The 57,671-nt window shown below is 74.2% G+C and carries 48 protein-coding genes and 1 pseudogene (2 of these 49 only partly in view); 32 read left to right on the forward strand and 17 right to left on the reverse strand.

Annotated features, from left to right (window positions below):
• Window positions 1–1,152 carry the 3' portion of an allantoinase AllB gene (gene allB / locus RLT57_RS25565; protein WP_311299604.1) on the forward strand. Its footprint begins 237 nt before the window's first position, so only the last 1,152 of its 1,389 coding nucleotides appear in the window; its start codon lies off the left edge, out of view; the stop codon is at window positions 1,150–1,152.
• A 70-nt stretch (window positions 1,153–1,222) separates the two neighbouring features.
• Here allB and RLT57_RS25570 read toward each other — a convergent pair whose 3' ends face one another.
• From RLT57_RS25570 to RLT57_RS25585, 4 genes are read right to left on the reverse strand one after another with little or no spacing between them, the layout of a single operon-like run.
• Window positions 1,223–2,578 carry a GH1 family beta-glucosidase gene (locus tag RLT57_RS25570; RefSeq protein ID WP_311299605.1) on the reverse strand — a complete coding sequence of 452 codons (1,356 nt, stop codon included), beginning with the start codon at window positions 2,576–2,578 and terminating at the stop codon, window positions 1,223–1,225.
• 19 nt (window positions 2,579–2,597) lie between these two features.
• Complete coding sequence (locus tag RLT57_RS25575) at window positions 2,598–3,437, reverse strand: carbohydrate ABC transporter permease (RefSeq protein WP_311300864.1); 840 nt, start codon at window positions 3,435–3,437, stop codon at window positions 2,598–2,600.
• Window positions 3,438–3,459: 22 nt separating this feature from the next.
• A complete protein-coding gene (locus tag RLT57_RS25580; RefSeq protein ID WP_311299606.1) occupies window positions 3,460–4,464 on the reverse strand; it encodes a carbohydrate ABC transporter permease in 1,005 nt (334 codons plus the stop codon).
• Window positions 4,465–4,477: 13 nt separating this feature from the next.
• A complete protein-coding gene (locus RLT57_RS25585; RefSeq protein ID WP_311299607.1) occupies window positions 4,478–5,833 on the reverse strand; it encodes an ABC transporter substrate-binding protein in 1,356 nt (451 codons plus the stop codon).
• A 148-nt stretch (window positions 5,834–5,981) separates the two neighbouring features.
• Between RLT57_RS25585 and RLT57_RS25590 the strand changes: the two genes are divergently transcribed.
• The 4 genes from RLT57_RS25590 to aroA all read left to right on the forward strand — a co-directional run bounded on the left by RLT57_RS25590 (window position 5,982) and on the right by aroA (window position 10,436).
• A complete protein-coding gene (locus tag RLT57_RS25590; RefSeq protein ID WP_311299608.1) occupies window positions 5,982–7,310 on the forward strand; it encodes an ROK family transcriptional regulator in 1,329 nt (442 codons plus the stop codon).
• A gap of 71 nt (window positions 7,311–7,381) precedes the next feature.
• Window positions 7,382–8,203, forward strand: coding sequence for an AIM24 family protein (locus RLT57_RS25595; protein ID WP_311299609.1), 822 nt, complete (start codon window positions 7,382–7,384; stop codon window positions 8,201–8,203).
• Between the two features lie 297 nt (window positions 8,204–8,500).
• On the forward strand, window positions 8,501–9,124 hold the full coding sequence (locus RLT57_RS25600) for a bifunctional 4-hydroxy-2-oxoglutarate aldolase/2-dehydro-3-deoxy-phosphogluconate aldolase (protein ID WP_311299610.1): 624 nt from the start codon (window positions 8,501–8,503) through the stop codon (window positions 9,122–9,124).
• Window positions 9,125–9,200: 76 nt separating this feature from the next.
• A complete protein-coding gene (aroA, locus tag RLT57_RS25605) occupies window positions 9,201–10,436 on the forward strand; it encodes a 3-phosphoshikimate 1-carboxyvinyltransferase (protein ID WP_311299611.1) in 1,236 nt (411 codons plus the stop codon).
• A 664-nt stretch (window positions 10,437–11,100) separates the two neighbouring features.
• Here aroA and iolD read toward each other — a convergent pair.
• From iolD to RLT57_RS25630, 5 genes are read right to left on the reverse strand one after another with little or no spacing between them, the layout of a single operon-like run.
• The gene (gene iolD, locus RLT57_RS25610; protein WP_311299612.1) at window positions 11,101–12,942 is read right to left on the reverse strand and encodes a 3D-(3,5/4)-trihydroxycyclohexane-1,2-dione acylhydrolase (decyclizing); all 1,842 of its coding nucleotides are present in this window, start codon (window positions 12,940–12,942) and stop codon (window positions 11,101–11,103) included.
• Entirely contained in the window at window positions 12,939–13,817 is an 879-nt protein-coding gene (iolB, locus tag RLT57_RS25615; RefSeq protein WP_311299613.1) for a 5-deoxy-glucuronate isomerase, read from the reverse strand. The genes iolD and iolB overlap by 4 nt, the downstream gene beginning before the upstream one ends.
• Window positions 13,814–14,773, reverse strand: a complete 960-nt coding sequence (gene iolC / locus RLT57_RS25620) for a 5-dehydro-2-deoxygluconokinase (RefSeq protein ID WP_311299614.1) — start codon at window positions 14,771–14,773, stop codon at window positions 13,814–13,816. The genes iolB and iolC overlap by 4 nt, the downstream gene beginning before the upstream one ends.
• Window positions 14,770–15,618, reverse strand: coding sequence for a TIM barrel protein (locus RLT57_RS25625; RefSeq protein ID WP_311299615.1), 849 nt, complete (start codon window positions 15,616–15,618; stop codon window positions 14,770–14,772). Before RLT57_RS25625 ends, iolC begins: the two co-directional genes overlap by 4 nt.
• Entirely contained in the window at window positions 15,615–16,649 is a 1,035-nt protein-coding gene (locus tag RLT57_RS25630; protein WP_311300865.1) for a Gfo/Idh/MocA family protein, read from the reverse strand. The genes RLT57_RS25625 and RLT57_RS25630 overlap by 4 nt, the downstream gene beginning before the upstream one ends.
• Before the next feature lie 194 nt (window positions 16,650–16,843).
• Here RLT57_RS25630 and RLT57_RS25635 point away from each other — a divergent pair, with 194 nt between their 5' ends.
• The 11 genes and pseudogenes from RLT57_RS25635 to RLT57_RS33485 all read left to right on the forward strand — a co-directional run.
• Window positions 16,844–17,611: a GntR family transcriptional regulator gene (locus RLT57_RS25635; RefSeq protein ID WP_311299616.1), complete on the forward strand. Its 768-nt coding sequence runs from the start codon at window positions 16,844–16,846 to the stop codon at window positions 17,609–17,611.
• Between the two features lie 407 nt (window positions 17,612–18,018).
• The gene (locus tag RLT57_RS25640) at window positions 18,019–19,167 is read left to right on the forward strand and encodes an ROK family glucokinase (protein WP_311299617.1); all 1,149 of its coding nucleotides are present in this window, start codon (window positions 18,019–18,021) and stop codon (window positions 19,165–19,167) included.
• Window positions 19,164–20,153 (forward strand): hypothetical protein, encoded by a 990-nt coding sequence (locus RLT57_RS25645; RefSeq protein ID WP_311299618.1) that lies wholly within the window; start codon window positions 19,164–19,166, stop codon window positions 20,151–20,153. Before RLT57_RS25640 ends, RLT57_RS25645 begins: the two co-directional genes overlap by 4 nt.
• Window positions 20,154–20,187: 34 nt before the next feature.
• On the forward strand, window positions 20,188–21,501 hold the full coding sequence (locus RLT57_RS25650; RefSeq protein ID WP_311299619.1) for an alpha/beta fold hydrolase: 1,314 nt from the start codon (window positions 20,188–20,190) through the stop codon (window positions 21,499–21,501).
• Window positions 21,502–21,630: 129 nt separating this feature from the next.
• Window positions 21,631–22,263: an MBL fold metallo-hydrolase gene (locus tag RLT57_RS25655; protein WP_311299620.1), complete on the forward strand. Its 633-nt coding sequence runs from the start codon at window positions 21,631–21,633 to the stop codon at window positions 22,261–22,263.
• Between the two features lie 50 nt (window positions 22,264–22,313).
• Window positions 22,314–23,093: an exodeoxyribonuclease III gene (locus RLT57_RS25660; RefSeq protein WP_311299621.1), complete on the forward strand. Its 780-nt coding sequence runs from the start codon at window positions 22,314–22,316 to the stop codon at window positions 23,091–23,093.
• Between the two features lie 98 nt (window positions 23,094–23,191).
• On the forward strand, window positions 23,192–23,566 hold the full coding sequence (locus RLT57_RS25665; RefSeq protein WP_311299622.1) for a DUF6278 family protein: 375 nt from the start codon (window positions 23,192–23,194) through the stop codon (window positions 23,564–23,566).
• Between the two features lie 330 nt (window positions 23,567–23,896).
• Complete coding sequence (locus RLT57_RS25670) at window positions 23,897–24,148, forward strand: TfoX/Sxy family DNA transformation protein (RefSeq protein ID WP_093738535.1); 252 nt, start codon at window positions 23,897–23,899, stop codon at window positions 24,146–24,148.
• A 112-nt stretch (window positions 24,149–24,260) separates the two neighbouring features.
• Entirely contained in the window at window positions 24,261–25,643 is a 1,383-nt protein-coding gene (locus tag RLT57_RS25675) for an NAD(P)/FAD-dependent oxidoreductase (protein ID WP_311299623.1), read from the forward strand.
• A complete protein-coding gene (locus tag RLT57_RS25680; protein ID WP_311299624.1) occupies window positions 25,640–27,502 on the forward strand; it encodes a transketolase in 1,863 nt (620 codons plus the stop codon). The genes RLT57_RS25675 and RLT57_RS25680 overlap by 4 nt, the downstream gene beginning before the upstream one ends.
• A 39-nt stretch (window positions 27,503–27,541) precedes the next feature.
• Window positions 27,542–28,024: pseudogene (locus RLT57_RS33485) on the forward strand (non-homologous end-joining DNA ligase); the annotation flags it as partial.
• A 215-nt stretch (window positions 28,025–28,239) separates the two neighbouring features.
• Here the strand turns inward: RLT57_RS33485 and RLT57_RS33490 are convergent.
• Window positions 28,240–28,638, reverse strand: coding sequence for a DUF6479 family protein (locus RLT57_RS33490; RefSeq protein ID WP_399129940.1), 399 nt, complete (start codon window positions 28,636–28,638; stop codon window positions 28,240–28,242).
• 159 nt (window positions 28,639–28,797) lie between these two features.
• Between RLT57_RS33490 and RLT57_RS25690 the strand changes: the two genes are divergently transcribed.
• The 10 genes from RLT57_RS25690 (at window position 28,798) to RLT57_RS25740 (ending at window position 42,878) form a co-directional block, all read left to right on the forward strand.
• Entirely contained in the window at window positions 28,798–29,739 is a 942-nt protein-coding gene (locus tag RLT57_RS25690) for a cation diffusion facilitator family transporter (RefSeq protein ID WP_311299626.1), read from the forward strand.
• 155 nt (window positions 29,740–29,894) lie between these two features.
• Window positions 29,895–30,647: a ZIP family metal transporter gene (locus tag RLT57_RS25695; RefSeq protein WP_311299627.1), complete on the forward strand. Its 753-nt coding sequence runs from the start codon at window positions 29,895–29,897 to the stop codon at window positions 30,645–30,647.
• Between the two features lie 478 nt (window positions 30,648–31,125).
• Window positions 31,126–33,000, forward strand: a complete 1,875-nt coding sequence (ggt, locus tag RLT57_RS25705; RefSeq protein WP_311299628.1) for a gamma-glutamyltransferase — start codon at window positions 31,126–31,128, stop codon at window positions 32,998–33,000.
• A 729-nt stretch (window positions 33,001–33,729) separates the two neighbouring features.
• Window positions 33,730–35,472: a hypothetical protein gene (locus RLT57_RS25710; RefSeq protein WP_311299629.1), complete on the forward strand. Its 1,743-nt coding sequence runs from the start codon at window positions 33,730–33,732 to the stop codon at window positions 35,470–35,472.
• Window positions 35,473–35,739: 267 nt separating this feature from the next.
• Window positions 35,740–36,582, forward strand: coding sequence for a nitrilase-related carbon-nitrogen hydrolase (locus tag RLT57_RS25715; protein ID WP_311299630.1), 843 nt, complete (start codon window positions 35,740–35,742; stop codon window positions 36,580–36,582).
• Between the two features lie 5 nt (window positions 36,583–36,587).
• Window positions 36,588–37,946 (forward strand): aspartate aminotransferase family protein, encoded by a 1,359-nt coding sequence (locus RLT57_RS25720; protein ID WP_311299631.1) that lies wholly within the window; start codon window positions 36,588–36,590, stop codon window positions 37,944–37,946.
• A complete protein-coding gene (hydA, locus tag RLT57_RS25725; protein WP_311299632.1) occupies window positions 37,943–39,346 on the forward strand; it encodes a dihydropyrimidinase in 1,404 nt (467 codons plus the stop codon). The genes RLT57_RS25720 and hydA overlap by 4 nt, the downstream gene beginning before the upstream one ends.
• 61 nt (window positions 39,347–39,407) lie before the next feature.
• Window positions 39,408–40,421, forward strand: a complete 1,014-nt coding sequence (locus RLT57_RS25730; protein ID WP_311299633.1) for a TIGR03842 family LLM class F420-dependent oxidoreductase — start codon at window positions 39,408–39,410, stop codon at window positions 40,419–40,421.
• Between the two features lie 139 nt (window positions 40,422–40,560).
• Entirely contained in the window at window positions 40,561–41,439 is an 879-nt protein-coding gene (locus tag RLT57_RS25735; protein WP_311299634.1) for an inositol monophosphatase family protein, read from the forward strand.
• Between the two features lie 11 nt (window positions 41,440–41,450).
• On the forward strand, window positions 41,451–42,878 hold the full coding sequence (locus RLT57_RS25740; RefSeq protein ID WP_311300866.1) for a phytoene desaturase family protein: 1,428 nt from the start codon (window positions 41,451–41,453) through the stop codon (window positions 42,876–42,878).
• Window positions 42,879–43,084: 206 nt separating this feature from the next.
• On the opposite strand, the gene RLT57_RS25745 is transcribed toward RLT57_RS25740, so the two are convergent.
• Both RLT57_RS25745 and RLT57_RS25750 read right to left on the reverse strand, forming a co-directional pair.
• Window positions 43,085–43,819, reverse strand: a complete 735-nt coding sequence (locus tag RLT57_RS25745) for an SIR2 family NAD-dependent protein deacylase (protein ID WP_311299635.1) — start codon at window positions 43,817–43,819, stop codon at window positions 43,085–43,087.
• A gap of 121 nt (window positions 43,820–43,940) precedes the next feature.
• The gene (locus RLT57_RS25750) at window positions 43,941–44,441 is read right to left on the reverse strand and encodes an NUDIX hydrolase (protein WP_311299636.1); all 501 of its coding nucleotides are present in this window, start codon (window positions 44,439–44,441) and stop codon (window positions 43,941–43,943) included.
• 144 nt (window positions 44,442–44,585) lie between these two features.
• On the opposite strand from RLT57_RS25750, the gene RLT57_RS25755 reads away from it, so the two are divergent.
• Complete coding sequence (locus RLT57_RS25755) at window positions 44,586–45,731, forward strand: glycerate kinase (protein WP_311299637.1); 1,146 nt, start codon at window positions 44,586–44,588, stop codon at window positions 45,729–45,731.
• Window positions 45,732–45,873: 142 nt separating this feature from the next.
• Here the strand turns inward: RLT57_RS25755 and pssA are convergent, their stop codons facing one another.
• The 3 genes from pssA to RLT57_RS25770 all read right to left on the reverse strand — a co-directional run bounded on the left by pssA (window position 45,874) and on the right by RLT57_RS25770 (window position 48,768).
• Entirely contained in the window at window positions 45,874–46,776 is a 903-nt protein-coding gene (gene pssA, locus RLT57_RS25760; RefSeq protein ID WP_399129397.1) for a CDP-diacylglycerol--serine O-phosphatidyltransferase, read from the reverse strand.
• Window positions 46,763–47,410 carry a phosphatidylserine decarboxylase gene (locus RLT57_RS25765; RefSeq protein WP_311299638.1) on the reverse strand — a complete coding sequence of 216 codons (648 nt, stop codon included), beginning with the start codon at window positions 47,408–47,410 and terminating at the stop codon, window positions 46,763–46,765. The genes pssA and RLT57_RS25765 overlap by 14 nt, the downstream gene beginning before the upstream one ends.
• A gap of 566 nt (window positions 47,411–47,976) precedes the next feature.
• The gene (locus RLT57_RS25770) at window positions 47,977–48,768 is read right to left on the reverse strand and encodes a TetR family transcriptional regulator (RefSeq protein WP_311299639.1); all 792 of its coding nucleotides are present in this window, start codon (window positions 48,766–48,768) and stop codon (window positions 47,977–47,979) included.
• 245 nt (window positions 48,769–49,013) lie between these two features.
• Here RLT57_RS25770 and RLT57_RS25775 point away from each other — a divergent pair, with 245 nt between their 5' ends.
• Window positions 49,014–49,505, forward strand: coding sequence for an adenylosuccinate lyase (locus RLT57_RS25775; protein WP_311299640.1), 492 nt, complete (start codon window positions 49,014–49,016; stop codon window positions 49,503–49,505).
• Here RLT57_RS25775 and RLT57_RS25780 read toward each other — a convergent pair.
• Window positions 49,492–50,571 (reverse strand): Rv2578c family radical SAM protein, encoded by a 1,080-nt coding sequence (locus RLT57_RS25780; protein WP_311299641.1) that lies wholly within the window; start codon window positions 50,569–50,571, stop codon window positions 49,492–49,494. The genes RLT57_RS25775 and RLT57_RS25780 overlap by 14 nt on opposite strands.
• Before the next feature lie 135 nt (window positions 50,572–50,706).
• Between RLT57_RS25780 and RLT57_RS25785 the strand changes: the two genes are divergently transcribed.
• On the forward strand, window positions 50,707–51,162 hold the full coding sequence (locus RLT57_RS25785) for an SRPBCC family protein (protein WP_311299642.1): 456 nt from the start codon (window positions 50,707–50,709) through the stop codon (window positions 51,160–51,162).
• A 156-nt stretch (window positions 51,163–51,318) separates the two neighbouring features.
• Window positions 51,319–53,943, forward strand: a complete 2,625-nt coding sequence (locus RLT57_RS25790) for an MFS transporter (protein WP_399129400.1) — start codon at window positions 51,319–51,321, stop codon at window positions 53,941–53,943.
• Between the two features lie 162 nt (window positions 53,944–54,105).
• Here RLT57_RS25790 and RLT57_RS25795 read toward each other — a convergent pair whose 3' ends face one another.
• Window positions 54,106–55,740: an MFS transporter gene (locus RLT57_RS25795; protein WP_311299643.1), complete on the reverse strand. Its 1,635-nt coding sequence runs from the start codon at window positions 55,738–55,740 to the stop codon at window positions 54,106–54,108.
• A gap of 363 nt (window positions 55,741–56,103) precedes the next feature.
• Between RLT57_RS25795 and RLT57_RS25800 the strand changes: the two genes are divergently transcribed.
• A complete protein-coding gene (locus RLT57_RS25800) occupies window positions 56,104–56,937 on the forward strand; it encodes a M55 family metallopeptidase (protein ID WP_311299644.1) in 834 nt (277 codons plus the stop codon).
• Window positions 56,930–57,671 carry the 5' portion of a M20/M25/M40 family metallo-hydrolase gene (locus tag RLT57_RS25805; protein WP_399129402.1) on the forward strand. Its footprint extends 674 nt past the window's final position, so the window shows 742 of its 1,416 coding nt (coding positions 1–742); it begins with the start codon at window positions 56,930–56,932; its stop codon lies beyond the right edge, outside the window. Before RLT57_RS25800 ends, RLT57_RS25805 begins: the two co-directional genes overlap by 8 nt.

Genomic DNA, 57,671 nt, shown 5'->3' on the forward strand with positions numbered 1-57,671 from the left:
CGCAGCGAATGGGAGGGCTTCGCGACCGCCACCGCCGCCGCCGCGGCCGGCGGTGTCACCACCGTCGTCGACATGCCGCTGAACAGTATCCCGCCCACCACCGGCACCGCCCACCTCGACGTCAAGCGGGAGACCGCCCGCGGCCGGGTGTACACCGACACCGGCTTCTGGGGCGGCGCCGTCCCCGGCAACGTCGAGGACCTGCGCCCGCTGCACGACGCGGGCGTCTTCGGCTTCAAGTGCTTCCTGCTGCACTCCGGGGTGGACGAGTTCCCGCCGCTGGACCCGGCCGGACTGGAGGCCGCGCTGGCCGAACTGACCCGCTTCGACGGGCTGCTGATCGTTCACGCGGAGGACCCCGGGATCATCGACGGCGCCCCGCAGCGGCCCGGTCCCAAGTACGCCGACTTCCTCGCCTCGCGCCCCCGGGCCGCCGAGGACCGGGCCGTCGAGGGGCTGGTCGCGCTCGCCGGCCGGCTCGGCGGCCGGGTGCACGTCCTGCACCTGTCCTCCGCGGGCGCGCTGCCGCTGCTGGCGGCAGCGCGCCGCGAAGGGGTCCGGATCACCGTGGAGACCTGCCCGCACTTCCTCACCCTGACCGCTGAGGAAGTGCCCGACGGCGCCACCGAGTTCAAGTGCTGCCCGCCGATCCGGGAGGCCGCCAACCAGGACGCGCTCTGGCAGGCGCTGGCCGACGGACTGATCGACTGCGTGGTCTCGGACCATTCGCCCTCGACCGTCGACCTCAAGCACAAGGACTCCGGTGACTTCGCCGCCGCGTGGGGCGGTATCTCCTCGCTCCAGCTGGGTCTGCCCGCGGTGTGGACCGAGGCCCGCCGCCGTGGCCACACCCTTGCCGACGTCGCCCGCTGGATGTCCGCCGGACCGGCCCGCCTCGCCGGACTCGGAGCCACCAAGGGCGCCATCGCCGCGGGATACGACGCGGACTTCGCCGTCCTCGCCCCCGACCTGACCTTCACCGTCGATCCGGCCCGTCTCCAGCACCGCAACCCCGTCACCGCCTACGCCGGCCGCACCCTCAGCGGGGTGGTGCGCTCCACCTGGCTGGGGGGCCGGGTGGTGGCGCGGGACGGCGAGGTGACCGGGGAGCCCGCCGGCCGGCTCATCGAACGGCCGGCCGGCGGGAGCTGACGCGGTACCCCGGACGCGGGCCGGCGGGTACGCCCGAGGACGTACCACCGGCCCGCGTCACCCGGGAAGGTCAGGCCGCGCGGCGCACCCTGCGGCGGTGCGCCGCGATGATGTCCGCGTACCGGCGACCGCTGCCCTTGATGGTGCGCTGCTGCGTGGCGTAGTCGACGTGCACCAGACCGAAGCGCTTGTCGTAGCCGTACGCCCACTCGAAGTTGTCCAGCAGCGACCAGGCGTAGTACCCGGCCAGCGGCACCCCGCGGTGTACCGCGCGGGCGCAGGCGGCCAGGTGCTCCTCCAGGTACTGGGACCGGTCCGGGTCGTCCACCTGTCCGTCCGCGCCCACCGTGTCGTGGTAGGCGGAGCCGTTCTCGGTGACCACGATCCGGCTCGCGCCGTACTCCTCGGAGAGCCGGACCAGCAGCTGCTCCAGACCGTCCGCGTTGACCTCCCAGTCCATCGCGGTCCGGCGGACCCCCGGCAGGTACACCGGCTTGGCGTACGGCGCCGGGCCCGTCGGGTCGTCGGTGACGATCTGCCGGAAGTAGTAGTTCAGGCCCAGCCAGTCCAGCGGCGCCGCGATGGACTCCAGGTCGCCGTCCCTGACGGGCAGTTCGACGCCGTACAGCTCCACCATGTCCTGCGGGTAGCCGCGCCCGTGGATCGGGTCCAGCCACCAGCGGTTGGTGTGCCCGTCGGCCCGCCTGGCCGCCGCGATGTCGGCCTCGCGGTCGGTGGCCGGCTCGCACGGGCTGAGGTTGTTCACGATGCCGATCCGCAGGTCGGAGTGGGCCGCCCGCAGCGCCTGCACGGCCAGGCCGTGCCCGACGTGCAGGTGGTACGAGGCCCGGACGGCCGCCGTCAGATCGGTCCAGCCCGGAGCCATGGTGCCCTCCAGGTGGCCGATCCACGCCGAGCACAGCGGCTCGTTGAGGGTCGCCCAGTCCTTCACCCGGTCGCCGAGTGCCTCGCCGACCACGGCCGCGTACTCGCCGAACCGCTCAGCGGTGTCCCGCTCCGGCCAGCCGCCGCGGTCCTGCTGGGCCTGCGGCAGATCCCAGTGGTAGAGCGTCGCGTTGGGCGTGACGCCCGCCTCCAGCAGGGAGTCCACCAACCGGTCGTAGAAGGCCAGACCGGCCGCGTTGACGGCGCCGGAGCCGTTCGGGACGACGCGCGGCCACGCGATGGAGAACCGGTAGGAGTCCAGGTTCAGGGCCTTGATCAGCTCCAGGTCCTCGGCCGTGCGGTGGTAGTGGTCGCAGGCGACGTCGCCGGTGTCGCCGCCCGCGACCTTGCCGGGGGTGTGGGAGAAGGTGTCCCAGATGGACGGGGCCCGGCCGTCCTCGTCCACCGCGCCCTCGATCTGGTAGGCGGCGGTGGCCGCGCCCCAGATGAAATCGGCGGGAAGAGCGCTCAGGTCGTTCACAAGTTACCTTTCGGTGGGGTTACTTGACGGCGCCGGCGGTCAGTCCGGCGACGAGGTAACGCTGCAGGGCGAGGAATCCGGCGACCACCGGCACGCTCACCACGAGCGAGGCGGCCATGACCTGGTTCCAGTACACGTCGTTCTGGGTGGCATAGCCGCGCAGACCCACGGCCAGCGTGCGGGTGCTGTCGTTGGTCATGATGGAGGCGAAGAGCACTTCGCCCCAGGCCGTCATGAACGCGTAGACGGACACCGCGACGATGCCGGGGATGGCGGCCGGTACGACGACCCGGAACAGCGCGCCGAACGGGCCGCAGCCGTCCACCTTCGCGGCCTCGTCGAGGTCGCGCGGGATGGAGTCGAAGTACCCGACGAGCATCCAGATGGAGAAGGGGAGCGAGAAGGTGAGATAGGTGATGATCAGGCCGAGCCGGCTGCCGTAGAGCTGGATGCCGGTGGAGTTCCCGATGCTGACGAAGATGATGAACAGCGGCAGCAGGAACAGGATGCCGGGGAACATCTGCGTCGAGAGCACCGTCACGGTGAAGAGCCGGCGGCCCGCGAAGCGGTACCGGCTGACGCCGTAGGCGGCGAAGATCGCCACCGCGACCGACAGCAGGGTCGCGCTCACCGAGACGATCAGCGAGTTCACGAAGTAGTGCGCCAGCGGGACCGTCGACCAGATGTCGATGTACGGCCGGAAGGTCAGGCTGCTGGGTATCCACTTGAAGGAGCCCTGCACGTCCTGAAGTTTCTTCAGGGACGAGCTGAGCATGACGTACACCGGGATGAGCACGAACAGCAGCAGCAGGGTCAGCACGACCCGCCGGGTCCAGACGAAGGACTTCGGCGAGGCCATCGGAGACGGCTGCGCGGGGATCCTAGGCATCGGCGTCGCCCCGCTTCCTTGACGTGAGCAGCAGGTAGATCGCTGTCACCAGCAGCAGGAAGAGCAGCAGCAGCACGGACATGGCCGAGCCGGAGCCGAAGTTCCAGGTGATGAACGACGACTGGTAGATGTGGATGGAGATCAGGTCGGCCGCGTGCGGCGCCGACTGGCCGAACATCACATAGGGGGTGTTGAAGTCGTTGAACGTCCACAGGAAGAGCACCAGGACCAGCACCTGGTTGACCGGGCGCAGCGACGGCATGGTGATCTTCCTGATCTGCTGCCAGACACCGGCCCCGTCCATCGCCGCGGCCTCGTAGAGCTCGCGCGGGATGTTCTGCAGGCCGGCCATCAGACACAGGAAGGCGAACGGCCAGCCCTTCCACACCGAGACGATGACCAGCGCCCAGAAGCTGTTGGGGCCGATCAGCCAGAACGGCTTGTCGGAGGTGAGGTGGAGCTGGTCGTGCAGGACGTGGTTCACCAGTCCGGTGTCCTGCTGGAACATGAACGTCCAGGTGATCACCGCGGTGTAGACCGGCAGCGCGTACGGCACCAGGAAGATCGCGCGCAGCACGGCCCGGCCGCGGAAGGCGTCCTGGAGCAGGATCGCCGCCACGGTGCCGATCAGCCAGCAGAAGGCGACCGACAGCAGCGTGAAGCCGCAGGTCACCCAGAACGAGTGCAGAAGCGCCTCGCCGACGGGCTGGTTGAACTTCACCGCAATGCGGTAGTTGTCCAGCCCGGACCAGGGCGCGCTGCCCCAGTCCCGGATGAAGAACTGGGTCAGCCCTTTGAAGCTGATGACGATGCCGAACACCATCGGGATGAGGTGGATCAGCAGTTCGAGGATCAGCGCGGGGAACAGCAGGAGGTACGGCAGGCCGATCTGGCGCAGCCGTACGGGGATGCGCGGCCGGAGCCGGCCCCCGGCAGCGGGCTTGCCGCTGGGGGGACCGGCCTCGGGGGCGCTCCGGGGAGGGGCGGTGGCAGTCATCGAAAGCCGATCCTTACGAGGCGGGCATCTGCTGCTGCGCCTTCGTCAGCTCGGACTTGACGGAGGCGTCCGTGATGTCCTTGCCGGCGGCGGCGTCGGCGAACAGGTCCTTGACGGCGGTGCCGACGAGGGTCTCGAACTGGCTCTCGTTGGGCACCTGCGGGAGCGGGGCCGCGGAGCTGCCCAGCACGCCGGCCAGCACCTTGAGGTCGGGGGTCTGGAAGGCGGGGTCGCTCTGCGCCTCCTTGACCGGCGGCAGCGAGCCGTAGGCACCGTTGAGGACCTTCTGCTCGGGCGTGCTGGTCAGGAACTTGACGAGCTGCACGGCGGCGTCCTGGTGCTTGCTGTTCTTGAACACCGCCAGGTTGATGCCGGCCACCATCGAGGTCACACCGGCGTCGCCGGTGGCACCCTCGGTGATCGTCGGGACGGGCACCACGCCGTACTGGTCGGGCGTCATACCGTGCGCCTTGATGGAGGTGGCGGCGGACTGCCACATCATCATCGCGGCCTTGCCGGTGGCGAAGTCGGTGATGGTCTGGTTCTGCGCGTACTCGGCGTCGCCCTTGGCCGCGATCTTGTCCTTGGCGATGAAGTCGACGTACTGCTTGACCGCCGCGACGTTGGCCGGGCTGTCGAAGGTCGCCTTGCCCGAGGCGTCGAACCAGCTGGAGCCCCGCTGCTTGGCCAGCACGAAGGCGTGGTGGATGTTCTCCGCGCCGTTGCCGCCCTCGACCGCCAGGCCGTAGTGGCCGTCCTTGGTCAGCGCCTTGCCGTCCGAGATCAGCTGGTCCCAGGTCTTCGGCGGGGTCAGGCCGGCGTCCGCGAACAGCTTCTTGTTGTAGTACAGGCCGTACGCCATCGAGTAGATCGGCACCGCGGCCGGGTCCTGGCCGGCCGCGCCGGCGGAGGCGATGGCGGCGGCGGCGAAGCGGTCCTTGCCGCCGATCTTGTTGAAGTTGGCGTCGTCCCACGGCAGCAGCGCGCCGGTCGCCTGGAGCGAGGCGGACCAGGTGTTGCCGATGTTGAGCACGTCCGGGCCCTGGCCGGAGGTGGTCGCCGCCAGGATGCGGTTCAGCAGGTCCGCCCAGCCCACGACCTCCAGCTTCACCTTGATGCCGGTCTGCTCGGTGAACTTGTTCAGTTCCGGGGTGAGCACCTGCTTGTCGTTGTCCAGGCTGGTGCCCTGGTTGCTCGCCCAGTACGTGATGGTCTGGCCCTTGAGGCTGTCGGCTCCGCCGGCGCTGCTGCTCGGCTTGTCGCTGCCGCTGTCGTCGGAGCCGCCGCCACACGCGGACAGGGTCAGACCGAGCGCGGCCACGAGGGCGGTGGCCGCGAGGAGTCTGCTGGAGGTGCTGGAGGTGCGCATACCGGTTCCCTCTCAGGGGTGGGATCGCTTCAGGAAGTGAACAGCTCCTGTGCCTTAATTCAGGCCGTGATTTAACTTGTGAGAAAAGGTGGCGTCAAGACCCTGTGCAGCGATAGATTTCCGCCGGACGGCCTGGGAGGGAGACTCGATGGCAGAGCGCGGCAGGCGTACCGTACGTGACCTGCGGCGGGGCAACCGTGCATCGCTTCTGCGTCATTTGTATTTCGAAGGCCCCCTCAGCCGTCAGGAGTTGGGCCGGGACACCGGCCTCAGCGCCGGCTCGATCAGCAACGTCGTCGGCGAGCTGATCGCCGACGGCATGGTCGAGGAGGCCGGCGCGGTGGAGTCCGACGGCGGCCGGCCGCGGATCCTGCTCCAGGTGTCCGCCACCTTCGGTTACGTCGTCGGCGTGGACGTCGGCGAGACGCGGGTCCGGGTCGAGCTGTTCGACCTCGCCCTCACCGAACTGGCCTCCGCGGACCTCCCGCTGTCCGACAGCGGCCACGATGTGGACCACGTGGTCCGGCTGGCCCTGGCGGGCATCGAGTCGGTGGTCCGCGAGGCCGGCATCGACGACCACGAGGTGCTCGGCGTCGGCATCGGCGTCCCCGGCATCGTCGAACAGGGCAGCGAGGTGCCCGGCGAGGGCCACGGCATCGTGGTGCACGGCCAGACCATCGGCTGGGACGCGGTCCCGCTCGGCCGGCTGCTGCGGGCCGGCACCGAGCTGCCGCTGTACATCGACAACGGTGCCAAGACCCTCGGCCAGGCCGAGATGTGGTTCGGCGGGGGGCGCGGCTCCGGCAACGTCGTCATCGCGCTGATCGGCTCCGGAGTCGGCGCGGCCGTCGTCGCCGACGGCAGCCCGTACCACGGCGCCAGCAGCAGCGCCGGCGAGTGGGGCCACACGACCCTGCAGGTCGGCGGACGCGTCTGCCGCTGCGGCTCGCGCGGCTGCCTGGAGGCGTACGTCGGCGCCGAGGCGCTGCTGGGCCGCTGGGCCGGGGTGCCCGAGGGCGCCAGCGAGGAGAACGCGCTCGCCGCCCTGCTGGCCGCCGCCGACCACGACCCCGAGGCGGCGGCGCTGCTGGCCGAGGCCGCCGAGTACCTCGGCGCCGGTATCGCCGACCTGATCAACCTCTTCAACCCGCAGCGCATCGTGATCGGCGGCTGGGCCGGACTGCTGCTCGGCCCCCGGCTGCTGCCCGCGGTCCGCGAGGTCGCCGCCGCCTACGCGCTGCGCCACCCCTGCGCGCAGACCTCCATCGAGCTGGGCCGGCTCGGCGCCGACGCGGTCACCGTCGGCGCCGCCACCCTGCCGCTGGCCCACTTCCTGGACACCGGCGGCGAACGCGTGGTCCGCGTCCCCGCCGCCCGGGACGGCGGGGCCGACAGAGCCGGCGGGAGCGGCGCCGCGGGCGACCGGGCCGAGCGCCCCGGACCGCTGCGGAACCGCGTCGCGCGGGCGGTACGTTGATCCGGCGGTGCACCGGGCGCACCGGCCCGCCGCACCCCACCCGTACCCCGAGCACGACCTAGGAGCCCGCTGTGACCCTGCAGCTGCAGATCGAGGGCAACGCCATGCAGATGGCCGTCTGCACCCTGTACCCGGGGCAGACGGTGTACTGCGAGGCCGGCAAGTTCCTGTTCAAGACCTCCAACGTCTCGATGGAGACCCGGCTCGGCGGCCCCGGCAACCGCCAGGGCGGCGGGGCCGGCGGCCAGCAGGGCGCCGGCGGCATGGGCGGCCTGCTGCGGCAGGCCATGGGCACCGCCATGCAGGTCGGCCAGCGCGCGCTGGCCGGCGAGTCGCTCGCCTTCCAGTACTTCACCGCCTCCGGCGGCGAGGGCACCGTCGGCTTCGCCGGGGTGCTGCCCGGCGAGATGCGGGCGCTGGAGCTCACCGGGTCCAGGGCCTGGTTCGCCGAGAAGGACGCCTTCGTCGCGGCCGAGTCCAGCGTGCAGTTCGGTATCGCCTTCGCCGGCGCCCGGCAGGGCATGAGCGGCGGCGAGGGCTTCATCCTGGAGAAGTTCACCGGCCAGGGCACCGTGATCATCGCCGGCGCCGGCAACTTCATCGACCTCAACCCCGCTGACTTCGGCGGCCGGATCGAGGTCGACACCGGCTGCATCGTGGCCTTCGAGGAGGGCATCCAGTACGGTGTGCAGCGCATCGGCGGCCTCAACCGCCAGGGCATCATGAACGCCGTCTTCGGCGGCGAGGGCCTGTCGCTGGCCACCCTGGAGGGCAACGGCCGGGTGATCCTGCAGTCCATGACGATCGAAGGGCTCGCCAACGCGCTGAAGAAGTCGCAGGGCGGGGACAAACAGGGGCCGACCGGCGGCCTGTTTTCCTCCCACGCGGGCTGAGCGGCGCCCGCGGGCTCCCGGCCCACGGGGCCCGGTCCGCCCCCGGCACCGGCGCGTGCGGCCCGCACCGGACCCGGCCAACCGTCCGGTCGGCCCCTGCCGGGCGTCAAACCCTTGTCTACGCGCGTGAACCGACGGCCCCAAAGGTCTCATGCTCCTCTCATGTCACGGTGCGGTGACGCTGCGGCTTCCGCGCCGTTCAGGGCCCTCGTCTGCCGGTAGCGTGCTGATCCCGTGCCGCGCGCCGCAGCGTTGCACCCCCCGCCGTGCAGAACCGAGGAAGGTGGGCGATCCGCCGTGTACCGCTGGGAGATCACCCGGGCCGCACTGGCCCAGCGGGTATTCGCCACCATCCGCAGCGCGAGTTACGACCAGGCCGCCGCGACCGCCGACACGCTGCTGTCGGCCGGGCTCACCACCCTGGAGATCTCCCTCACCACACCGTTCGCCCTGGAGGCGATCTCCACTCTGGTCCGCGAGGTCGGCGACGACGCGGTGATCGGCGCCGGCACCGTGCTGGACGAGGTGTCCGCCCGGATGGCGATCGAGGCCGGCGCCCGCTTCCTGCTCTCGCCCAACCTCGACGAGAAGGTGCTGCGGGCCGGCCACCGCTACGGGATCCCCGTCTTCCCCGGCGTCGCCAGCCCCACCGAGGCCGTCCGGGCGATGGAGATGGGCGCCGACGCGCTCACCCTCTACCCCGCCACCGCCTACACCCCGGACTGGGTGGCCGACGTCCGCGCGATCATCCCGCAGGCCGCGCTGCTGCCCATCGGCGGCATCACCGTCGCCGCCGCCCCGCACTGGGTCGCCGCCGGCGCAGTGGCGGTCGGCATGGGCTCCGCCCTCACCAACGGCGACCGGGAGACGGTCGCCCATCGGCTCACCGAACTGCTGGAGCGCCTCGCCGACGTGCGGTGAACCGGCCGCCGGAGGCGTCCTAGACTCACCGCGGGGCCGAGACGGGCCCCTCCCCGAGCCGCCAGGAGGCACTCCCGTGACCGTCGTCGCCGTACCCGGCTCCAAGTCGGTGACCGCCCGCGCGCTGTTCCTGGCGGCGGCAGCAGAAGGGACGACCGTACTGCGCCGCCCGCTGCTCTCCGACGACACCGACGGCTTCGCGGCCGGCCTGACCGCGCTCGGCTACCGCGTCGAGCGCGGCACGGACTCCTGGCACGTCACCGGCCGCCCCGCGGGCCCCGCCGCCGACCGGGCCGAGGTCTACTGCCGGGACGCCGCCACCGCCGCCCGCTTCCTGCCCGCCCTGGCCGCCACCGGCACCGGCACCTTCCGGTTCGACGCCTCCGCCCAGATGCGGCGCAGGCCCGTCGCCCCCCTCACCGGGGCGCTGCGCGCCCTCGGGGTGGACCTCGTCCACGAGGAGGCCGAGGGCCACCTGCCGCTCACCGTGGTCGCGGCCGGCATCAAGGGCGGCGCGATCGACCTCGACGCGAGCCTGTCCTCGCAGTTCCTGACCGCGCTGCTGCTCACCGGCCCGCTGACCGGGCAGGGGCTGCGGATCAACGTCACCGGCATCGTCTCGGTGCCCTACGTCGAGATCACGCTGGCGATGATGCGGCGCTTCGGCGTGGAGGTGACCCGCGAGGGCGACACGTTCGTGGTGCCGCCCGGCGGCTACCGGGCCGTCGACTACCCGGTCGAGCCGGACGCCTCCACCGCGAGCTACTTCTTCGCCGCCGCCGCGCTGTCCGGCCGCAGCGCGACCGTACCGGGCCTGGGCGCCGACGCCCTCCAGGGTGACCTCCGGTTCGTCGACGTGCTGCGGCGGATGGGCGCCCGCGTCGAGACCGGCCCGGACGCCACCACGGTGACCGGCACCGGGCGGCTCACCGGGGTCACCGTCAACATGCGGGACATCTCCGACACGATGCCCACCCTCGCCGCCATCGCCCCCTTCGCGGACGGCCCGGTCCGGATCGAGGACGTCTACAACACCCGGGTGAAGGAGTGCGACCGGCTGGAGGCGTGCGCGGAGAACCTGCGCCGCCAGGGTGTCCGGGTCGGGACCGGCCGCGACTGGATCGAGATCCACCCCGGCACCCCCGCCCCGGTGGAGATCGCCTGCCACGCCGACCACCGCATCGCCATGAGCTTCGCGGTGGCGGCCCTGCGCACCCCCGGGACCACCCTGGACGACCCGGGCTGCGTGAAGAAGACCTTCCCGGGTTTCCACGAGTTCTTCGCGGGCGTCCGCTCGGAGTGGGGCGTCTAGGGCCCTGCCGTGCGGATCTGCGCGGCTCAGGGAAACGGGGTCCTCCGGCGCGTTGCGGCTGCGCGGCGGAGGGGGGAGGCGGTCTGCCGTGTCGCCGGTTGGCGGGGACGCGGCGGACGCGCGGGCCGGGACCCGCGGCGCCGCGCGGATGCGCGCGGCAGGTCCCGGCGGCGCCCGCCGCCGGGACGGGCCCGGGGTGTGTGTACGCACCGGTCCGGCGTGCGCTCGGGCCCGGGTCGCGCGCGCACAACCGGTTAAGCCGCACGGTCGGGGCGACGGGGCGGGGCGCGCCGGGGGGAAACGTTCCCGCTCGGGGCGGCGGGCGAGCGGTCCCCGCGTGGTGCCGTTCGCTCACCCCGTCCCCCGTCCCCCGTCCCCCGTCCCCCGTGCTCCGGGGGCCGCCGGCCGCGCCCGGCGGGCCTGCCGACCCCGCCGGGCGGCCTGCCGGGCGCAAGGTCCGCTGGCCGCCCCCCCGCCCTGACCCGGGCGGCCGCCGGCTGCGGCCCTTCGACGGCACTACTGCGCCCGGCTGCGTACAACTCCTGTACGCAGCGGGGCGGTTCGGTCACCGCGCGGAGTACCCGGGGCCCGGCCGCCGGTTCACCGTTCCGGCGCCCGCGGACCCGGTCCGGGCTCCCCGTCAAACCCGGGCCCGGACCCCCGGTCACAGGCGCGGGCGGGGGCCGGCCGGCCGGGACGCCTCGTAGGCGTGGCGGGCGGCCCGCGCGGCGGGGCGGGCGGCGATTTCGGCGACCGGCACGTCCCACCACGCCCCGGCCGGCGGGCCCGGCCGGGAGGGGTCGGTCTCCACGTACGTGGCCGTCGGGCGCGGGGAGTCGCGGGCGGCGGTGAGGACCGCCCTGAGCTCCTTGGCGGTACGGGCGGTGAAGACCTCAAGGCCGAGGCTGGCCGCGTTCGCGGCGAGGTCGACCGGCAGCGGCGCACCGGTGTAGGAGCCGTCCGGGGCCGGCCGGCGGTAGGCGGTCGCGAAGGACTCCGCGCCGACCTGCGCCGACAGGCTCCCGATAGAGGCGTAGCCGTGGTTCTGGACGATGACGAGGTTGACCGGGATGCCCTCCTGGACGGCGGTGACGATCTCCGTCGGCAGCATCAGGTACGTCCCGTCGCCGACCAGCGCGAACACCTCGCGGTCGGGGGCGGCCAGCTTCACGCCGATCGCGGCCGGGATCTCGTAGCCCATGCAGGAGTAGCCGTACTCCACGTGGTACTGCTCCGGGTCGCGGGCCCGCCACAGCCTGTGCAGGTCGCCGGGGAGCGAACCGGCCGCGTTGACCAGCACGTCCCGGTCGGCGAGGACCGCGTCCAGCGCGCCGATCACCTCGCCCTGCGAGGGCGGCCCGTCGCCGTCACCGGCGAACACCGCGTCGGTACGGGCCCGCCACCGGGCCACCGGGTAGCCGTGCGGCGGCAGCCGGTGCCCCGCCAACTCCCGCGTGAGCGCCTCGATCCCGGCCCGCGCGTCACCGAGCAGCGCCAGACCGGCCAGCTTGTGGGCGTCGAAGGAGCCGATGTTGAGGTTGACCAGCCGCGCGCCGGGCGCGAAGAGCGAGCCGGAGGCGGTGGTGAAGTCCGTCCACCGGGTGCCGACGCCGAGCACCACGTCCGCCTCCCGGGCCGCCGCGTCGGCCGGAGCGGTGCCGGTGTGCCCGATGCCGCCGAGGGCCTGCGGGTGGTCCCAGCGCAGCGACCCCTTGCCGGCCTGGGTCTCGCCCACCGGGATGCCGGTCGCGGCCGCCAACCCGGCCAGGGCGGGCCCGGCCTCGGAGTGCCGTACGCCGCCGCCGGCCACGATCAGCGGCCTGCGGGCGGCCCGGATCAGCGCGGCGGCCTCCGCCAGCGCGACGGCGTCCGGTACCGGCCGCCGCACCGGCCACACCCGCTCGCGGAACAGCTCCTGCGGCCAGTCGTACGCCTCCACCTGCACGTCCTGCGGGAGCGCCAGGGTCACCGCGCCGGTGTCGACCGGGTCGGTCAGCACCCGCATCGCCTGGAGCAGCGAGGCCGGCAGCATCTCCGGGCGCCAGATGCGGTCGAAGAAGCGGGAGACCGGCCGCAGCGTGTCGTTGACCGACACGTCGTACGCCCAGGGCACTTCGAGCTGCTGCAGCACCGGGTCGGCCGGGCGGGTGGCGAAGACGTCACCGGGCAGTAGCAGTACCGGCACCCGGTTGACGGTGGCCAGCGCGGCGCCGGTGACCAGGTTGGTGGCGCCGGGGCCGATCGAGGTGGTGCAGGCCATGGCGGACAGCCGGTGGTTCATCCGGGCGAAGCCGACCGCCGCGTGCACCATCGCCTGTTCGTTGCGGCCCTGGTGGAACGGCATCGCGTCCCGGCCCGCCTCCAGCAGCGCCTGGCCGACCCCGGCGACGTTGCCGTGGCCGAAAATGCCCCACATGCCGGCCACCGCCCGGTGCCGTACGCCGTCCCGCTCGGTGTACTGCGCGGCCAGGAACCGGACCAGGGCCTGGGCTACGGTCAGTCTCATGAGGGCGCTCCTTCGCGGCCGGGCGCCCGGTACAACGGCAGCCGGGGGTCGGTGGGCCGGGCCGCCCAGCCGGCCCGGACCCCGGCGTGCGCGGGGTCGTCGCTGGTCCGCCAGGCGCGCACCGCGTCGGGGCCGGCCATCACGTTGAGGTAGTACATGTCGTAGCCGGGCACCGCCATGCTCGGGCCGTGCCAGCCGTCCGGGATCAGCACGGCGTCGCCGGACCGGACTTCGGCCAGCAGGTCGCCGCCGCCGGCCCGCGAGGGGTAGACCCGCTGGTAGCCCAGCGCGGCCGGGCCGCCGCCGAACTCGTAGTAGTACACCTCCTCCAGGCGCGACTCGCCCGGCCCGCACTCGTCGTGCTTGTGCGGCGGGAAGGACGACCAGTTGCCGCCCGGGGTCAGCACCTCCACCGCGATCAGCCGGTCGCAGTCGAAGACGTCGGCGGCGGCGAAGTTGTTGACCTGCCGGCTCGCCGCGCCCGCGCCCCGCAGCTCCACCGGCACGTCCGCGGCCGGACCGTAGCGCGCGGGCAGCCGCCGGCCGCACCGCGCCCCGGCCAGCGCGAACCGGCCGCCCGCCGACGACTCCAGCCGCGCAAGGCAGTCGCGGGGCAGATAGGCGAAGTCGCTGACGCCGGAGAAGACGTCGGGCCGGCCGCGCAGCTCGAACAGGCCGCCGTCGCCGGTGCGGACCGCGCAGGCGCCGGCCAGCGGCAGCACGATCCACTCGCTGTCGCCGGTGGCCAGGGCGTGCGTGCCGCCGGGCGGCAGGGTCAGGACCCGCAGGGCGCAGTGCCCCCACCCGGCGGAGGCCGGGTCGATCCACAGGTCGTAGCCGTCCTTGGCGGCGCTGCCCGCCGGCAGGTGCGTCATGCGCGCTCGGCCTCCCGGTCCAGTACCGTGTCGATCTCCGCCCGGGTCGGCATCGCGTCCGCGCAGGCCAGCCGGGAGGCCACCAGCGCGCCCGCCGCGTTGGCGGCCCGCAGTACGTCCGGCAGCGGGTCCCCGGCCAGCAGGCCCGCGCACAGCGCGCCGCCGAACGCGTCGCCCGCGCCGAGGCCGTTGACCGCCTCGACCGGCACCGGCGGCACCGCGTACGACTCCCGGGCGGTGCGGCCCAGTACCCCCGCCGGGCCCCGCTTGACCACCGCCGTGCGCACCCCGTGGCGCAGCAGCAGCCCGGCCGCCTCCTCCGGGTCCCGGCTGCCCACCGCCACCTCCGTCTCCGCGGCGTTGCCCACGGCCAGCGTGGCGTACGACAGCGCGCGGGCGTACAGCTCGGGGGCCCGTGCCGGGTCCGCCCAGAAGCCGGGGCGCCAGTCGAGGTCGAACCACACCTCGCCGCCCGCCCGCTCCGCCAGCGCGGCGAACACCGTCGAACGGGTGGGCTCGACCGCCAGCGCCGAACCGGTGATCCACAGCACCCGGGCCGACCGCAGCGCTGCCCGGTCCAGCCGGTCCGGGGTCAGGCACTGGTCGGGCGCGACCGGGCGGCGGTAGAAGTAGAGCGGGAAGTCGTCCGGCGGGAACAACTCGCAGAATGTGACGGGGGTCTGCACGCCGGGCACGGTCGTGACGAGCGCGTCGTCCACCTGGAAGCCGCGCAGCGCCGACCGGACGTAGCCGCCGAACGGGTCGTCGCCGACGCCGCTCAGCAGCGCCGTCCGCAGCCCCAGCCGGGCCCCGGCCACCGCGACGTTCCCCGCGGTCCCGCCCAGCGACTTCGCGAACGACCGCACCTCGGCCAGGCCCACCCCGCTCTGCTCCGGGTAGAGGTCGACACCCACCCGGCCCAGGGTGATCACGTCGTACCCCGGCTCCGGGCTCAACGCGCCGCCAGCCAGTCCAGGCAGGCCCGCACATCGGCCGACGGGCCCTGGCCGGGCGGGGGTTCCGCGCTGAGCACGGTGTCCTGCTCCATGACGTACCAGCCGTCGTATCCCGCGGCCTCCAGCGCGCCGACCAGCCCGCCGAGGTCCACGTCCCCCTCACCGAACCGGCGGTAGAGGCCGGCGCCGACCGCGGCGGTGTACGAGGTGCGGCCGGCGCGGACGTCGGCGGCCACGGACGCCGACACGTCCTTGAGGTGGACATGGGCGACCCGGTCGGCGGCGCGGCCGGCCAGCGCCACCGGGTCCGTACCGCCGACGAGCAGATGGCCGGTGTCGAGGCAGAGGCCGACGGAGCTGCCCTCCAGCACCCGGTCCACCTCGGCGGGACCCTCCACGACCGTGCCGACATGGGGGTGGAGGGCCGCGGTGACGCCCAGCGAGGCGGCCAGCGAGGCGACGGCGTCCAGCCGGGCCAGCAGGGTCCGCCAGCCGGCCGGGGAGACCTCGGGGCGGGCGTCGTAGCCGTCCTGCCCGGTGGCGGCGGCGAGCACCAGGGTGCGGGCGCCGGCCGCGGTGAAGCGGTCGAGCGCGGCCCGCACGCCCGGCAGCGGATCGTGGCCCGGTTCGTGCAGCACGGCGGGGACGAAACCGCCGACCGCGGTCACCCCGCGGGCCGCCAGCAGCGGGCCCGGCAGGAAGCCGTCGGGGCCGAACTCACTCGCCGTCAGGCTCAGCCCGGCCATCTCCTCCAGTACCCGCTCAGGCGTCAACTGGTGGCCCCAGCCCGGGACTTCGCACACGCCCCAGGAGATGGGGGCGCCCGCGATCCGGTTCCGCCTCACGTCACCACCCCGATCCGCTCGCCCGGCCGCACCGCCGACTCCATCTCGGCCACCCGCACCGGGCGCCGTTCGCGGCGCGACACCTCGCACGCCTCGGCCACCAGCAGCGCCCGCAGCGCGTCCCGACCATCGCAGGGATTGGCGGCCTCGCCGCGCGCGACGCGCACGAACGCGTCGATCTCGGCCCGGTAGGCGGACCCGAAACGCTCCAGGAAGCCGGTCCAGCCGTCCGGCCGCCCACCCGGCGCGCCCGGTTCGACCGAGGTCAGCGGCGCCCGCGGCCCGCCGCCCACCGTCAGCTGGTCCTCGGTCCCGGCCAGCTCCATCCGCACGTCATACCCGGCGGCGTGGTAGCGGGCCGCGGTCGCCGTCGCCAGCACCCCGCCCTCCAGGGTGAGCAGCGCGGTGGCGGTGTCCACGTCGCCCGCGGCCCGGAAGTAGTCCGCGCCCACGTTCGCCCCGGTCGCGTACACCTCGGTGATCTCGCGGCCGGTGACCCAGCGCAGGACGTCGAAGTCGTGGATCAGGCAGTCCCGGTACAGGCCGCCGGACAGCGGCACATACGCCTCGGGCGGCGGCTGCCCGTCGGAGCTGACGGTCCGTACGGTGTGCAGCCGGCCCACCCGCCCGGCCCGCAGCGCCGCGCGGGCGGCCAGGTAACCGGGGTCGAAACGCCGCTGGAAGCCGACCTGGAGCACACCGCCGGCCCGGTCGACCGCCCGCAGCGCGGCGAGGGTGCCCGGCAGGTCCACGGCGACGGGCTTCTCGCAGAACACCGGGACACCGGCGCGGGCCGCCGCCGCGATCTGCCCGGCGTGCGCGGCGGTCGCGCTGGCGATCACCACCGCGTCGGGGCGGCCGGCCCACAGCGCCTCCACCGGACAGGCGGTGCCGCCGTGCGCCGCCGCGAGCCGCCGGGCCCGCGCCGGATCGGCGTCCGCCACCAGCAGCCCGCCGACCTCCGGGTGCGCCGCCAGCGTCGCGGCGTGGAAGGCGCCGATCCGCCCGGCGCCGAGAAGTCCGATCCGCATCCCCATGTCTGCCCCCTGCCCTTTCGGAACCCCTTCGGAACACCGGCCATGGACCACCGGCATCGGACCACCGGAGCGACGGGGGCGCGTCGGCTGCGCTCGCTCCCCACCTTCCGCGCCGCCCCGCGCCCTGTCAACGTATTGTCCGGACATAAGGACTTCCGGTCATGATGCCCTCCCGATACCCTCCCCTCGTGCCCAAGCACGAGCCGACGCACGATTCCGCCCTGTCGCGCCTGGCGGTCGACCGGGCGAGCCCGGTACCGCTCTACTTCCAGGTCGCCCGGCAGCTGGAAGCCGCGATCGAGGACGGCGCGCTCACCCCCGGCAGTCTGCTCGGCAACGAGGTCGAGCTGGCCGCCCGGCTCGGCCTGTCCCGCCCCACCGTGCGCCAGGCCATCCAGTCGCTGGTCGACAAGGGCCTGCTGGTACGCCGCCGCGGTGTCGGCACCCAGGTGGTGCACAGCCGGGTCGCCCGCCGGCTGGAGCTGAGCAGCCTGTACGACGACCTGCTCGCCGCCGGACTGGACCCGACCACCCGGGTGCTGCGCAACACCCGGGCGCGCGCCCCCGCCGACGTGGCCGCCGCGCTCGGCCTGCCGGAGTCCGGGCAGGTGGCGGTGGTGCACCGGGTGCGGCTGACGCAAGGCGAACCGATGGCGTACCTGTGCAACTACCTGCCCTGCGACCTGCTGGAACTGGCCGACGGCCAGCTGGAGGCCACCGGGCTCTACGCGCTGATGCGGCACCGCGGCATCACCCTGCACAGCGCCCAGCAGACGGTCGGCGCCCGCACCGCCACCGACGAGGAGTGCCGGCTGCTCGCCGAACCGCCCGGCGCCGCGCTGCTGACCATGCAGCGCACCACGTACGACGACCGGGGCCGCCCGGTGGAGTACGGCAGCCACCTCTACCGGGCCTCCCGTTACGCCTTTGAGTTCCGGCTGCTGGTCCGCGGGTGACCGCCCGCCTCTCCCGCGCCCCACGGTCGCCCCACCTCTTGACGGATACCCGGCCCGCCGGAAAGGTCCCTCGGAACACTTCCTGAACACTTGCCCCGGACCCCGTGCGGCGCTCCGTCCCCGGCCGCGACGGGAACGGCACGGCGAACGGCACGGCGAACGACGAGGAGGGCACAGAAGGCACGGAAGGGCGGAAGCGGGCGGTGCCGGCGGGGTTGACCGCTTCGTGCCGGCCGGGCACGGCATGCTGACCGGTGGCCCCACCGAGGAGGACATTACGCTGGACCCCGCCGACCCGGGAGATGGCCGGCGCCGACGAGCCCGACCAGCCGATCCACGAACTGAGCCGTACACCGTCCGACGCCGCGTCGTACGGTACCGGACCGCACCGACCCGGAGAGCAGCGCTTGAGTGCCAACCGTGAACGCGTCTACCGCGGCGGTGCCGCCCGTGCCACGGTGTGGCAGAGCGTCGGCATGCGCGACCGCAGGGAGCGCCGCTCGCACCTGACCGCGCCGCGCGTCCCCACCGTCGGCATCGACATCGGCGGCACCAAGGTGATGGCCGGGGTGGTGGACGCCGACGGCGTCATCCTGGAGACGATCCGCACCGAGACCCCGGACAAGTCCAAGAGCCCCAAGGTCGTCGAGGACACCATCGTCGAGCTGGTGCTCGACCTGTCCGAGCGGCACGACGTGCACGCGGTCGGCATCGGCGCCGCCGGCTGGGTGGACGCCGACCGCTCCCGGGTGCTGTTCGCCCCGCACCTGGCCTGGCGCGACGAGCCGCTGCGCGAACGCCTCGCCGACCGGCTGCTGGTGCCGGTGATGGTCGACAACGACGCCAACACCGCCGCCTGGGCCGAATGGCGCTTCGGCGCCGGCCGCGGTGAGAGCGACCTGGTGATGATCACCCTCGGCACCGGCATCGGCGGCGCCATCCTGGAGGACGGCCGGGTCAAGCGCGGCCGGTACGGGGTGGCCGGCGAGTTCGGCCACATGCAGGTGGTGCAGGGCGGCCACCGCTGCGCCTGCGGCAACCGCGGCTGCTGGGAGCAGTACAGCTCCGGCAACGCCCTGGTCAGGGAGGCCCGCGAGATGGCCGCGGCGGACTCCCCGGTCGCCTACGGGATCATCGACCGGGTCGGCGGCAGCATCCGGGAGATCACCGGGCCGCTGATCACCGAACTGGCCCGCGAGGGCGACCCGATGTGCGTCGAGCTGTTCCAGGACATCGGGCAGTGGCTCGGCATCGGCATCGCCAACCTCGCCGCCGCGCTCGACCCGTCCTGCTTCGTCATCGGCGGCGGTGTCAGCGCCGCCGATGACCTGCTGATCAACCCGGCCAGGGACGCCTTCCGGCGCAACCTCACCGGCCGCGGCTACCGGCCCGAGGCGCGTATCGTCAAGGCCGAACTGGGCCCGGAGGCCGGTATGGTCGGGGCCGCCGACCTGGCGCGGCTGGTCGCCCGCCGCTTCCGCCGCGCCAACCGGCGGCGCGTCGAGCGGTACGAGCGCCACGGCCGGGTCTACGGAGGGCAGGAGGCCGACTCGTGACGACGACCCCCGACCGGCGTACCGCGCCCGCCCCCGGGGCGGAAGCGGACGACCGGGCGGCGGGCGCGCCGGCCGACCCGGCCGACCCGGCCGACCCACCGGACGCCGCCCACCCACCAAATCCGGCCGGCCCGGCGGACGCGGCGGATCCGCCCGCCGCGACCGGTGAGCCGGTCCTGCCGCGCGGGCGGCCCGGATCCACCGGGCTGCCCGAACCGCGCGACCCGTTCGACGCGTCCCATGCGACGCAGGCACCGGCGCCGCCCGTCCAGTCCGACGATCCGACCGCCACCGCCACCGGCGGCACCGCGGCGCCCGCCGCCGCTCCTTTCGCCGCTCCTGTCACCACCGACCCCCCACCCGACGACCAGCCCGAGCAGATGAGCACACCACAGACGTTCCCCTCACAGCACCCCGCCGGCGTCCAGCGCGCCCGGCGGGGCCCCCGTCCGCCGCGCGACGCCCCCCGCTGGGTCCGCTGGACCGTGCTCCCGCTGCTGGTCCTGGTGCCCATCGGCTACGTCGCCGTCTCCGCCGAGCAGAGCCGCGACAGCGGTGAGGACAAGCAGCAGGAAGCCGCCGTCCGGCACCTGACCCGGGCCAAGCCCAGCTCGCTCCAGCAGCGCATCTACCAGGTGCCCTTCCCGGCCGGCGCCCGCAACCAGGGCTACCTGGAAACCAACTCCTGGGACGTCAGCGTGCTGTTCGCCCAGTTCACCACCACCGCCGGCGGCCTCGACACCTTCCTGGCCAAGACCGGCACCAGCCGCACCGCCCTGCGGCCGGGCCACGACACGATCACACCGGTCCGGGCGGCACGGGCCGGCTGGGACTTCACCGTCCACCGCAGCTACGCGGGGATCGCCCTGCACCAGGTCGGCGACAAGCCCGACCACGACATCATGGTGGATCTGACGGACCCCGACGCCCCGAGCGTGTACGTCGTGTCGACCGTCAACTTCCAGCACGGCTTCGGGGGCGGGTGACCCCACCCCCGCCTTCACTCGATAGCGTGAGGCGATGAGCGAGACGACCGACCAGGCCGCCACCACGTACGACGCGTTCAACGACGGGTTCGACGAACGTGACGACCTGCTGCAGCCCCCGCTGCAGTACCGCTTCGACGGGCCCGACGACGCCCCGGTGCTCGTGCTGGGCCCCGCGCTGGGCGCGACCTGGCACATGTGGGACCGCCAGCTGCCGCAGCTCAGCGACGAGTGGCGGGTCCTGCGGTACGAGCTGCCCGGCCACGGCGGCGCGCCCGCCGACCCCGCCTACTCCGTCGACGACCTGGCCCGGCGGCTGCTGGCGGTCCTCGACGACGAGGGCATCGACAGCTTCGGCTACGCCGGCTGCGGCCTCGGCGCGGCCATCGGCGCCCGCCTCGCGCTGCTGCGGCCGGACCGGGTGGCCGCGCTCGCCCTGGTCTCGGCCGCCGCCCGCTACGGCACCGCCGACACCTGGCGGCAGCGCGGTGTCGGGGTCCGGGCCAACGGCCTGGACCGCACCGCCCACTCCACGCCCGAGCGGTGGTTCACCGAGGCGTTCCTGGCCACCCAGCCCGCGATCACCGCGTGGGCGGTGCAGATGGTCAGGAGCACCGACGCCGCCTGCTACGTCGCCGCCTGCGAGGCGCTGGCCGCCTTCGACATCCGCGACACCGTCGGCAGCATCTCCGTGCCGACCCTGGTGGTGGCCGGCGCCGACGACACCGAGACGCCGCCCGCCGACGCCCGGCTGCTGGTCGCGGGCATACCCGACGCCCGGCTCGCGGTCGTCCCCGCGACCGGGCACCTGGCGCCCGTCGAGGAGCCGACCGCCGTCGGCGACCTGCTCGCCCACCACTTCCGGACCGCCTGGTCCGACCACGCCCCCGCGGCCCTGCCCTTCGCCCCCGCCCCGCCGCCGGTGGCGCCGCGCGCCGCCGCGCCCGCGGCGCCGCCCGCCGGGCCGGACCACTACGCCGAGGGCGTCCGGCTGCGCCGCGAGCTCACCGGGGACGCCGAGGTCGCGGCGGCGCTGGCCCGCGCGGAGGACTTCGGCGCCGACTTCGAGGCGCTGGCCACCCGCTACGCCTGGGGCGAGGTCTGGGGCCGGCCGGGGCTGGACCGCCGCACCCGCAGCTTCGTCACCCTCGCCGCGCTGACCGCGCTCGGCCAGCTCACCGAGGTCGCCGAGCACACCCGCGCGGCCCTGCGCAACGGCCTGACGCCCGCCGAGATCGAGGAGACGCTGCTGCACACCGCCGTCTACTGCGGGCTGCCTGCCGCACGGGCCGCGATCGACGCCGCCAGGACCGTGATCCGGCAGGAGACCGGCGGCGGCACCCCGTGAGCGGCCGGCACCGCGGTCCGGGGCGGCCGGGCCGGTCCGGGCCGCCCGGTCCTGACGGGCGGGCCCGCGGCGGGCCCGCGGCGGGCCCCGGACGGGCGGGGGCGGGGGCGCGCGTAGCAAGATAAAGGCATGAAGCTGACCAAGAAGCGGCATGCCTGCGTTCGTCTGGAAAAGGACGGCCGCACCCTCGTCATCGACCCGGGCGCCTTCAGCGAGGAGGACGCCGCGGCCGGCGCCGACGTCATCCTCGTCACCCACGAGCACCTCGACCACTTCGACGAGGACCGGCTGCGTACCGCCCTGGAGGCCAACCCGGCGGCCGAACTGTGGACGCTCGCCAGCGTCGCCGACCAGGTCTCGGCGGCGTTCCCCGGCCGGGTGCACACCGTCGGCCACGGCGACACCTTCACCATCGCCGGGTTCGACGTCCAGGTGCACGGCGAACTGCACGCGGTGATCCACCCCGACATCCCGCGGATCACCAACGTCGGCTACCTGGTGGACGGCTCGGTCTTCCACCCCGGCGACGCGCTGACCGTGCCGGGCCACCCCGTCGACACCCTGCTGCTGCCCGTGCACGCGCCCTGGAACAAGATCTCCGAGGTCATCGACTACGTGCGCGAGGTCAAGCCGCGGCGCGCCGTCGACGTGCACGACGCCCTGCTCGCCGACCTGGCCCGGCCGGCCTACGACAGCCAGATCGGCGCCCTCGGCGGCGCCGAGCACCTGCGGCTCACCCCGGGCGACACCGCGCGGGCCTGACACCGGACCGCCACGGCCGGCTGTCGGACCCAGCCGCTAGGTTGGCAGGCATGCGCATCGCGACCTGGAACGTCAACTCGATCACCGCCCGCCTGCCGCGGCTGCTGGCCTGGCTGGAGAGCAGCGGCACGGACGTGCTGTGCGTCCAGGAGACCAAGTGCACCGACGAGCAGTTCCCGTACGCCGCGCTGCGCGAGCTGGGCTACGAGGCCGCGGTGCAGGCCACCGGCCGGTGGAACGGCGTGGCGGTGATCTCCCGGGCCGGCCTGGCGGACGTCGTGCGCGGCCTGCCCGGCGGCCCGCGGTACGAGGAGGTGGCCGAGCCCCGGGCGGTCGCCGCGACCTGCGGGCCGGTCCGGGTCTGGTCGGTCTACGTGCCCAACGGCCGCGAGGTGGACCACCCGCACTTCGCGTACAAGCTGGCCTGGCTGGAGGCGCTGCGAGCCGCCGTCGCCGGGGACGCGGCGGGGGAGCGGCCCTTCGCGGTCCTCGGCGACTACAACGTGGCACCCACCGACGACGACGTCTTCGACCCCGCGTTCTTCGAGGGCCTCACCCACGTCACCCCCGCCGAGCGGGCCGCGCTCGCGACACTGCGCGGCGCCGGCCTGACCGACGTGGTGCCGCGCCCGCTCAAGTACGACCACCCGTACACGTACTGGGACTACCGGCAGCTGGCCTTCCCCAAGAACCGGGGCATGCGCATCGACCTGGTCTACGGCAACGCGCCGTTCGCCACGGCCGCCACCGACGCGTACGTCGACCGCGAGGAGCGCAAGGGCAAGGGCTCCTCCGACCACGCGCCGGTGGTGGTCGACCTGGACCTCTGATCGCCGCCCCGCGCCGCAGGTCATATACCGGCCTCGGTCGGGCACACATCGGGTGCTTCCTGTGGTCGGCCGGGGCCGGGAGTGCCAGGCTGGAGCGCATGGACATCTCCCCGGACGGCACCGGCATCGCCGAACTCCTCGCCGAATGCGAGCTGCTGCGAGCCCGCGCCGCCGACGACGGGGTCGAACTCGACAACTTGGAAGGCTCGCTGGCCGCCCTGGACCAGCTGGTGCCCAGCTGGCGCGACGACCCCGAGGCGCTGGCCGAACTCGGCAACGACGCCGGCCTCTACCTCGGCACGGTCGTCGTGCACACCGTCCCCGGCGCCGCCTGGCAGATCTGGCCCGACGGCCGCCCGACGGTCCGCCTCGCCTCCGGCCGCGAGATCGACACGGTGGAGATCGGCCACAGCTGGGCCGACAGCGGCAGCCCGGAACTCTCCCAGATCCTCGCCGAGGCCGCGGAGGACTAGGGTCCGTCGGGTGGATCTCCGCGGGTGGATCTCCGCGGGCCGGGGAGCGGGGTCCGGTGCGTGCGAGGCCGGGGAGGGGGCCTCGTTGGTGTGTCGTCGGCCGGCGGGAACGCGGCAGGTGCGCCTGCCGGGGCCCGCGACGCCGCGCGGATCCACACGACGGACTCCAGGGCCGGGCCCGCCCGCCGGAGGCGGGTCGGCATCCGCCGCGCCGCCGTCACCGCCGCGGGGGACCGACCCGGGCGTGTCAGCCGCCGATGCCGGGCCGCGTGCCGCCGCGCGTGCATGATGGCGCCGAACGCACCCACCAGCTTGTACCGGAGGCACCACGTGGACTCCCTTCAGCAGCTGCCGAACATCGGGGCGGTACTCGCCGACCGCCTGCGCCGGGCGGGCGTCGACGACGCCGGCGAACTGCGCCGGCTGGGCTCCGGCCGGGCCTACGAGAAGATCAGCCCCGACCTGCCCGAGGACGCCCGCACCCACACCCTGCTCGCCCTGGAGGGGGCGCTGCGCGGCATGCGGTGGACCGCCATCCCGCAGACCGAACGGGACACCCTGGTCCACCGCGTCCTGGGCTGACCGGTCCGCAGGCCCGGCCGGGCCGGCCCGGCCTTTCCCCGGCCGACCGCGGCCCGCCCCGTTTGTCCCGCTCCCGCCCGGGCACCCGCAGCCTGAGGAAGGGAGCCCCTCCATGTCCCGATCCCGTGTCGTCATCGTGGGCGCCGGCTTCGCCGGCTACCAGGCGGCCCGCACCCTCGTCCACCACCGCGGCCTGCGGGAAGAGGCCGAGATCGTCCTGATCAACCCGACCGACTACTTCCTCTATCTGCCGCTGCTGCCCCAGGTCGCCTCCGGGGTGCTGGAACCCCGCCGGGTCACCGTCTCGCTGCCCAGCAGCCTGCCCGGGGTCCGGCTGGTCCTCGGCGAGGTCGACGGCGTGGACCTGCAACGCCGGTCGGTGTCCTTCACCGGCCCCGAGGGCGATCCCGGGTCCATGACGTACGACCGGCTGCTGCTCACCGTCGGCAGCGTCAACAAGCTGCTGCCGATCCCCGGCGTCGCCGAGCACGCGCACGGCTTCCGCGGCATCCCCGAGGCCCTCTACCTGCGCGACCACATCACCCGGCAGATAGAGCTGGCCGGCGGCACCGACGACCCCGCCGAGTGCGCCGCCCGCTGCACCTTCGTGGTGGTCGGCGCCGGCTACACCGGCACCGAGGTGGCCGCCCAGGGCAGGCTCTACACCGACGCCCTGGTCAAACGGCACCGCCTGCTCGGGCACCGCGACCCGCCGCGCTGGATGCTGCTGGACATCGCCGACCGGGTGCTGCCGGAACTGGACCCGCGGCTGTCCCGCACCGCGGACCGGACGCTGCGCCGGCGCGGCGTGGAGATCCGCACCGGTCAGTCGGTGAAGGAGGCCACCGCCGACGGAGTGCTCCTCGACACCGGGGAGCGGGTCGCCACCCACAGCCTGATCTGGTGCGTCGGCGTCCGCCCCGACCCGCTGGTCGACGCGGTCGGGCTGCCCGCGGAGAAGGGCCGCCTCGTCGTCGGCGCCGACCTGCGGGTCCCCGGGCACTCGGACGTGTACGCGGCCGGCGACGCCGCGGCCGTCCCCGACGCGACCCGGCCCGGCGCGTACACCCCGATGACCGCCCAGCACGCGGGCCGGCAGGGCCGGACCGCCGCGCGCAACATCGCCGCCTCCTACGGCTACGGCGACGTCCGCCGCTACAAGCACCACGACCTCGGCTTCACCGTCGACCTCGGCGGCGCCAAGGCCGCCGCCAACCCGCTCGGCGTGCCGCTGTCCGGGATCGTGGCCGGCGCGGTCACCCGCGGCTACCACCTGCTGGCGATGCCCGGCAACCGGATCCGGGTCGCCGCCGACTGGTTCTTCGACGCGGTGCTGCCCCGGCAGGCGGTCCAGCTCGGCCTGGTCCGCTCCGACGCGGTCCCGCTCGACACCGCTGCCCCCGAACTGCCCCGCCGCCTCGGCGACCGGCCCCGGGCCGGCTCCCCCCGCACGCCGTCCGACCCCCCGCCAGCGAACGGAGAAAGCCCCTCATGAACACGGCCACCTCGGAAACGGTCCTCACCGACGGCGATGTCGCCGAACTCGGCCAGCAGCTGCGCGTGGACGCGGTACGCGCCGCGGCGGCGGCCGGCTCGGGACACCCGACCTCCTCGATGTCGGCGGCCGACCTCGTCGCGGTCCTGCTGGCCCGGCATCTGCGCTACGCCTTCGACCAGCCGGAACACCCCGGCAACGACCATCTGATCTTCTCCAAGGGCCACGCCTCGCCGCTGCTCTACGCGGCCTACACCGCGGCCGGCGCCATCACCGAGGAGGAGCTGCTGACCACCTACCGCAAGCTCGGCAGCCGCCTGGAAGGACACCCGACGCCCAAGCTGCCCTGGGTGGACGTGGCCACCGGCTCGCTCGGCCAGGGACTGCCGATCGGCGTCGGCGTGGCGTTGGCGGGCAAGCGGCTGGACCACCTGCCCTACCGCACCTGGGTGCTGTGCGGGGACAGCGAACTGGCCGAGGGCTCGGTGTGGGAGGCGTTCGAGCAGGCCGGGACAGAGGGCCTCGACAACCTCACCGTGATCATCGACGTCAACCGGCTCGGCCAGCGCGGCCCCACCCGGCATGGCTGGGACCTGGACGCCTACGCCCGCCGGATCCGCGCCTTCGGCTGGCACACGGTGCCGATCGACGGCCACGACATCGACGCCGTGGACGAGGCGATGACCGCCGCCCGCACCACCCGCGGCGCCCCGACCGCGATCATCGCCCGCACCCGCAAGGGCAAGGGCGTCGCCGCCGTGGAGGACCGCGAGGGCATGCACGGCAAGCCGGTGCCGGACCCCGACGAGGCGGTCCGCGAGCTCGGTGGTGTCCGGCACATACGGATCGAGGTCGGCCGCCCGCCCGCCGCCGAGCGGTCCGCGCACGGCGGCGACCCGACGGCCGCGCTGCCGGTGTACGACCTCGGCGACAAGGTGGCCACCAGGGCCGCCTTCGGCGAGGCGCTGACCGTCACCGGCACCCGCCGCGAGGACGTGGTGGTGCTGGACGGCGAGGTCGGCGACTCCACCAAGGCCGAGGTGTTCGCCAAGGAGCACCCCGAGCGGTACATCGAGTGCTACATCGCCGAGCAGCAGCTCATCGGCACCGCGGTGGGCGTCGGGGTGTGCGGCTGGCAGCCCTACGCCGGCACCTTCGCCGCGTTCCTCACCCGTGCCCACGACTTCCTGCGGATGGCCGCGATCAGCCGGTCCGACCTCAACGTCTTCGGCTCGCACGCAGGCGTTTCCATCGGCGAGGACGGCCCCTCCCAGATGGCGCTGGAGGACATCGCCATGATGCGGGCCCTGCACGGCAGCACCGTGCTCTACCCGTGCGACGCCAACCAGACCGCCAAGCTCGTCCCGGCCATGGCCGACCGGGCCGGCATCACCTACCTGCGGACCACCCGCGGCGACACCCCGGTGATCTACGGCCCCGACGAAAAGTTCCCGATCGGCGGCAGCAGGGTGCTGCGGTCAGGCCCCGACGACCAGGTGACCCTGATCGGCGCGGGCGTCACCGTGCACCAGGCGCTCGCCGCCGCCGACCGGCTGGCCGAGGAGGGAATCAGGGCCCGGGTGATCGACCTGTACTCGGTCAAGCCGGTCGACGCGGCGACGCTGCGGCAGGCCGCCGAGGCCACCGGCCGCTTCGTCACCGTCGAGGACCACCACCCCGAGGGCGGCCTGGCCGACGCGGTGCTGGAGTCCTTCGGCAACGGCCACCCCATGCCGCTGCTGACCCGGCTCGCCGTGCACTCCGTGCCCGGCTCCGCCACCCCCGACGAGCAGCTGCACGCGGCGGGCATCGACGCCGCCGCCATCGCCGCCGCCGCGCGCGCCCTGGTCGGCCGGTGAAGCACGCTCACGGTCGACGCGGGGCGGCACGCCGTCACGGTGCCCCGGGCGGAGAAGGTGCTCTTCCCCGCCCGTGACGGCGCCCCCGAGATCACCAAGGCGGACCTGGCGGCGTACCACCGGGACATCGCCCGCTACGCGCTGCCGCACCTCAAGGACCGGCCGCTGATGCTGGAGATCCGCCCCGACGGCGTCGACGGGCAGCGCTTCATGCGGAAGAACGTGCCCGCCCACTACCCGGACTGGATCAGACGGGTCGAGCTGCCCAAGGAGGGCGGCACCGTCACCCACGAACTGGCCGACAGCACGGACACGCTGGTCCACCTGGCCGCACAGGGCTGCGTCACGCCGCACCGCTGGCTGTCGAGGGCGGACCGGCCGCGCCGGCCGGACCTGATGGTCTTCGGCCTCGGCCCGTCCCCGGCGGCCGGCCGGCGACGGGCCGGCGACGGCTTCCCCTCCGTCCGCGTGGCGGCCCGGCGGCTCGGCGAGCTGCTGGACGAGCTGGAGCTGCCCTGGGCGCACCCCTGGGCCGGGCTGCTGCCGCCGCGCGGCCGGTCGCTGGGGCCGGCGGCGCGGCGGCCGCGGAAACCGGACTCAGAGCGCCATCGGACCGGCGGCATCGCACCGGCGCCATCGGACAGCGGGATCGGGCAGCGGGAGGAGCGGGAGGTGGGCGGAACCCCGGCCGGGGTTCCGCCCACCTCCCGCTCCTCCCGCTGCCGGCCGCTGCCCGGTCAGTCGACGTTCGGGCCGCTGTGCCGCTTGGGGTGCACCCGTTCACGGCCGCCGCGGACCCCGGAACTGCGGACCTCGTACGGCATCCGGCGCCGCCCGTCGCGCGGCATCTCGTCGGGCACCGGCTGCCGCGACTCATGGGTCCTGGCAGTGGACTCCTGGTGGCCGGGACCGTGGTCGGCTGGCGCCCCGGTGTCGTGTTCCTGCCGCGTCTGCCAGGCACCGGACCGCGGCCGTTCGCCCCGTGGCACCCGGGGGCCGCGGCCGACCCTCCGCATACCGAGCCAGACGGCGAGGATCAGCACGATCACCATGCAAATGCCGATGACCAGCGGACCGATGGCTACTTCGTAGTCATTGATCGCCAGCGGTACGGCGGGATGGTCGTAAGCGGACATTCTCGGCACCTCCTTGGTGAGCGGATGCCCGAGATCCGGCAGGGCACACGGAAGACGACGGGGAAAGACCAGGGAGAGCGGCAGGACGGGTGATGCGGCCCGCCGCGGACGACTCACGCACGCGGCCGGCGGCGGGCGGTGCGCTTTTCAGGAGGACGGATGGCAGACCAGGGCAACGACGCGGGAACGCGGAGCGCGGTACTGGTGGCACTCGGCGCGAATCTGCTGATCGCCGTCGCCAAGTCCGCCGCGGGCCTGTTCGCCGGCTCGCCGGCCCTGCTCTCCGAGGCCGCCCACTCCGTCGCCGACAGCCTCAACGAGGTCTTCCTGCTGCTGTCGCTGCGCCGCTCCCGCCGCGCCCCGGACAGCACGCACCCCTTCGGCTACGGCAAGGAGCGCTACTTCTGGTCGCTGCTCGCGGCGGTCGGGATCTTCGTCCTCGGCGGCGTCTTCTCCTTCTACCAGGGCGTACGCGCGCTGAGCAGCCACGGGCACGAGTCCCACGCTGGATACGTCGCCGGCCTGGCCGTGCTGTTCGTCTCACTGCTCGCCGAGGGCGGCTCGCTGCTGAAGGCGGTCGTCCAGTCCCGCCGCAGCGGCCAGGGCGCCACCGACCCGGCGCTGCGCACCGTGCTCGCCGAGGACGGCACGGCGGTGATCGGCGTCCTGCTCGCCGCCGCCGGCCTGACCGTCCACATGATCACCGGTAACGGCGCCGGCGAGGCCGCGGCGTCGATGGCCATCGGCGTGCTGCTGATGTTCGTCGCCTTCACCCTGGGCCGCGGCGCCCACGAGCAGTTGATCGGGGTCGCGGTCGACCCCGGGCTGCGCGACGAGATCGAGGAGCTGCTGGCCGGGCAGCCCGAGGTGGACACCGTGGAGGAGCTGCTGACCATGCAGCTCGGCATGGACTCGACCCTGGTGGCCGCCCGGATCGACCTGGTGCCCGGCATGGACAGCGAGCGGGTGGAGGAGGTCAGCCTGCGGATCCGCCAGTCCATCCACGGGAAGTGGCCGAGCGCCGACCGGGTGTTCCTCGACATCACCGATGCCCGGGGCGAGCGCGAGGGGCGGGGGGCGTCGACACCGCCCTCCTCCTGAGGCGTCGACCCCGAGGCCCGGGGCCGGCCGCCTCCTGAGGATCGGCCGCCTCTTGCGGGCCGTCCACCTTTGCGGGCCGTCCGGCCTCCGGCCCGGCGGCGGCTACGGAGTACCCCTGGGTCGCGGGCGTTCACGGCGTCGTGGATCATGACCCCATGCCGGTCCTGATAGCCGTGGGCGCCCTGGTGATGACCCTGGTGGGCGGTGCCGTCGCCCAGCACATCGGCGACCGGCGCCACCTGGTGCTCGGCCTCGCCGCGGGCCTGATGCTGGGCGTCGTCGGCTTCGACCTGCTGCCCGAGGCGCTGGCCAACCAGCCGCGGCACGTGTTCGGGGTGCCCGCCGGGCTGCTGATGTTCGTCACCGGCTTCCTCGCCCTGCACGTCGTGGAGCGCTCGGTCGCCATCCACCGCGCCCACGAAGGCGAGTACGCCTCGCACAGCCACGGCCACGGACACGCCCACGACCCGGTGAAGGGCCTCGGCCTGGCCGCGGCGTCCGCGCTCGTCGGCCACAGCGTGCTGGACGGCTTCGCGATCGGCGCCGCCTTCCAGGCCGGGAGCACCGTGGGCGTCGTGGTCGCCATCGCGGTCGTCGCCCACGACTTCGCCGACGGCTTCAACACGTACACCATCACCCGGCTCTACGGGAACGGCCGCCGCCGGGCCCAACTGCTGCTCGGCGCCGACGCGCTGGCCCCGGTGGCGGGCGCCGCCGTCACCCTGGCCTTCACCATCCCGTCCGGGGCGCTCGGCCTCTACCTCGGGTTCTTCGCCGGGTTCCTGCTCTACCTCGCCACCTCCGACATCCTGCCCGAGGCGCACAGCCCGCACCCGTCCACGACCACGCTGGTCTGCACGGTCGCCGGGGCCGCCGTCATGTGGCTGGTGATCGGTCTCGCCGGCTGAGCCGGCCCGCCGACGCGGAACTCGGTACGCGCCCCGAACCCCCGCCAGGCGGTGTCGTGCGCCAGGACCTCCGCGTGCGCCCCGCACTCCTTGACCACCGCGGCCGGCTCCAGCAGCGCGAACGCGTCGTGCCTGGCCAGGCTCCAGCCGCGGGCGCCCGGATCACGCGGCACCACCAGCAGGCACTCCGAGTCCTTCGGCAACCCGAAGAACCGCCGCTTGCGCTGCGACCGGCGCCGCCACAGCCAGCTGCGGACGAACCAGCCGAGCGCCGCGCCGATCACCAGACCGGCCGGCGTCCGGACAAGGGTGCGCGCGTCGTCGCCCATGGCGCGGATCGTATTGGTGTTCGAGTCGTACGGCACCGGTCCGGCAGCTCCCCGGACCCGGCACCGGACGCGCTCCTGACGGGACAGGTGGTCTGAAGTTACCCTGCCGGGACGTTCGTTGAGTGAGTTGAGCAAGTGGAGGCATCGCCATGGGAGACCACAGCACCCGTACGCGCACAGCCGGCCAGGACCAGCCGCGGCATCGCAGAAAACCGGTCCGCGCCTTCGCCGTGCGCGCGGTCGCGACCCTCGCCGTCACCGCGGCGGTGGGCGCCGTCACCGCCGCCGCGCCCGCCCACCACGGGCCGCAGATCCGGCAGCCGACCCCCAAGAGCCCGCTGGCGGTCGGCTACGGGGGAGCGGTCGCCAGCGTCGACGCCGACGCCACCGCGGCCGGGATCGAGGTGCTCAGACAGGGCGGCAACGCGGTCGACGCGGCCGTGGCCACCGCGAGCGCGCTCGGCGTCACCGAGCCGTACTCGGCCGGCATCGGCGGCGGCGGGTACTTCGTCTACTACAGCGCGGCCCGCCACCAGGTCTTCACCATCGACGGGCGCGAGACCGCCCCGCACAGCGCCACCGACCAGCTGTTCGTGGAGAACGGGAAGCCGCTCGCCTTCGCCGACGCGGTCACCAGCGGGCGCAGCGTGGGCGTTCCCGGCACCGCCGCCACCTGGCAGACCGCGCTCGACTCCTGGGGCACCCGCTCGCTCGGCCAGGTGCTGAAGCCGGCGGAGCGGATCGCCCGCGACGGCTTCGCCGTCGACGCCACCTTCAACTCCCAGACCGCGGCCAACCAGGACCGCTTCAAGGACTTCCCGGCCACCGCGAAGCTGTACCTGCCCGGCGGGCAGCCGCGGCCGGTCGGCGCCGTCCAGCGCAACCCCGACCTCGCCCGCACCTACCAGGAGCTGGGCGCCAAGGGTGTCGGCGCGATCTACCACGGCGACATCGGCGCGGACATCGTCCGTACGGTACGCAAGCCGCCGGTCGACCCGGCCGCCACCCGGGTGGTCCGCAGCGGTGACCTCACCACCGGGGACCTGGCGTCGTACCGGGCCAAGAAGCAGGCGCCGACGCACACCACCTACCGGGGGCTCGACGTGTACGGGCCCGCCCCGTCGTCGTCCGGCGGGACGACCGTGGCCGAGGCGCTGAACATCCTGGAGCACACCGACCTGGCCCACGCCGACGAGGCCCAGTACCTGCACCACTACATCGAGGCCAGCCGGATCGCCTTCGCCGACCGCGGCCGGTGGGTCGGCGACCCGGCCTTCGAGCAGGTGCCGACCGCCGGGCTCACCTCCAAGCGGTTCGCGGCCTCGCGGGCCTGCCTGATCAAGGACGACGCGGTGCTGACCAGTCCGCTGGCGCCCGGCGACCCGGCCCACCCGGCCGCGTGCGGGGCGAGCGGCCAGGCCGCGCCGACCACGTACGAAGGTGAGAACACCACGCACCTGACGGTGGCCGACAAGTGGGGCAACGTCGTCTCGTACACCCTCACCATCGAGCAGACCGGCGGCAGCGCCATCACCGTGCCCGGCCGCGGCTTCCTGCTCAACAACGAACTGACCGACTTCTCGTTCGTGCCGGCCGGCGCGGCCGCCCCGGACCCGAACCTGCCCGGCCCCGGCAAGCGGCCCCGCTCCTCCATCTCCCCGACGATCGTGCTCAACAACGGCCGCCCCGACTTCGCCATCGGCTCGCCCGGCGGCGCGACCATCATCACCACGGTGCTCCAGGTGCTCACCGAGCACGTCGACCGCGGCCTGCCGCTGGTGGACGCGATCGCCGCGCCGCGCGCCAGCCAGCGCAACGCCGCCAACACCGAACTCGAACCGGCGCTGTGGAACAGCCCGCTCAAGGCCCAACTCCAGGCGATCGGCCACCAGTTCGCCCAAAACCCGGAGATCGGCGCGGCCACCGGCATCCAACACCTCCCCGACGGCCGCTGGCTCGCCGCCGCCGAACCCACCCGCCGCGGCGGCGGTTCCGCCGCTGTGGTGACCCCGGCGGTGCACTGACCCCTGCGGGGTGCTGACCCCGGGGGACCTCGGGGGGCGCTGACCTGCGGGGTGCTGACCCCGGGGGACCTCGGGGGGCGCTGACCTGCGGGGGATTTTGGAGGTGCTGACCTTGCGGGGCTGACCCGCGGGGGGCGCGGTGCCGGGCCTGGGCTCCGCCGCCCTGACGCCGACGTGCCCTTCGCCCCGCCGTCAGCGGCGGGGCGAAGGGCACGTCAGTGATGGGGGCACGTCAGTGATGGGGGCACGTCAGTGATGGGGGCACGTCAGTGATGGGGGCACGTCGGTGATGGGGGCGCGTGGGCGGTTGGGGGTGCCGTGGGGTGGGTGCCATAACGCCGTACAGCGCCCACCCGTGGGCCCCCCAACGCCCCACGGCACCCACTCCACGGCACCGATACCCACCAGGCACCCACCCCGCGGCGCCCCCTCTGCGCCGGGCGCCCACCTGTGGGCGCTTCACCCCCGCCGGGCGCCCACCCCGCCGGGCGCCCACTTCCACCGCACCGGTCCCCCGCCGCCATCCCCCGCCCCGCGGGCGCCCCCACGCCTGACCGCACCCCCCACACGGGGCACTCCATCCCCGACCGCATCCCCCCAAACCGCCCCCCGACCCCCCCAGGTTCGGCCGTCGAACACCGTCGGCGTCTGAAAACAAGCCGTAGCGCCGCCGTAACGAGCCGGGTGTGCAATGCGGGCGGAACGGGAGAGGCGGCGGCGGAGGACGTGGTGACAACGGAACTGGCTCGGGCGACGGCGGACTTCGCGTACTACTTCCGGTCACTGGTGGCCGCGCTCGGCGAACGGCCGGGCTGGTACGGGGTGTTCGCCGAGCGTGAGCCGGGTGCGGTGCACGCGTACGAGGGCGGCACCGAGGTACCGCCCTGGGACGTCGTCCGCGCCCTGCTGCACGATCTGGCCGCGGTCCACAGCGCCGCGCCCGACCCGGTGGAGACCGCCCGCGCGCAGTCCCTGCACCGGGCCGCGGTGGTGGCGTGGGACGCCGCGCCCGGCGCGGAACACGCGCTGCGGGCCCGGCTGGACGCCGTCGCCCGCGCCCATGACCTGGCCGTGATGCGGGAACGCGAGGCCGCCCGCACGCTCGACCAGGCCGCCGCGACCGCCGCCCCGGCCACTGCGGCCCGGCTCGCCAACGCCCTCGCCTGGGCCCGCGACGACCGGGAACGCGCGGCGGCCCGTTTAGCCGAACTCACCGCGCGGCTGTCCGCCGTCACCGGCCGTCAGCCGCTGCCGCCGGAACCGGGCCAGGAGTTCTGGGCCCGCAGGACCGCGGGACCGGTGGCACAGGAGCCCCCGGACTCCTCGGCCGGCTGGTCGGCCGACGGCGGCACGCGGTCCGCCGGCCACGGCTACGCCGACGGCTTCGACGCCGCGCCGGCCCCCGCGTCCGGCCGTGTGCCGGATCCCGTACCGGACCCTGCCCCGCTCCAGGGCCGGCCGCAGGAGGACCACCCGGCCGCCGACCCCGGCCGGAACGGCTCCCGGCGTCCGGGCCGGGCCCCGTTCTGGGGCTCCAGGGCCCCGGAGACCGCGTCCGCCGAGGAGGCCGGGGACTGGGACGAGGCCCCGCGCCCCGAGCGCGGCTCGGCCAAGCCGCCGGGCACGCCCGCCTCCCGCCGGGCCCGGTTCGCCCCGGCCGCCCCGGAGCCGTCGGTGTCCACGCCCCGCGGCGCCCGGTTCGCCGGCGCGCCCGCGGCCCCGGCCGCCCCCGCGGCCGAGTCGGCCGTGATCCCGCTGCCCGGCGGCGTCGGCAAGCCCCGGGGTGCCCGGTTCGCGGGCGCGCCCACCGGCGCCGCGGTACCGGCCGCGGCCCCGGTCGTCCCCGTGGTGCCGGCCGGGCGGACCGCGGCGCCGCGCGGCGCCCGGTTCGCCGGCGCGCCCGACGCGGTGCGGGAGGCGCCGCCGGAGCGGGTGGTGGACCCGCGGTGGGCCGCCGAGGCCCAGGCGGGCGCCGCCAGACTGGGCGAGCTGCGCCGCACCGGGGAGAGCGGCGCCGCCTACATGGTGCTGTGCGAGGCCGCGGAAGGGCCGGCCGAGCGGCTGCCGTACCTGGTCCGGGAGCTGGAGCGCACCGGGCTCGCCGCCGACGTGGCCACCCTGCTCTGGGAGGTCGCCGCGCTGCCGCCCGCCGGGCTCGCCGACGCGGCGGCGGCGCTGGCCGCCGACGGCCGTACCGAGGACTGTTGGACCCTGCTGCACCAGGTCGCCGCCCGGCCGCCCGCCGACATCGCCCGGGTCGCCGCGGTGCTCCAGGACAACGCCCGCGCCGCCGAGACCGGCGAACTGCTGGAGACCCTGACCCGCGCCCACACCCCGGAGGACGCCGTGGAAGTCGCCCGTACCGCCCCCGAACTCACCCCGGCGCTGCTGGCGGCGGCCGAACGCGTCTCCAAGTCCCGCCGGCGGGACATCGTGGCCGCGCTGCGCCGGGCCGCCCTGCCCGACCACTGATCCGCCGCCGAGCCGCTGTCCGTAGTCCGCCGCGGCCTTCCGTACGTACCGCGGGCCTTCGTACACACCGCGGGCCTTTCCCCCGCGTCGCAAGCCTTCCCCACGCACCGCACACCGCCGAACGGGTCGCGCCGCCAGGAAACCCAAACGTTGTGGGCCGGTAACGCCGACGGTCTTGCCATGGTGGTCTCCGCGCTTCTACGTTCTTCCCCACGGCGGGATCTACGTGCGTAGAACCGACGCGACGTCACGTCAGAGGAGCTGCTCATGAGCAATGTCGTGCGTGCCGCGCTCGTCCAGGCCACCTGGACCGGCGACACCGAGTCGATGATCGCCAAGCACGAGGAGCACGCCCGGGGTGCCGCGGCGCAGGGCGCCAAGGTGATCGGCTTCCAGGAGGTGTTCAACGCCCCCTACTTCTGCCAGGTGCAGGAGGCCGTGCACTACCAGTGGGCCGAACCCGTCCCGGACGGCCCCACCGTCCAGCGGATGCAGGCGCTCGCCCGGGAGACGGGCCTGGTGATCGTCGTGCCCGTCTTCGAGATCGAGCAGCCCGGTGTCTACTACAACACCGCCGCCGTCATCGACGCCGACGGCACCTTCCTCGGCAAGTACCGCAAGCACCACATCCCGCAGGTCGAGGGCTTCTGGGAGAAGTACTACTTCAAACCCGGCAACCTCGGCTGGCCGGTGTTCGAGACCGCCGTCGGCCGGATCGGCGTCTACATCTGCTACGACCGGCACTTCCCCGAGGGCTGGCGCGCCCTGGGCCTGGCCGGCGCCCAACTCGTCTACAATCCGTCGGCCACCAGCCGGGGCCTGTCCTCGTACCTCTGGCAGTTGGAGCAGCCCGCCGCCGCCGTCGCCAACGAGTACTTCATCGCCGCGATCAACCGGGTGGGCCGCGAGCCCTACGGCGACAACGACTTCTACGGCACCAGCTACTTCGTGGACCCGCGCGGCCAGCTGGTCGACGGCGCCGCCTCCGACAAGGAGGAGGAGCTGCTGGTCCGGGACCTGGACTTCGGCCTGATCGACGAGGTCCGCCAGACCTGGGCCTTCTACCGCGACCGCAGGCCCGAGGCCTACGGCGACCTGACAGGGGCGTGAGCGCGATGGCCACCGTGACCGAGAACCTGCACAGCGCCCTGCACACCCGCCACCGGGCGGTGCTGCCGGACTGGCTCGCCACCTACTACGCCCGGCCCATCGAGCTGACGCACGGCGAGGGCCGCCACGTCTGGGACGCCGAGGGCCGCCGCTACCTCGACTTCTTCGGCGGCATCCTGACCACGATGACCGCCCACGCGCTGCCCGAGGTGAGCGCCGCGGTCGCCGAGCAGGCCGGGAAAATCCTGCACTCCTCGACGCTCTACCTCAGCCACCAGGCCGTGGAGCTCGCCGAGCGCATCGCCCGGCTGTCCGGCATCCCCGACGCCCGGGTCTTCTTCACCACCTCCGGCACCGAGGCCAACGACACCGCGCTGCTGCTGGCCACCGCCTACCGCCGCTCCAACCAGATCCTGGCGCTGCGCAACAGCTACCACGGCCGCTCCTTCACCTCGATCGGCGTCACCGGCAACTCCGCCTGGTCCCCGACCAGCCTCTCCCCGCTCCAGACCCTGTACGTGCACGGCGGCGTCCGCACCCGCGGCCCCTACGCGCGGCTGAGCGACGCCGAGTTCACCGCCGCCTGCGTGGAGGACCTGGAGGACATGCTCGGCCAGGCCGGCGGCACGGTGGCGGCGCTGATCGCCGAACCCGTACAGGGCGTCGGCGGCTTCACCTCCGGGCCCGACGGGCTGCTGGCCGCCTTCAAGCGGGTCCTGGACCGGCACGGCATCCTGTGGATCACCGACGAGGTGCAGACCGGCTGGGGCCGTACCGGCGACAACTTCTGGGGCTGGCAGGCGCACGGCCAGGCCGGCCCGCCGGACATCCTGACCTTCGCCAAGGGCGTCGGCAACGGCCTGTCCATGGGCGGGGTGGTGGCCCGCGCCGAGGTGATGAACTGCCTGAACGCCAACTCCATCTCCACCTTCGGCGGCAGCCCGGTCACCACCGCCGGCGCGCTGGCCAACCTCACCTACCTGGTCGACCACGACCTCCAGGGCAACGCCCGCCGCGTCGGCGGCCTGCTCAAGTCCCGGCTGGACGCCATCGGCGCCGGGCTGGGCATCGTCCGCGAGGTGCGCGGCCGCGGCCTGATGCTCGGCGTGGAACTGGTCGAGCCCGGCACCGACACCCCGTCGGCCGCCGCGGCGAGCCTGGTACTGGAGGCCGCCCGCGAGCACGGCGTGCTCATCGGCAAGGGCGGCCGGTCGGGCAACGCGCTGCGGATCGCGCCACCGCTGTCCCTGACCGTCGCCGAGGCCGAGGAGGGCGCCGCCGCGATCGAGGCGGCCCTGCGGCAGGCCCAGACCGCCCTGGAAGAGCGGTCCGCCGCGCCGCAGGCAGGCAGGAGCGTGCTGTGACCGCCCGTACCGTGATCCGCGGCGGCCTCGTCATCACCGCCGCCGACGAGACGCACGCCGACGTCCTCATCGAGGGCGGCCGGATCGCCGCCCTCGCCGCCCCCGACTCCTCGGCCGCGCGGAGCTGGACCGACGCCGAAGTCGTCGACGCCACCGGCAAGTACGTGATCCCCGGCGGTGTCGACGGCCACACCCACATGGAGATGCCGTTCGGCGGCACCACCGCCTCCGACACCTTCGAGACCGGCACCCGCGCCGCCGCCTGGGGCGGTACCACCACCATCGTCGACTTCGCCATCCAGAACGTCGGCAGCGGCCTGCGCACCGGACTCGACGCCTGGCACGCCAAGGCCGACGGCCAGTGCGCCATCGACTACGCCTTCCACATGATCGTCTCCGACGTCACCGACGAGACGCTCAAGGAGATGGACGTCCTGGTCGAGGAGGGCGTGACCAGCTTCAAGATGTTCATGGCCTACCCCGGCGTCTTCTACAGCGACGACGGCCGGATCCTGCGGGCCATGCAGCGCGCCTCCGGCAACGGCGGCCTGGTGATGGTGCACGCCGAGAACGGCATCGCCATCGACGTGCTGGTCCAGCAGGCGTTGGCGGCCGGCCGCACCGACCCCCGCTGGCACGGCGAGGTCCGGCACGCCCTGCTGGAGGCCGAGGCCACCCACCGCGCCATCCAGCTCGCCCGGGTGGCGGGCGCCCCGCTCTACGTCGTGCACGTTTCCGCGCAGCAGGCCGTCGCCGAGTTGGCCGCCGCCCGCGACCTGGGCCTGCCGGTGTTCGGCGAGACCTGTCCGCAGTACCTCTTCCTGTCCACCGACAACCTCGCCGAGCCGGACTTCGAGGGCGCCAAGTACGTCTGCAGCACACCGCTGCGCCCGCGCGAGCACCAGGCCGCGCTGTGGCAGGGCCTGCGCACCGACGACCTCCAGGTGGTGTCCACCGACCACTGCCCGTTCTGCTTCACCGGGCAGAAGGAGATGGGCCGCGGAGACTTCTCCAAGATCCCCAACGGCATGCCCGGCGTGGAGCACCGGATGGACCTGCTGCACCAGGCGGTGGTGGAGCGGCGCATCAGCCGCCGCCGCTGGATCGACATCGCCTGCGCCGCCCCGGCCCGGATGTTCGGCCTCTACCCGCGCAAGGGCACCATCGCACCGGGGGCCGACGCCGACGTGGTGGTCTACGACCCACGCGCCACCCAGGTGATCTCCGCGGCCACCCACCACATGAACGTCGACTACAGCGCGTACGAGGGCAAGCCGCTCACCGGCCGGGTGGAGACCGTGCTGTCCCGCGGGGTCCCCGTCATCTCCGGCGGCTCGTACGTCGGACGCGCCGGACACGGCCGCTACACGCCCCGCGGCATCTGCCAGTACCTCGACTGAGCCCGAACGCAGCGGCAGCCCAGGGGGCTCCGCAACCCCCGTCAGGAAAGGAGTGGCGCCCATGGACTTCGGCCTCGTGCTGCAGACCGACCCGCCCGCCTCGAACGTCGTCGAGCTGATGCGCCGCGCCGAGCGCAACGGCTTCACCCACGGCTGGACCTTCGACTCCGCCGTGCTCTGGCAGGAACCCTTCGTCATCCACAGCCGGATCCTCGACCACACCGACCGGCTCACCGTCGGCACCATGGTCACCAACCCCGGTACCCGCACCTGGGAGGTGACCGCCTCCACCTTCGCCACCCTCAACTCGATGTACGGCAACCGGACCGTCTGCGGCATCGGCCGCGGCGACTCCGCGATGCGGGTGGTCGGCCGGCAGCCCGACAGCCTGGCCCGGCTGGGCGCGGCCATCACCGCCATCCGCGACCTCGCCGAGGGCCGCGAGGCCGACGTGGACGGCACCCCGCTGCGACTGCCCTGGGTCACCGACGGCCGGCTGCCGGTGTGGATGGCCGCCTACGGCCCCAAGGCCCTGGCCCTGGCCGGGGAGAAGGCCGACGGCTTCATCCTGCAGCTCGCCGACGTCTACCTCGCGGAGCGGCTGGTGAAGGCGGTACGGGAGGCCGCGCAGAAGGCGGGCCGCGACCCGGCGGCCGTCACCATCTGCGTCGCCGCCCCCGCGTACGTCACCGAGGACGACTCCCCGCAGGCCCTGGCGCACGCCCGCGAGCAGTGCCGCTGGTTCGGCGGCATGGTCGGCAACCACGTCGCCGACCTGGTGGGCCGCTACGGCGAGCACTCCTCGCTGGTGCCCGAGGAGCTGACCGCGTACATCAAGCAGCGCCAGGGCTACGACTACTCCCACCACGGCCGCAGCGGGAACCCCGACACCGCCTTCGTCCCCGACGACATCGTGGACCGCTTCTGTGTGATCGGCCCCCCGCGGGCCCATGTGGCCAAGCTGGAGGCACTGCGCGACCTGGGCGTGGACCAGTTCGCCGTCTACGACATGCACGACGCGAAGGAGGCGGTGGTCGACGCCTACGGCGAGCACGTCATTCCGGTACTGGGCTGAGCCCGGCGCCCGGCCGGGCCGCGGACCGGCCGGGCGCCGGGCGCGGCGCCGAACTCCCGGGCGGCTCCCGGCGGATGTCCGGTGCGCCCGGTGGAGCGGCCTGGAGCCAGGTGGCACCGGGGTCTGATTGGATGGCGGCATGGGCAACGAGGTCGATGCGGGCACCGGTGGGACGGCGGCGGCGGAAGGCGTCACGGACGCGCTGCTCGGCGCCGTCGAGGACACGATCAGGGCGGTGGTCGGCGCCGAGGTGGTACCCCGCTGGCGGCGGTTGGCCGACGGCGACGTGGTCGAGAAGAACGGTCCGCACGACCTGGTCACCACCGCCGACCGGCTGGCCGAGGAACGCCTCACCGAACGGCTCCCGGCGCTGCTGCCCGGCTCCGTCGTCGTCGGCGAGGAGGCGGTGAGCGCCGACCCGGCGCTGCTGGAGCTGCTGCGCGGCGACGCCCCCGTGTGGGTGATCGACCCGGTGGACGGCACCTCCGCCTTCGTCCGCGGCGACCGGGGATTCTCCACACTGGTCTCCCTGGTGCGCGGCGGGCAGCCGGTCGCCTGCTGGACGTACGCCCCGCAGCTCGGCCTGTTCGCCACCGCCCGCCGCGGGCAGGGCGCCCACCTGGACGGGAAGCGGCTGCGTACCGACAGCTCGCGCGAGCGGCTGCGGATGTGGACCTCCAACCCGGTCCTCCGCGACGACGGGGAGCGCGCCGCGGTGGCCCGGCTGGAGGACGCGGGCATCGAGTGCGACCCCTGCGTCACCAGCGCCGGGCTGGTCTACCTGGACGTGGCGCGCGGCCGGACCGACGGGGTGGCGTTCTTCTGGGAGGCCCCCTGGGACCACTCGGCCGGGCTGCTGCTGGTCACCGAGGCCGGCGGCACCAGCCGGACGGTGGCCGGCGAGCCCTTCCAGGTGGCCGGCGGCAACGCGCTGCCGTTCACCGTCGCCAGGGACGAGGCGACCGTGGAACGGGTGATAGGGCTGCTGGCCCCGGACGCCGAGGCGGTACGGCGGTGAGCCGGGCGGTGGTGGCCGACGCGGTGGTGGTCGGCGCCGGACCCAACGGGCTGACCGCCGCGGTCGAACTCGCCCGCGCCGGCCTGTCCGTGCAGCTCTACGAAGCCGCCGACACGATCGGCGGCGGCGCCAGGACCGAGGAGCTGACCCTGCCGGGCTTCCGGCACGACAGCTGCTCGGCGGTGCACCCCTTCGGTATCGGCTCACCCGCCTTCGGCGCGCTGCCGCTGGCCGAGCACGGCCTGGAGTGGCTGCACCCCGAGATCCCCATGGCGCACCCGTTCCCGGACGGCACCGCGGCGGTCCTCGGCCGGACCGTGGGCGAGACCGCGGCCTCCCTCGGACCCCGCGACGCGGTCACCTACCGGCGCCTGCTGGCCCCGTACGCCGGCCACTGGAACGCGATCGCCGCGGACTTCTTCCGGCCGCCGTGGGCCGGGCTGCCGCGCGACCCGTACCGCTTCGTCCGGTTCGGGCTGACCGGCACCCCGCCCGCCGCCGCGCTGGCGCTGCGCTTCCGCGACCCCAAGGCGCGGGCGCTGCTCGCCGGGCTCGCCGGGCACGCGATCTCCCGGCTGAGCGAGCCGTTCACCGGGGCCATGGCGATGCTGTTCGCGCTGGCCGCGCACGAACGGGGCTGGCCGGTGGCCCGCGGCGGCTCGCAGGCCATCTCCGACGCGCTGGCCGGAGTGCTGACCGGGCTCGGCGGCGAGATCAGGACCGGCGTCACCGTACGCAAGCTGGACGAGCTGCCGCCCGCCCGCGCGTACGTCTTCGACACCTCGCCGACCGCGCTGGCCCGGATCGCCGCGCTCGGCGACGCGTACCGCGGCTACCGCTACGGGCCCTCCGTCTTCAAGATCGACTACGCGCTCGACGGGCCGGTGCCGTGGACCGCGCCCGCCGCCCGCCGGGCCGGGACCGTGCACATCGGCCCGAGCTACACCGAGATCGGCGACGCGCTGACCCGGGCGGTCACCGGCCGGCCGCCCGGCACACCGTTCCTCATCACCACCCAGCCCAGCGTCGTCGACCCGTCCAGGGCGCCCGCGGGCAAGCACGTCTTCTGGGCCTACGCGCACGTCCCCCAGGGCTGGCACGGCGACGCCACTGACGCGATCGAGCGCCAGATCGAACGATTCGCGCCGGGCTTCCGCGACCTCGTCCTGGCCCGCGCCATCACCGGTCCTGCCGCCCTCGCCACCCGCAACGCCAACTACGTCGGCGGCGACATCGCCTGCGGCGCCTTCGCCGGCCTGCAGACCGTGCTGCGCCCCCGGCTGGCCGCCGTCCCCTACGCCACCCCGCGCCCCGGCGTCTTCCTGTGCTCCTCGGCGACCCCGCCGGGCCCCGGCGTGCACGGCATGAGCGGGCACAACGCCGCCAGGGCGGTGCTGCGCCACCTGCGGCGCTCGGCCCGCGTGGCGGCACGCGTCTGAGACGGCGCGGACCCGCTCCCCGGCCGCACCGGCATCCGGCAGGCGCCAGGGTCTGCCGTTCGGATCCGCGCGGGGCGGGGAGCGGGGTCCGGCGCGTCGCGGCTGCACGGCTGCAAAGGGGGCGGCGTGGTGTGTCGCCGACCGGCGGGAACGCCGCAGACGTGCGTACCGGGCCCGCGACGCCGCGAAGATCGCCCCGGCAGGTCCTAGGCCGCGGTCAGTCCGTCGAGCAGCGCCGGGAGCGCGGTGCCGATCGGCTCCCGGATCACCGCGGCGGCCAGCGGGTCGTAGGGCGTCGGCTGGGCGTTGACGATGACCAGCCTAGCGCCGTGCTCGGCGGCCAGGCCCGCCAGCGAGGCCGCGGGCTGCACCTGGAGGGTGGTGCCGACCACGATGAAGGTGTCGCAGGCCCGCGCGATGGCCATCGCCTCGCCCAGCACCTGCGGATCGAGGGACTGCCCGAACAGCACCGTCGCCGACTTCAGGATGCCGCCGCAGGACCGGCAGCCGGGATCCTCCTCCCCGGCCGCCACCCGCTCCAGCGCCTCCGCCATCGCGGCCCGCTCACCGCACCGCGTGCACACCACGGTCCGCGCGGTCCCGTGCAGCTCCAGTACCTTGCGCGCGGTCAGCCCGGCCAGCTGGTGCAGACCGTCCACGTTCTGCGTGATCACCCGCACCGGTACGCCCGCCCGCTCCAGCCGCACGATCGCCTCGTGCGCCGCGTTCGGCCGTGCCCGCCAGGTCGCGCTGTCCCGCCGCATCCGCCACGCCCGGCGCCGGGCCTCCGGGTCGGACATGTACGCCTCGTAGGTGACGGCCTTCTCCGCCTGCGGGTCGCGCCGCCACAGACCGTTGGGCCCCCGGTAGTCGGGGATCCCGGAATCGGTGGAGATCCCGGCCCCGGTCAGCAACGCCACGAGAGGCTTGCGGCTACTCATACACCCGAGGGTAGGCCGCCCGCCGGCCCCGCGGCGAGCGCCTTTCCGGCCCCCGCCGCGGCCGCTGCTCCGACTCTCGGTCCGGCCTCCGGCTTGGTCCTCGGCTTGGCCCCCGGGCGGGTCAGTCCTCGCGGGCCGGGCGGCCGTTGACCAGTTCGGCCGGGCCGCCGGCGGAGCGCAGGGCGGCCAGGCCGGCGCGGACCCGGCGGGTGGCGTTCGGGGTGAGGTAGCGGTCCAGGTCGGGCTCGGCGACCAGCTCCCAGGAGTCCAGCTCCGCCGCCTGCAGGCGGATCGCGCCGAGCTGCTCCTCGCCGAGCACGCCGCCGTCGTAGAGGTAGCTGGTCAGCGGCGGGCGCCCCGGGGCCGTCACCCAGTCGACGGCCAGCAGCGCGCCCGGCGTGACGTCGAGCCCGATCTCCTCCACCGTCTCGCGGTGCGCCGCCTGCCGCGGCGTCTCGCCCTGGTCGGACTCGATCGTGCCGCCCGGCAGCGTCCACGTGCCGTCGTCCCGGTAGTTCGGCTCGACCAGCAGGACGCGGCCGTCGGCGGATCGGAAAAGGGTGTTGGCTCCGGCGAGGATCCTGGGCAGGCCGGCGATGTACGCGGCGAAGTCGAGACTCATGCGCCCCAACCTACGGGGCGCGGACTCGGCCGGGTGGCCGTAGCCGCGAGGCGGCCCGCTGCGCCTTCCGCGGGCGGCCGGCCCCGGCCGGGATAGGGTCCGAGGCGGCGCGGTGTTCCGTTCTCCGGCTGAGGGGTTTCCACCATGTCCGACGCTGCAATCCCGCCGACGGCGCGCGTGCTGATCGCCTCGGACAAGTTCAAGGGCTCCCTGACCGCGGTCGAGGTGGCCGCGCACGTCGAGGCCGGGCTGCGCCGGGTGGTGCCGGCGCTGACCGTCGAGTCGCTGCCCGTCGCCGACGGCGGCGACGGCACGGTCGACGCGGCCGTCGCGGCGGGCTTCGAGCGCCGTGCGGTACGGGTCACCGGGCCGCTCGGCGAACCGGTCGAGGCGGCGTACGCGCTGCGCGACGGCACCGCGGTGGTGGAGATGGCCGAGGCGTCCGGGCTGCGGCGCCTGCCGCCCGGGGTGTTCGCGCCGCTGGCCGCGACCACGTACGGCACCGGCGAGCTGCTGCGGGCCGCGCTCGAGGCGGGCGCCCGCACGATCGTCCTCGGCGTCGGCGGCAGCGCCACCAGCGACGGCGGCGCCGGCATGCTCAGCGCGCTCGGTGCCCGGCTGCTGGACGCGCAGGGGGTGCCCGTCGCGCCCGGCGGCGGGGCGCTGGCCGCGCTGGCCCAGGCGGACCTCACCGGACTGGACCCGCGGCTGGCCGACACCGAGGTCGTACTGGCCGGCGATGTCGACAACCCGCTGCTCGGGCCCAAGGGCGCCGCGGCGGTCTACGGGCCGCAGAAGGGCGCCTCACCGGCGGACGTGGCCGCCCTCGACGCGGCGCTGCGGCGCTACGCGGAGGTGCTGGACGCGCTCGCGGCGGCGCAGTCGCCGGGCGCGGGGGCGGCCGGCGGCCTCGGCTTCGGCGCGCTCGCCGGGCTCGGCGCCGTCTTCCGACCCGGTATCGCGGTACTGCTCGACGTGCTCGGCTTCCCCGACGCGCTGGGCCGGGCCGACCTGGTCATCACCGGCGAGGGCTCGCTCGACGAGCAGACCCTGCACGGCAAGGCCCCCGTCGGCGTCGCCCAGGCGGCCCGCGCCCGCGGGCTGGACGTGGTGGCCGTCTGCGGCCGGCTCGCGCTGCCTCCGGCCGACCTCGGCGCGGCAGGCATCCGCCGCGCCTACCCGCTCACCGACATCGAGCCGGACCCCGCCCGCTGCATGGCGCAGGCGGGCCCGCTGCTGGAACAGGCCGCCGCCGGGCTGGCCCGCGACTACCTCCTCCCGCCGGGCTGAGCCCGGTCCCGCCGGGAGAAGGCCCCTCCCGGCGGCTCGAACCGGGGAAACCGGACCGGCGGGCCCGAGCGGGGAAACCGAAAGGGCCGCGGGGCCGCCGTTCGACCGGCGGCCCCGCGGCCCTCTGACGACGCGGCCCGCTCTAGCGGGCGACCCCGGCCCGCGCCGAGCGCCGGTTGGCCCGGATCGTGTTGACCCGGCGGGTGGTGGCGAAGCAGGGGATGACCGCGGCGGCGCAGCACTGGAGGGCGGCGCCGGCCTGCAGGAGGCTGTGGCCGCCGGGGACGCCCAGGCTCCAGGCGGTGAGGCAGCCCATGCTGACCAGGGTCCAGCAGAAGGTCATCAGGGCCAGCCGCCCCCGGGGCTTGGGGTACTCCACCCGGCTCACCATCAGCCAGGCGACACCCACGATCGCCAGGACCGTCGGCAGGAACGGCAGCTCCAGCAGCACCAGCGAGACGACCGTCATCGCGCCGAACGGACTGGGCATGCCCTGGAAGACGCCGTCCCGCAGCGTCGTGCAGGAGAAGCGGGCGAGCCGCAGCACCACCGCCAGCACCACCATGACCGCGGCGAGCGCCGCGACCTTCCCGTGGGCGTCGTCCGAGACGAGGCCCCAGACGATCACGAAGTACGCCGGGGCGAGACCGAAGCTGATCAGGTCGGAGAGATTGTCCAGTTCCGCGCCCATCGCGGAGCTGCGGAACTTGCGCGCCACCAGGCCGTCGAAGAGGTCGAAGACCGAGGCCAGCAGCATCAGGGTGACCGCGCCGGCCGCGCTGTTCTTGGACATCGCGCCGTCGCTGGTGCCCATCAGGTGCGGCACCAGCACGCCTGTGGTGGTGAAGTACACGGCCAGGAAGCCGCAGATCGCGTTGCCGAGGGTCAGCCCGTCCGCGATGGACAACCGGGTGGACAGCGGCAGGTCGGCGACCTCGTGTTCCAGCTCGCTCACCCAGGAGGACGAGGAGGCGGCGGTGGCACCCGCGGGTGCCTGCGGCGCGGTGGGCGCCGGCGACTGGGTGTCGGGCTCAAGCACGGTCAAGGCGAGTCACCCCAGCCGTGGTGCGCTGCCCGACCTCGACATCGGGCTCGATGCCCTCGGGCAGGTAGACGTCCACCCGCGACCCGAACCGGATCAGTCCGATCCGGTCGCCCTGTTCGACCTTGCAGCCCCGCGGTACGTAGGGGACGATCCGCCGGGCCACCGCGCCGGCGATCTGCACGACCTCGACGTCACCGAGTTCGGTGTCGAAGTGCCAGATCACCCGCTCGTTGTTCTCGCTCTCCTTGTTGAACGCCGGTACGTACCCGCCGGGGATGTGTTCGACGGTGGTGACCGTGCCGGCGAGCGGAGCCCGGTTCACGTGCACGTTCAGCGGGTTCATGAAGATCGCGACCCGGGTGCGCCCGTCCTTCCACGGCGTGATGCTCTGCACCACGCCGTCGGCCGGGGCGATCACCCGCCCTTCGGTGATCTCCCGCTCGGGGTCGCGGAAGAACCACAGCATGCCGGCCGCGAGCGCGGTGGCGGGTACGGCCACGGCCGCCCAGCGGCCGGAGCGGCGTGCCTGAGTGAGACTGACCGCCGCGGTGGCCACGGTCGGGAGGAGCCATGGCGACGCTCCGCGCGCGAGGCGGACCCGGCCGCGTGGTGCAGAGGAATGGCTGTGGGGCATGGAAGACCTTCGTAGCGGAGGATGCCGCGAATTGCTTCAGGGGACGGCGGCTTTGTTCGATGGTATCGGCTGACACGGGCAACTGGGCAAGCCGGAGGGCGAGTCGATGGCTGGTTCCTGCGGCTTCGGCCATGACACAGGGTGACCCGCCACTCGCTGCCGCTGACGACAATTCCGTCACATGGGGACATTTCATGCGGGTCGGTCCTTGATCCGGTATTCCTCCGGCGGCCGTCGGCCGATGATCATTTTCTGGATCTCGCGGTCCCTTCATCTGTCAGCAACACGGGCGTCTTCTGCGCAGCGGCTCGATCTCGTATTCCCCGCAGAAGGCGTGACCGCCGTGGATCCGGAAGGCGTCCGCCGCCGCTTCCACGCCCGCCGGGGACACCGGGCGCGCGGGTCCTCCCCGCGGGTACCGCGGCCGGGCGGACACCCCGGCCCCGGCGGACGGCACGGCACGGGACGGCCCGGGTGCCCGCGGCGGGCCGCGGCGGCCGCCCGGACCGGTCCGGACGGCCGCCGCGAGAGCGGGGGCGGCGCGCAGTGCGGGCCGCGGCGGGGGATCAGGCCCGGCGCAGCGCCTCCTCGATGCTGTGCAGGATCTCCGCGGGCGAGGCGTCCGTGCGGGCCACCGCCACCACCACCTCGCCGCGCCGGGACACCACGGACGTCGGCTCCACCGCGGCACGCGACGGTATCCGGCCGGCCCCTATCCCGGTGCCGAAGGTCTTCTTGATCACCGCGAAGGCGCGGTCGAGCTGGGTCTCCACGTCGCCCTTGCCGCCGGCCCGCAGCCACCGCCGCAGTACGTGGTTGTGCGCGGCCACCACCGCCGACGCGGCCACCTCCGCCAGCAGCGGGTCGTCGTCGCCGTCGCGCTGCGCGCCCTCGTCGAAGTGCCCCAGCAGATAGCGGGTGAAGGTCCGCTCGTAGCGGGCCACCGAGGCGATCTCCCGCTCCCGCAGCGTCGGCACCTCACGGGTCAGCCGGTAGCGCTCCACCGACATCTCCGGCACCTGCGCGTACATCCGCAGTACCTCGGTGATGCCCCGGCAGACCGTGTCCAGCGGGTGTTCACGCGGGTCCGCGGAGTCCAGCACCGCCTGCACCCGGACCAGCGTGTCGTCGTGGTCGGGGAAGATCGCCTCTTCCTTGGAGCGGAAATGACGGAAGAACGTGCGGCGCGCCACCCCGGCGGTCGCCGCGATCTCGTCGACGGTCGTGGCCTCGTACCCCTGCGTCGCGAACAGGTGCAGGGCCGCCGCCGCGAGGTCCTGCCGCACCCGGTGGCGCTGAGCGGCGGCCCGGCGGCCGTTCGCGGTCTCGGGTACGTCGGACTTCACGGGCTGGGACATGTGGGGAACGTAACACGCCGGAGCGCCCCGTCCGGCGGACGGCGGAAAACCGCCCGGGGCGCACGCGGCGCCCCCGGCGCACCGGGCCACGCGGCGGCTCGACCGCTTGCCCGGGCCGCGAGAACCCCCGGTCGGCCCGGCCGGTCCCGCGGCTCGGGCGCGGCTGCCCTAGCAGGTGTCCCGCACGGGCGCCGGCGAACCGCCGAAGAACGTCCGCGGGCCGTGCCCGCCCCTACGGTGGTCCGATGGATCCCGCCACCCGCGAGCGGCTCGCCCTCGCCCTCACCGCCCCCGGCCGCCCGCTGGACGTACGGGAGGCCGCCGCCGTCGAACTCGCCGGGGCGGGCGACCGGCGAGCGTTCGAGACGCTCGCGCTGCTGCTCAACCACCAGGACGAGGCCCGTGCCCGGCAGGCGGCGAAGGCCCTGCTGCGGCTCGGCGACCCGCGCACCGGCCGGGCCGCCGCCGTGCTGGCCACCAACCCGCTGCGGACCGGGTACGCGCTGCCCGCTATCCGCCTGCTGGTCGACCTGCGCGCGCCCGAGGCCGTACCGGCGCTCACCGAGACCCTGCAGCGACTGCGCGCCCGGCCGCGGCCCGCCCTCGACCACATTGCCCGGGCCTGCGCGGAGGGCCTGGAGACCCTGCGGACCGCCGGCGCGGACACCGGGGGCGGGGACGGCGGCCGGCCGGACGCGGAACGCCCGCCGCCCGCGGGGGGTCTCACAGCAGGGTGAGCTGGGTGTCCCCCTCCATGGCCGAGGGCGGCGCCGCGGGCACGGAACCGCGCGGGCGCGCGGGCGCGGGTCCGGGCTCGGCCGGCTCCTCGGGCCGCCGCAGCCGCCGCGCGCCGCCCGGCAGCGACGGCCCGCAGCCGAACTCGGCGGCGAACTCGTGCACCTGCCGGGTGACCTGCCGCTGGTACCACTTCGGCGCGTACGAACCGCCCGCGTACATCGTCTCGTAGCGCCGGACCAGATGCGGGTGCTCGCGGGCCAGCCACGCCATGTACCACTCGCGGGCGCCGGGCCGCAGGTGCAGCACCAGCGGGGTGATGGAACCGGCGCCGGCCGCGGCGACGGCCCGCACCGTCGCCCGCAGCTGCTCGGGGGAGTCGCTGAGGAACGGCAGCACCGGCGCCATCAGCACGGCGGGCGCGATCCCGTGCCCGGCGAAGGTGCGGCAGACCGCCAGCCGGGTCTCGGGCGAAGGGGTGCCCGGCTCCACGCTGCGCCACAGCTCGTTGTCCACGAAGCCGACGGACAGGGCGACGGACACCTCCGTGACGCTCGCGGACTGCCGTATCAGGTCCAGGTCGCGCAGGATCAACGAGCCCTTGGTGAGGATCGAGAACGGGTTGGCCCGGTCGCGCAGCGCCTCCAGGATGCCCGGCATCAGCCGGTAGCGGCCCTCGGCCCGCTGGTAGCAGTCGACGTTGGTGCCCATGGCGACGTGCTCGCCCTTCCAGCGCGGCGCCGCCAGCTCGCGGCGCAGCAGTTCCGCCGCGTTGGTCTTCACCACGATCTGCGTGTCGAAGTCGTGCCCGGTGTCCAGGTCCAGATAGCTGTGCGTCCTGCGGGCGAAGCAGTAGACGCAGGCGTGGCTGCATCCCCGGTATGGGTTGACCGTCCATTCGAACGGCATCCGGGAGGCGCCCGGCACCCGGTTGAGGAGGGTGCGGGCCCGTATCTCGTGGAAGGTGATGCCGCTGAAGCCCGGGGTGTCGAACGTCCGCGTCGTCACGGCGTCCGTACCGAACAGCGCGCCCGCCGAGTCGTTGCGGTCCAGCTGGTCCCAGCGCATCGCGCCCTCCTTCGGTGGTCCGGCTTGTCTCCTCGTCCACAATAGAACAAAAATTCGAAATTCGGGTGTGGTTGGCTTTGCGCCACGCGGTCCGCGCCACGCGGCCGCGCACCGAGACCGAACCGAGGAGAAGTCATGGCGCTGGTCGAGGCCACCACGGAACGCATCGTCGAGGCGGATCCCGAGCGGGTGTACGCAGCGCTCGCCGACTACGCCGGGACCCGCGGCCGGGTGCTCCCTGGGCAGTTCAGCGAGTACGAGGTCCGGGAGGGCGGCAAGGGCGCCGGCACCCTCGTGCACTGGAAGCTCCAGGCCACCAGCAAGCGGATCCGCGACTGCCTGTTCGACGTCACCGAGCCCACCCCCGGGCAGCTCGTGGAGACCGACCGCAACTCCACGATGGTGAACACCTGGACCGTCACCCCGGCGGGCGAGGGCCGCAGCCGGGTCGTGGTCGGCACCACCTGGCAGGGCGCGGGCGGCGTCGGCGGCTTCTTCGAGCGCACCTTCGCGCCCAAGGGCCTCGGCCGGATCTACGGCGAGGCGCTGGCGTCCCTGGCCGCCGAGGTGGAGCAGCAGCCGGCCGCGTGAGACCCGGTGCCCGCCGGACGGCGAGCAGGCCAAGGCAACGGGCACCACTCGTCCGGGTGGTTTTGGCTACTTCCTGAGAATCGCCGCGTCTGTCCATCGTTGTCGCCTCATGCGGGAAACGGTGGCGGAGCAGGTGCGGCGAGGGGAGCGGCAGCGGTGGGTGGCACGTTGATCGAGGGTATGGCGGCGCGGCCCGGACAGGCCCCGCCGCAGGCCGGCCCGGCCGGACCCGGTGCCCCGCCGGAGCCGGACGGCGCGATGGCACCGGGCGGCCCGCCGGAGCCGGACGACACCCCGGAAGCGCTCGGCGAGGAGCGGCCCGGCGCCGCGGACCCGCCCCCGCACCGGGACGCGGGGGCGTGGGCGGACACGGGAGCGGGCGCCGGCGCGGGTGTCGGCGAGCTGACCCCGCGCCGGCTCCGACTGGTGTTCCTCGGGCTGATGCTGGCCCTGCTGCTGGCGGCGCTCGACCAGATGATCGTCGCCACCGCGCTGCCCAAGATCGTCGGGGAACTGCACGGACTCGACAGGATGTCGTGGGTCGTCACCGCCTACCTGCTGGCCTCCACCATCGGCCTGCCGATCTACGGCAAGCTCGGCGATCTCTTCGGCCGCAAGAGCGTCTTTCAGTTCGCGATCCTGACCTTCGTGGCCGGCTCCGCGCTGGCCGCCTGGTCCCGCACCATGGACGAGCTGATCGCCTTCCGGGCGATCCAGGGCATCGGCGGCGGCGGACTGATGATCGGCGTGCAGGCGATCATGGCCGACATCGTGCCGCCCCGGCAGCGCGGCCGCTACATGGGCCTGATCGGCGCCGCCTTCGGCCTGGCATCGGTCGCCGGGCCGCTGCTCGGCGGCTTCTTCACCGACCACGCCTCCTGGCGCTGGTGCTTCTCCGTCAACATCCCCTTCGGCCTGGTCACCCTCGCCGTGATCTCCGTGGTGCTGAAACTCCCCAAGCCGCGGACCAGGCCCCGGCTCGACGTGCTCGGCGCCCTGCTGCTGGCGGCCGGCTCCACCTGTCTGGTGCTGCTCACCACCTGGGGCGGCTCCACGTACGGCTGGCGGTCCCGGGAGATCCTGGCGCTGGGCGCGGGCGCGCTGGTCTGCGCGCTGCTGTTCGTCCTCACCGAGCGCTTCGCCGCCGAACCGGTCATCCCGCTGCGGCTGTTCCGGGACGGGGTCTTCAACACGACGGCGCTGATCGGCGCCGTGGTCGGTGTCGCGCTGTTCGGCGCGGCCAGCTACCTGCCGACCTTCCTGCAGATGGTGGAGGGGGCCAGCGCCACCGGCTCCGGACTGCTGATGCTGCCGCTGATGCTCGGCGTCGTGGCCGCCTCCGTCGTGGGCGGCCAGCTGATCAGCCGCACCGGCCGCTACAAGGTCTTCCCGATCGTCGGCGGCGCGCTGTCCGCGGTCGGCATGTACCTGCTCTCGCTGCTGGACGCGGACACCCCGCAGATCGAGTACAGCCTTTATATGGCGGTGCTCGGCCTCGGTATCGGCCTGGTCCTGCCGGTCCTGGTACTCGCCGTGCAGAACTCCGTGCCGCCCTCCGACGTCGGCGCCGCCACCAGCGCCAACAACTACTTCCGGCAGATCGGCGGTTCGGTCGGCGCGGCCGTCTTCGGCACGCTGTTCGCCGACCGCCTCGCCGAGCGGCTCACCGCCGAACTCCCGCACGGCGTCCGGCTGCCCGACCCCCAGTCGGTCACCCCGCAACTGGTCCGAACCCTGCCGGCGCCGGTCCGCGACGGCTACGTCCACGCCTACGCCGACGCGATGCCGCGGATCTTCCTCTACCTGGTGCCGGTCCTCGTCCTCGGCTTCCTCTTCGCCTTCCTCCTCAAGGAGAAACCTCTGGTGACCCAGCACGGCCCCGCCGCCCCGTCGGCGTATGACCCCACGCACGACGCCCCCTACGAACCCGGGCCCGGCCCGGCCGGCGGCGTACTGACCGACACCTATCCCGGGCCCGGCGGGTCCGAGATCCCGCTGCCCGGCGCCCGCCGCCCGCATCTGGGCGGCGTGGCGGTCTGCGGCACCGTCCAGCACTCGGACGGCACCACCGTCGGCCGCGCCGCCCTGACCCTGATCGACGTCTCGGGGCGGCAGGTCGGCCGCGGCGCGACCGCGGAGGACGGGCGGTACGCGCTCAGTACCCCGGGCGCCGGCAGCTACGTGCTGATCGCGGCGGCCGGCGGGCACCAGCCGCAGGCGGTCAGTGTCACGGTGGGCGACCATCCGGTGGAGCTCGACGTGGTGCTCGGCGGCGCCGGACGGCTGGCCGGCGCGGTGCGCACCGCCGACGGCACCCCGGTCAGGGACGCCGTGGTCACCCTCACCGACGTACGCGGCGACGTGGTGGCCGGTGCCCGCAGCGGACGCGAGGGCCTGTACACGCTGACCGAACTCGTCGCGGGGGAGTACACCCTGGCGGCCAGCGCGCCCGGCTTCCGGCCCACCGCGCTGCCGGTGTCGGTACAGGCGTCCAGGGAGACCCGGCAGGACATCGAGCTGGCCGGCGGCGCGGCGCTGCGCGGGGTCGTCCGGGCCCCCGGCGGGCGGCTGGTGGAGGACGCCCGGGTCACCCTGCTGGACGCGGCGGGCAACGTGGTCGACTCCGTCACCACCGGTGCCGACGGCCACTTCCGCTTCGTGGACCTGGCGGCCGGCGAGTACACGGTGATCGCCGCCGGGTACCCGCCGGTGGCCACGGTCCTCCAGGTGGCCGGCGGCGGCCGTACCGAGCGGGACATCCAGCTCGGCCACGAGGACTGAGCCGGGTCGGTCGGTCGCCGGCGGTGCCGGGGCATCGCCGGCGGTCGGCCGCGCGAACGGCCGGGGACCGGCCGGAAGGCCCGAGCGGACAAGCGTACGGCGGGCCGGACCGGCTGCTGACCGGCTGCTGACCGGCCGTACGGAGGGTCGGGCGGGGCGGGGTCAGCCGCCGGGCGGCGCGCTGCTCCCGTCCCCGTCCTTGACCTCCTGCTTGTCGCACTGCGTACCGCGGATCAGCGCGTAACTTCCGCCGATCCGGTACCTGCCGGCGGCGGGCGCGTACAGCCGGGTCCAGTCGCCGTCGGAGGTCACGCAGCCGTGCTTGCTGTCGGTGGCGCCCTCGATGCCGAGCACCGGGGACCACGGGATGCGCAGCAGCACCGAACCGGCCCGGGGCATCGACACCGTCAGCTCGGCGGGCCCCGCCTCTTCCACCACCGCCGGCGGCTCGGCCAGCGGCTCGGCGCCGCTCACCTCGTACAGCCGCCAGTTCGCGTCCTCCCAGATCGGGTGCAGCCAGGGCTGCCCGGCCGCCACCAGCTTCGCTTCGGCCACCGCCGCGCTGTCCGGCCGGTCGGTCGGCAGCACCACGTAGTTGACACTCCAGCGGCGCAGCCAGTCCCGGTAGGTGTCGGAGGTGAGCGTGCCGTCGTAGAAGAGCGGGTTGCGCTCCACGTCGGCCTGCCGGTTCCAGCCGCGGGCCAGGTTGACGTACGGCGACAGGCCGGTCGCCTCCCAGTGCGAGCGCAGGGGTACCACCTCGACCCGGCCACGGTCGGCGCGCACGTCGCGCAGTTCGGAGATCAGCGGTCCGGCGTGCTTGACGGTCGAGGCCACCACCGCAGTGGTCACCTGGTCGACGATCGGCTTGGTGATCTGCCAGGCAGCCACCCCGGCGAACGCCAGCCACACCGCGATCGTGCGGCGGGTCCCCCAGGAGCTGCCCATGGCGACCATCAGCAGCACGGTGCCGCCGAACAGCAGCGCCAGCCGCTCCACGTTGCTGCCGATGGGCGAGGGCACCACCCACGTCAGCATGACGCCCACCGCGTACACCGAGGCGCCCAGGTGCACCGACCGCCAGGATTTCGGTACCGCGACGGCGATCACCGCCGAGACCGCCAGCGGGATGATCGCGAAATACCACTTGAAGGGCTGCACCCCGTAGAAGGGGAACAGCAGCGAGGTCGCGCCCACCACCACCGGCGGGGCGGCGGCCAGGATGTAGGCGTCCCGGCGGCGCTTGTTGAGGAACAGCGCCGCCGCGACCACCAGCAGGAACAGCCCCGCCACCGGGCTGCACATGGTGGCCAGCGCGGCGAGCGCGGTGGCCGCCGCCAGCCGTGAGGAGTGGCCGCGGGCCGCCCGTTCGGCCGGGAACAGCAGCGCCGTGCAGACCAGGGCGAACAGCATGCCCAGGGCGAACGTCACCCGGCCGGAAATCACGTCACACCAAAGAGCGAACACCGTCCACAGCACCGGCAGCAGCGGACGCTTCACCCCGGACCGCAGCAGCAGCGCCGCCGCCGTCGTCGTCGAAAGCGTGCCGGCGATCACCGCCGTCGTCCGTACTCCCAGCGTCGCCATGATGTAGGGCGACAGGATGCTGTACGACGCGGGGTGGATGCCGCCGTACCAGGACAGGTTGTACGACGCGGAGGGATGTGCTCGTATGAAGTTGGTCCAGGCGTACTGCGCGGCCATGTCGCCGGAGTCCTTGGCCAGGTACACCGCCCAGAGCAGATGCAGCACCGCGGCAAGGGCCGTCGCGATCACAATCGGGTGCCGCGGTCCCATCCGTCTGATGAGAGCGCTCGGGCCCCGAACGACGGCGAAGCGCGCGGGCTGCCAGGTGGTCACATGGCCTCTTCCGGTAGCGGGGGCGAGCATCCCGGACCGGAGTCCCGTCCGGCCGGGAACGAACTGCTGCTCCGGAGCAGAGTTCGAACAGAGACTTTGGACGCTAGCACGGCCGGTTCGGTTGCTTATGCGCGGGCGTGCGCCAGGTTTGGCGCTTTTCCTCCCCTCCTGGCGGGCGGGGCCGGTCCGTGGTGAAGCCGGGCCGCCAGGAGCGCCATAAAGGTCTAGACCAGTGAAGTTATCCACAGGCCGGCAGAGGATCCTGGCAGGGGTGTCCCGCCGACGCGTAACGTGCTGGGCATGAAGATCCTCATCTCCGCCGACATGGAAGGCGCGACCGGTGTGACCTGGCCCGCCGACGTGCTGCCGGGCAGCGACCAGTGGCAGCGCTGCCGCCATATGTTCACCTCCGACGTCAACGCCGCCGTGCTCGGCTTCTTCGACGGCGGCGCCGACGAGGTGCTCATCAACGAGGCGCACTGGACCATGCGCAACCTCCTGCTGGAGAAGCTGGACGAGCGGGCGGAGATGCTCACCGGGCGCCACAAGGACCTGTCCATGGTCGAGGGCGTGCAGTACGGCGACGTCGACGGCATCGCCTTCGTCGGCTACCACACCGGTGCCGGCACCGAGGGCGTCCTGGCCCACACCTACCTCGCCAACTCCGTCACCGGCGTGTGGGTCAACGGCGTGCCGGCGAGCGAGGGCCGGCTCAACGCCCTGGTCGTCGCGGAGTACGGCGTCCCCGTCGTGCTCGTCACCGGCGACGACCGCACCGGCCTGGACGCCGCGCGCTACGCGCCGCTGGCCCGTACCGTGGCCGTCAAGGATTACGTCTCCCGGTACGCGGCAGTGTGCCGCACCCCCGCCCGTACCGCCGCCGACATCCGCGCCGCCGCCGAAAAGGCGACCGCGCTCGCCGTACGGCACGAACCGGCCGCCGCCGGGCCGTTCACCGTCGAGGTGGAGTTCGACGCGGTGCACCTGACCGGAGCCGCCACCGTGGTCCCCGGCGTGGAGCGCACCGGGGAGCGGCAGGTCGCGTACACACTGCCGACCATGTACGAGGCAATCCGGGCCTTCAAGGCCGTCACCACACTCGTCTCGCAGGCCGTGGAGGAACAGTATGGCTGAGCAGCACCCGGCCGGCGGATCCGCCGCCGTCGACGCCCCGGCCCTGGAGGAGGTGGTGCGCTTCACCTCCGACCTGATCCGGATCGACACCACCAACCGCGGCGGCGGCGACGGCAACGAACGGCTCGCCGCCGAGTACGTCGCCGAGCAACTGGCCGACGCGGGCATCGAGCCGCGGATCCTGGAGTCCGCCCCCGGCCGCGCCAACGTCGTCGCCCGCATCCCCGGCACCGACCCGGCGGCCGACGCCCTGCTGGTGCACGGCCACCTCGACGTGGTGCCCGCCGAGGCCGCCGACTGGAGCGTGCCGCCGTTCTCCGGCGAGGTCCGCGACGGCGTGGTCTGGGGCCGCGGCGCCATCGACATGAAGAACACGGACGCGATGGTGCTCGCCACCGTTCGCGCCTGGGCCCGCACCGGGCACCGGCCGGTCCGCGACATCGTGCTCGCCTTCACCGCGGACGAGGAGGACAGCGCCGCGTACGGCGCCGGGTATCTGGTCAAGGAGCACCCCGACGTCTTCGAGGGCTGCACCGAAGGCGTCAGCGAGTCCGGCGCCTACACCTTCCACGCCCGCGACGGCCTGCGGATCTACCCGGTCGCGGCCGGCGAGCGAGGCACCGCCTGGATGAGGCTCACCGCGCGCGGCCGGGCCGGCCACGGCTCCAAGGTCAACGAGGACAACGCCGTCAGCAGGCTGGCCGGCGCCGTCGCCCGGATCGGCGAATACCGCT

The sequence above is a fragment of the Streptomyces sp. ITFR-21 genome (genome assembly GCF_031844685.1).
GTDB lineage: Bacteria > Actinomycetota > Actinomycetes > Streptomycetales > Streptomycetaceae > Actinacidiphila.

Coding starts and splice junctions, on each gene's coding strand:
- RLT57_RS25575 (WP_311300864.1), bottom strand. CDS start 3,437: ATGGCCTCGCCGAAGTCCTTCGTCTGGACCCGGCGGGTCGTGCTGACC.
- RLT57_RS25580 (WP_311299606.1), bottom strand. CDS start 4,464: ATGACTGCCACCGCCCCTCCCCGGAGCGCCCCCGAGGCCGGTCCCCCC.
- RLT57_RS25585 (WP_311299607.1), bottom strand. CDS start 5,833: ATGCGCACCTCCAGCACCTCCAGCAGACTCCTCGCGGCCACCGCCCTC.
- RLT57_RS25590 (WP_311299608.1), top strand. CDS start 5,982: ATGGCAGAGCGCGGCAGGCGTACCGTACGTGACCTGCGGCGGGGCAAC.
- iolD (WP_311299612.1), bottom strand. CDS start 12,942: ATGAGACTGACCGTAGCCCAGGCCCTGGTCCGGTTCCTGGCCGCGCAG.
- iolB (WP_311299613.1), bottom strand. CDS start 13,817: ATGACGCACCTGCCGGCGGGCAGCGCCGCCAAGGACGGCTACGACCTG.
- RLT57_RS25630 (WP_311300865.1), bottom strand. CDS start 16,649: ATGCGGATCGGACTTCTCGGCGCCGGGCGGATCGGCGCCTTCCACGCC.
- RLT57_RS25650 (WP_311299619.1), top strand. CDS start 20,188: ATGAGCGAGACGACCGACCAGGCCGCCACCACGTACGACGCGTTCAAC.
- RLT57_RS25655 (WP_311299620.1), top strand. CDS start 21,631: ATGAAGCTGACCAAGAAGCGGCATGCCTGCGTTCGTCTGGAAAAGGAC.
- RLT57_RS25660 (WP_311299621.1), top strand. CDS start 22,314: ATGCGCATCGCGACCTGGAACGTCAACTCGATCACCGCCCGCCTGCCG.
- RLT57_RS25665 (WP_311299622.1), top strand. CDS start 23,192: ATGGACATCTCCCCGGACGGCACCGGCATCGCCGAACTCCTCGCCGAA.
- RLT57_RS25675 (WP_311299623.1), top strand. CDS start 24,261: ATGTCCCGATCCCGTGTCGTCATCGTGGGCGCCGGCTTCGCCGGCTAC.
- RLT57_RS25680 (WP_311299624.1), top strand. CDS start 25,640: ATGAACACGGCCACCTCGGAAACGGTCCTCACCGACGGCGATGTCGCC.
- RLT57_RS33490 (WP_399129940.1), bottom strand. CDS start 28,638: ATGTCCGCTTACGACCATCCCGCCGTACCGCTGGCGATCAATGACTAC.
- RLT57_RS25690 (WP_311299626.1), top strand. CDS start 28,798: ATGGCAGACCAGGGCAACGACGCGGGAACGCGGAGCGCGGTACTGGTG.
- RLT57_RS25695 (WP_311299627.1), top strand. CDS start 29,895: ATGCCGGTCCTGATAGCCGTGGGCGCCCTGGTGATGACCCTGGTGGGC.
- ggt (WP_311299628.1), top strand. CDS start 31,126: ATGGGAGACCACAGCACCCGTACGCGCACAGCCGGCCAGGACCAGCCG.
- RLT57_RS25715 (WP_311299630.1), top strand. CDS start 35,740: ATGAGCAATGTCGTGCGTGCCGCGCTCGTCCAGGCCACCTGGACCGGC.
- RLT57_RS25720 (WP_311299631.1), top strand. CDS start 36,588: ATGGCCACCGTGACCGAGAACCTGCACAGCGCCCTGCACACCCGCCAC.
- RLT57_RS25730 (WP_311299633.1), top strand. CDS start 39,408: ATGGACTTCGGCCTCGTGCTGCAGACCGACCCGCCCGCCTCGAACGTC.
- RLT57_RS25735 (WP_311299634.1), top strand. CDS start 40,561: ATGGGCAACGAGGTCGATGCGGGCACCGGTGGGACGGCGGCGGCGGAA.
- RLT57_RS25745 (WP_311299635.1), bottom strand. CDS start 43,819: ATGAGTAGCCGCAAGCCTCTCGTGGCGTTGCTGACCGGGGCCGGGATC.
- RLT57_RS25750 (WP_311299636.1), bottom strand. CDS start 44,441: ATGAGTCTCGACTTCGCCGCGTACATCGCCGGCCTGCCCAGGATCCTC.
- RLT57_RS25755 (WP_311299637.1), top strand. CDS start 44,586: ATGTCCGACGCTGCAATCCCGCCGACGGCGCGCGTGCTGATCGCCTCG.
- RLT57_RS25765 (WP_311299638.1), bottom strand. CDS start 47,410: ATGCCCCACAGCCATTCCTCTGCACCACGCGGCCGGGTCCGCCTCGCG.
- RLT57_RS25770 (WP_311299639.1), bottom strand. CDS start 48,768: ATGTCCCAGCCCGTGAAGTCCGACGTACCCGAGACCGCGAACGGCCGC.
- RLT57_RS25775 (WP_311299640.1), top strand. CDS start 49,014: ATGGATCCCGCCACCCGCGAGCGGCTCGCCCTCGCCCTCACCGCCCCC.
- RLT57_RS25780 (WP_311299641.1), bottom strand. CDS start 50,571: ATGCGCTGGGACCAGCTGGACCGCAACGACTCGGCGGGCGCGCTGTTC.
- RLT57_RS25785 (WP_311299642.1), top strand. CDS start 50,707: ATGGCGCTGGTCGAGGCCACCACGGAACGCATCGTCGAGGCGGATCCC.
- RLT57_RS25795 (WP_311299643.1), bottom strand. CDS start 55,740: ATGGGACCGCGGCACCCGATTGTGATCGCGACGGCCCTTGCCGCGGTG.
- RLT57_RS25800 (WP_311299644.1), top strand. CDS start 56,104: ATGAAGATCCTCATCTCCGCCGACATGGAAGGCGCGACCGGTGTGACC.